This is a genomic window from Streptomyces lavendulae subsp. lavendulae (assembly GCF_002803845.1).
Taxonomy (GTDB): Bacteria; Actinomycetota; Actinomycetes; order Streptomycetales; family Streptomycetaceae; genus Streptomyces; species Streptomyces lavendulae.
Genome location: NZ_CP024985.1, coordinates 8,442,150 through 8,499,416 on the forward strand (window position 1 = coordinate 8,442,150; position 57,267 = coordinate 8,499,416).

Here is a 57,267-nt window from a genome sequence, read left to right on the forward strand (position 1 = left end):
GTCGGCGACGACCAGCACGGTCCTGTGCTTGGCCTTCGGGTTGGCGCACAGTTCGCGGAGCTTGGTTTCGGTGTTGGGTAACCGCTTGTCGAAGGTCTTCTGGCCAGCCGGGGATACGGCGGTGGCGTGGTGTTCGCCCTTGCCGACGTTCAGGCCGAGGAAGACGTCGATGCCGCCGGTGTCGATCACGTGCAGGCCCTCCATCACGCTTTCGTCCGGCTTTTGCCTCGGCACCGAGCTGCCACATCCACGTTACGGAGAGCTCCTCCGGCTCGGGTTGAGCTGGTGCTCAAGCCCCTCATCAGCGGTCCGTCGATGCTGGCGATCTTTCCGTAGGACCTCGTCTGGTATTACGGCAAGGGGTTTCCGCCGGTGGCATTGACGATCTCGCCGGTGATGTAGGTGGACCGGTCGGAGGCGAGGAAGACATAGGCGGGTGCCATCTCGGCTGGTTGCGCGGGCCGGCCCAGGGGGGACTGTTTCCCGAACGTCGTCGGGTCGGGCATCGTGGCGGGGATCAGCGGGGTCCAGACAGGCCCCGGTGCCACGGCGTTGGCGCGGATGCCGCGTTCGGCGAGCATCTGGGCGAGGTTGTGGGTGAAGGAGATGATCGCGGACTTGGTCATGGCGTAGTCGAGGAGGTGCGGGCTGGGCTGGTAGCCCTGCACGGAGGCGGTGTTGATGACTGAGGCGCCGCGTGGCATGTGGGCGAGTGCGGCTTTGGTGATCCAGAACATGCCGTACAGGTTGGTCTTCATCACCCGGTCGAACTGCTCGGTGGTGATCGCCTCGATCCCGTCCGGCTGGGCCATCTGGTAGGCGGCGTTGTTGACGAGCAGGTCGATGCCGCCCAGCTCGTTCACGGTCCTGTCGACGAGGGTGTTGCATTCGCCTTCGTGGCGGATGTCGCAGGCGACGGCCACGGCGGTGCGACCGGCCTCTCGGATCAGCCGGGCGGTCTCCTTGGCTTCGTCCGCTTCTTCAGGCAGGTGAGTGAAGACGACGTCCGCTCCCTCGCGCGCGAAAGCCAGGCAGACGGCCCGGCCGATACCGGAGTCGCCTCCGGTGACCAGCGCCTTGCGGCCCAGCAGCTGATCGTGTCCCTCGTATGTGTCCTCGCCGTGGTCGGGGCGGGGATCCATGGTGTCGGTCGACCCGGGGTGGTCCTGGTCCTGCTCCGGGAACGGGGGCCGGGCGTACAGGTTCACCGGGTCGGTGAGGCGGGGCTGGTCGTGGGAGGGCATCACGGTCTCCTTCCGGCATGGTCAATGCGGGTGTCAGGCAGAGGGCGGGTAGGAGGCGGCCTTGAGGCGGCGTGCGAGGTGCGCGGTGTTCGCGGCCAGGGTTTTGGTGGTGGCGGCGGTCTTCTCGGGCGTCTTGTCGAGGTCTTGGTAGTCGGTGCCCTGCATGGCTTCGCCGACCCAGTAAGTGACGGCGTTCGGGGCCAGGGAGAAGCCGACATCGTTCAGGCCCTGGAAGAGTTCGGCACTGACGTGGTGGGCGCCGTCCTCGTTGCCGACCACACACACCGCGGCGGCCTTGCCGTAGGTGAGCATGCGGCCCTCGTCGTCGCTTTGGCCGAGTTCGGCGTCGAGCCGTTCCAGAACGCGCTGCGCGATGCTGGCGGGGTGGCCGAGCCAGATCGGCGTCGACAGGACCAGGATGTCGCAGCCCAGGATCGTGTCCCGAATGCCCGGCCAGGCGTCACCGTCCCCCATGTCGACCTCGACGCCCGGCTTGACGTCGTGATCGGCGATACGGATCACCTTGCCGGTGACCCCGTGATCGGCCAGGGCAGCCATCGTCTGTTCGGCCAGCAACTGGGAGCTGGACGGCTTGGGCGAGGGCGAGAGCGTGCAGACCAGAGCGACGGCGCGCAGCGGCGTGGTTTCGGTAGTGGTGTCCATGTGATCCGGCTACCCCGATGATCAGGCCGTATCCCGCCCTCGTACGGATACCCGTCTATCGGGGTGGGGCTGCGTAGGGCAACGTCTACCGGTCGGCGCAGCCCGGTTCCGCCATCCGGCGGTGCCCTTCGCCTTCAGGCTGTCGGGGAGAACTTTGTTCGCCAGGCCCTTCGCTCTGGTTTTCCAGGACCCGGCGACGACCTTGTCCTTGCTGGCGAAGAGCGCATCGAGCCCCTGCTCGGCCACCTGAACCGGATCGTCCTTCTCGCCCTGACCGACGTTGGTGTCCCCCATGTCGGCGCGGTGGAAGAAGTCGGTGTCGGTGGGGCCGGGCATCAGGGCGGTCGCGGTCAGGGGCTGTCCTTGAGCTCGTTCTGCAGCGCCTGGGAGAACGACTGCAGGAACGACTTCCAGGCGTTGTACACGGCCTGGAACGAGCCCGGCAATGGGGGAGGCGATGGATGAAGTGATCAGCATTCGGCCCGCTCCGGCCGCGTCCATGGATCGCAGCAGCTGCTTGGCCAGCGCACGTTCAGGTCGACGGTCCCGAACTCGTCCTCCAGGTCGGTGTCGAGTAACGCACCTCCTTCGCCGACGCCTCTCGGTTTTGGCTCATATAGGGCGCCTACCCGGCAGATCACGCCATACCCAGACAGCGGCCCCGGTCGAGGTTCGGCCGCGGACCCCCTCCCGTGGGCACTGGAGGATCGTGCTGCAGCTGCGCGCTGGTCCTCGCCGCGGACGAGCGAATACGCCCGATGGAAGCTTTTCCGATGATTTGCGTGCACCTGGGTGGCGAGGGCCCAACGCGCGATCACCCGCCCTGACAGGCGTGGGCCGGTCCGCGGTCGCTGGGTTGGCCTGCAGTGCTGCGGGCAGGGGCCTGGGGTGATGGGAGGCGGAGCCATGGTTCGGACGGCGCTCATCGTGATCGACATGCTCAACACCTACGAACACGAGGATGCCGAGGTGCTGGTGCACTCCGTCCGCAAGGCCCTGCCGGGGGTGAGGGTGCTTCTGCAGCGGGCCCGGGCCGCGGATGCGCCGGTGGTTTATGTGAACGACAACTTCGGCCGTTGGCGCTCCCACCACGGTGAGATCCTCGAAGCGGCCCTGGCTGGCCCCCGCGCCGACCTGGTGGAGCCGGTCGCACCGGACGAGGAATCCCTGTTCGTCGTCAAGGCGCGGCACTCGGTCTTCTACGAGACCCCGCTGGCCTATCTGCTGGGCCAGCTCGGAGCCGGGCGGGTGGTGCTGTGCGGGCAGGTAACCGAGCAGTGCGTGCTGTACTCGGCCCTGGACGCCCACATCCGCCACCTCGACGTCGTCGTGGCTCTGGACGCGATCGCCCACATCGACGCCGATCTCGCGGATGCGGCGCTGCGGATGATGGAGCGCAACATGGCGGCCGAGCTCTGCCACAGCGGCGAGATTACCTTCCAGAACGTTTGCTCGGACTGACGGCGCCACGCACGTTCGGGCGCGGGCCTGTGTCCGGGCCGCCGACTCGCTCGACGAGAGTGAGGGCGGCCGCCGCGGTCTTGAGCTGGGGCTGCTTGGAGACAGGGTCCCAAAGGGTGGCGATCAGCTCGTTGGCCGCACGTCCCGGCGTCCCTGAGGTGGGGGCGTTACCGCCCGGGGTGTCCCAGTAGCCGTAGTGGAAGGGCACGAACAGGACGCCCGGGCGGACCGTTCCGGTACGCAGCCGGCCCTGCAAGGAGCCACAACGCGTCGTGACCTCGACGAGGTCGCCCTCGGCAAGGCCCAGGCGGGCGGCGTCGGCGGCCGCGATCTCCACCCACACCTCTGGGGCCGCCTCCACGAGCTCGGGGGCCCGGCCCGTCTTGGTGCGGGTGTGGAAGTGGTAGAGGGTGCGCCCGGTGGTCAGGCGCTCCTCGTCCGGCCGCTCCTTCGGCGGGACGTACGGGGCGGCCCTGATGAGCGCCTTCCCGTCCGGGTTCACCGCCCGGTACCACTCCTCGCCCAGCGGCTCACCGGTCACCAAATCCTTCCCGTACGTCTCGCACAGGTCCGGGTGCGCCCAGTCCACGCCGTCGACGTAGAGGCGGTCCGTGCGGTCGGGGGCACGCTCGGTACACGGCCACTGGAGGCCGCTGGGCCCGCGGAGCTTCTCGTAGCTCAGGCCGGTGTAGTCGCAGGGCCGTCCGGCACTGCACCGCTTCCACGCCTCGAAGGCCTCTTCCGGGCCGTTCCAGTGGACCAGGGGTCCGCCGTCCTTGTCCTCGAAACCCATGCGGGCCGCGTAGCCGAGGAAGATGTCCAGGTCCGGGCGGGCCTCGCCGGGCGGGTCCACGGCCCTCTCGGACAGGTGGACGGTGCGGTCGGCGTTGGTGAACGTGCCGGTCTTCTCACCCCAGGTCGCAGTGGGCAGCACCACGTCGGCGAACTGCGCGGTCTCGGTCAGGAAGAGGTCCTGGACGATCGTGAACAGGGCTTCCTGGGTGAGAACGGAGCGGATCCGTGACAGTTCGGGCAGGGACACGGCCGGGTTGGTGGCGCTGATCCACAGCATCCGCACCGTGCCCTCCTCCGCCAGCCGGAAGATCTCCATCGCGTGGGTGGGCGGCCCGTCGTGCGTGATGGCCGACGGCTCCACATTCCACACGCGCGCGAGGTCGGCCACATGTTCCTCGTTCTGCCAGTTCCGGAAGCCCGGCAGGTCGCCGTCGGCTCCGCACTCGCGGCTGTTCTCGGCGGTGGGCTGGCCGTTCATCTGGAGCACCCCCGCCCCGGGACGGCCGAGCATGCCGCGGATCAGGTGGAGGTTGTTGACCTGGACGGCGGCGGCGGTCGCCTGGTTGGCCTGGTAGAAGCCCTGCAGCACGGTCGACAGCAGGCGGTCGGCGCTGCCGATCAGCTCGGTGGCCTCCTCGATCGCGGCTGCCGGCAGGTCGCAGATCCCGGCGGCCCACCGCGCCGTGCACGGTGCGACCTGCCGGCGCAGAGCCTCGAACCCGACCGTGTGCCTGGCGATGAAACCGGGGTCGGTCCAGCCGCGCCGGATGACCTCGTGCAGGAGCGCGTTGAGCAGCGCCACGTTCGTGCCGAGCCGGGGAGCCAGGTGCACGGTCGCCCGGCGCGCCACCGGAGTCAGCCGCGGGTCCACACACAGCAGTCGCGGTTGTTCGGGGCCGTCCAGCCTGTCCAGGATCCTCATCCACTGCACGGCCTGGGTCTCGGCGATGTTGTGCCCGAACAGGGCGATCGCATCGGCCAGGTCAATGTCCTCGTACGAGCCGGGCTGGCCGTCGCTGCCGAAGGACTCCTTCAGCGCCTCGGCCGCCGTCGCCGTGCACAGGCGGGTATTGCCGTCCAGGTGAGGGGCGCCGATCCCGGCACGGGCCAGGACCGCGAGGGTGTAGTACTCCTCCAGGAAGAGCTGCCCGGACGTGTAGAACGCGATCGACTCCGGCCCACGGGAACCGATGAGCTCCCGTGACCTGGCGACGATGCGGCCCATCGCCGTCGGCCAGTCGCTCTCCACGAGGCGTCCGCCCTCGCGGACCAGCGGCCGGGTGGACTTCTTCTACGACGAACGCCACGTCCTGCGGCACAGCGCCCTGCCCGGCCCGGTCCTGGACACCCTTTTCGGCCGGGGCGCCGTCCACACCCTGGACGGCCAGGCACACCGGATCCGCAAGGAACTCTTCACCTCCCACCTCATGACACCCGACGGTGTGCAGGCCCTCGGCCGAGTGGCACGAGAGCACTGGCTGCGCACCGCCGACGGACTGCGTGGACGCAGCGCCGTGCTGTTCGACGAGATGGCCGTCGCTCTCGCAGGGGCGGTCTGCGAGTGGAGCGGCGTCCCCTGCGCTCCGGGGGCCGCAGTGCGTCGGCCGGCGGAGGACTGCGTGACCATGGTCGACGGGTTCGCCACCCCCGGCCCCCGCCACTGGAAAGCCCGCCGGGCCCGCACGCGCCAGGAACACGACCTCGCCCGGACCATCAACGACACACGAGGCCATACGGCCCCCACCTGCGGAGACAAGCAACATAGCGTGCTGGACGCTGTGGCCACGCACAGGGATGCCGACGGCAGCCTGCTCGACCTCCACACGGGCGCGGTCGAGCTGCTCAACGTCCTGCGCCCTACCGTGGCCATCACCTGGTTCACCACCTTCGCCGCCCACGCCCTGCACCGCTTCCCCGCCGTCCGCGAACAACTCCGTGCGGACGGCGGCGCCTATGCGCGGGCCTTCGCCCACGAGGTACGCCGCTGCTACCCGTTCGTTCCGTTCGTCGGCGGCCTCGCCGCCCGCGACCTGCACTCGGTGCCCAAGAGGTGCCTGGAGGCACGCTGGTCCTCCTCGACGTGCACGGCCACCATCGCGACCCGGCCTTGTGGCCCGACCCGGAACGCTTCGACCCGCGCCGCTTCCTCGGCAGGGACCCCCGTCCTGGCGAGCTGATTCCCCAGGGCGGCGGGGACGCGCACACGGGGCACCGCTGCACCGGTGAGGACATCACCGTCCACCTCGTGGCTACCTTGTCCACGACCCTGGCCGACCTCGACTTCGACATGCCGGAGCAGGACCTGCGTATCCCTGTCAGCCGGGTGCCGACCCGGCCTCGCAGCGGCGTGAGGATCCAGATTCCGGCCCGGACACCGCTCACAACCTCGCCGGGCAGCCCGGCCCAGCGGTGACGCGTTCACCCACGCCTGTGGGCTCACGGCCCCTTGCACAGGCCGGCGCGGCAGCCGGTCGAGGGGACCTGACGTCGGCACAGCCGCCTACGTCCGCAGGGGGTGAGGTCGCCTACATCCGTGAGGGTGAGTGCGAGATGCGGGTGCGTCGCGAGACGCACACGATGACTTCGTACGACTGTCGATGAAGGGAACCGTCATGCCCAGGGGATCCAGCGCCAAGCGCGAGCGCCAGTACGAGCACATCAAGGAATCTGGTGAGAAGCGCGGGATGTCGGAGTCCCGTGCGAAGGAAATGGCCTCCCGCACCGTGAACAAGGAACGCGCGCGGGCCGGCGAAAGCAAGACCGCGAGCCGTAGCTCGACCCAGGGCAAGTCCGCCTCGCAGCGGGGCGGTGAGAAGTCCGGCGCCGGTGGTTCGTCCGAGCGGACCAAGGACGACCTCTACCAGGAGGCGAAGAAGCGCGGCATCGAAGGCCGCTCCACTATGACCAAGCAGCAGCTGAAGAACGCCCTGGGCCACTGACTCCGGCCCCGGAAGACGCCTCAGAACCACTGCGCCCGGGCCTCCGGGAGAGTGACCCCCTCCTCGCGCTGCGGCGTGTGCTGAGCCGCGGCGCACAGCCCCGTGCCAGGGTACTTGAGCCCTACCCCACACGTCAGGAGGCTCCGGTGCTCGAACGCAAGCAGCTCAAGGATCGTATGCAGGTCACCTTCGTTCTTCCTGCCGACAGCCCCGACGGGCCGGTCAGCGTCGTGGGGGACTTCAACGAGTGGGACCCTGCCGCGCACCCGCTGAAGACTCGTGGCGACGGGAGGCGCGCGGCCACGGTCGTCCTGCCCGCGGGCGGCGCTCACTCCTTCCGCTATCTGGCGGCCGGGGACTACTGGTTCGACGACGACCAGGCCGACGGTCACGACGGCACGAACAGCCGTCTCACCACCTGACGAGAGGACACGGGCGTGGATGCGATTGTGCTGCTGCGCGAGGACCACAAGACGGTCGAGAAGCTGTTCAAGCGGTTCGAGAAGACCTCCGACGCCGAGACGGCCGAGCGCCGCCGGATCGCCGACGAGGTGATCGAGGAGCTGACCGTCCACGCCTGGATCGAGGAGAAGTTCTTCTACCCGGCCGCCCGCGAGGCCGCACCGGACACGACGGACCACGTCCTGGAGAGCATCGAAGAGCATCACGCGGTGGTGTGGATGCTGTCGGAGATCAAGGACATGGATCCGGGTGACGAGCGGTTCAAGGCGAAGATGAGCGTGCTGATGGAGCAGGTCCGCCACCACGTTGAGGAAGAGGAACAAGACTGGTTCCCCGAGGTCCGCAAGGCGATGGGCCGCAACCGGCTCACCGAACTGGGCAGTGAGCTGGAGGCCGGGAAGAAGCAGGCCCCGCGCGATCCCCTAGCCGTCCCCAGCGCCGACTCGAAGTGAGCCGATTGCGGCACCGGTTCGTCGTCGCCGAAGTGGGCTCCGAGGTCCGAGACCTGAGGCCCGGAGAACGCATCGGCGATCTCGTACGGCACCTGCTTCATGTGCAAGCAAGGTCTACCGCTGGACGAGGCCCCGCGAGCGTTACGCGGACTTCAACAAAAAGCGCGACAACATGCTCAAGGTTTTTCCACCCCTGACGCGAAGGGCGCACCGCGCCTAGAAGGCCCGCAGCCCCAGGCGTAGGACGCGCGAGGGCCTCAGGTCCCGCTGAAACGCCTGCTGCGCCGCACTCGGCCATGCTGGCGTGCCACGGATACGCTGCGCCGTGCGGGATCCGAGCCCTCTTCATTGCTGTCCGTGCCGGTCCGGGGGGCTCCTGCCGTGGGATGGTGGTGATGGACCAGCCTGGTTCCGTCGTTTGAGGCTCCTTCCTCCCGCCGCCCCTCCTTCTTTCGGTGGTGGGCCTCGGTAGAGCGCTTGTGCCGTCGCGGCTTTGAACGCCGGGCACCTTCCACGGCACCCGCCGTGCGTCGGACACCCTCATGGTGCGCTGTCGACGGTCACGTAATTCCCCAGGGCAAACGTCACGTAATTCCCCAGGTGCTGGACGCCGGTTCCGCGCTTCCAGGCAGTCGTCGCGGTCCTCATCGGGCTGTGGTGTGTGGCCGGCGCCGGCCTGAGAAGCTGTCTCACGCCAGCCAGCTCGCCAGGGGAGTCGGTAAGCAGTTCGCCGGGCGTGTCGCCGGCGCGGACCGCTGAGATCGAGGAGGTCATCGGTCGCTTCACACACTGGGCGAGGGACCGCGACGACATCGTCGGTCTGCTCCTGGTCGGATCATGTGCCCGGAACGCCGCGCGACCCGACTCCGACATCGACGTCGTCCTGCTCACCGCGGAGGAGGCCCGGTACCTTGACGATGCCACCTGGGCAGGGGAACTCGGCTTGGGTGGACTGATTCGCGCCCAGGCGTGGGGACCGATCAGCGAGCGACGGTGCTCCACGGCCTCTGGCTTGGAGGTCGAGGTTGGCATCGGCTCCTCGGCCTGGGCGACGACTGATCCCATCGATCCAGGGACGCGCCGGGTGGTGACCGACGGCGCTCGTGTGCTGCACGACCCGGAAGGCATTCTGGCTGACCTGCTCGCCGCTTGCCAGTTGTCCTAGCTCGCCGCGTCACCGCCTCCGCCGAGGACCGCCGTCCCCATGGGGAACCGTGACGACGAGGATGGGGAATTGCGTGACGCTGATCATGCAGATCGTGGGGAGTTACGTGACTGTCGACACTGGCCGAACCGCCCCGGCTCCTTGCACCCCTGCCTGCGGGGCCTTGGCTGTTGCTCGACGCGCGTGTGCTGCTGCAGCGGGCCGTGGGGATGCGCCTGGGCCGGAAGCAGGCCCATCCCTGTTCCAGTCGGTGAGTTGCCGCCGGTGCCTGCTGCCGCCGACTGGCCCGGCGAGAGAGGATGAGGGTACGGGTCTGTGCGGAGGTGATGTCCGTGGACCCTCTTACTCCCGATGATCCCGAGTTCTGGCCTGCTGCGGGCGAGGGTGCCGGCTGCGGGGCCCCGCGTGAGGGGGCGGGAGTGCGGGACCTGTTTTCCGGTGCCGCCAGGGAGACGACGTCCGTGGATGCTCCCGCGGCGTTGTGCCGGGCGTGTGTGGACCTCATGGATATCACCGGTGCCTCGGTGTCGCTCGGAAGGGAGGATCCGGACGTGCGGATGCTGTGGTGGTCGAGCGGCCCCGTGGCCGCTCGTCTCGCCGAAGCCCAGTACACCCTCGGTGACGGCCCGTGTCGTACCGTCCTCACCGATGCGGCACCGGCATTCGCCGAGGACCTCGCAAACGGTTCGGACGCGGCGCGCTGGCCGGTGTTCGCCGAGCAGGCCCTCGAACTGGGGGTGCGGGCGGTGTTCTCTCTCCCCCTGCGGGACAGCGCGTTCGCGATCGGCACCCTCGACCTCTACCGCGACATCCCCGGCCCGCTGTCGGACCGCGATCGGTCCTTCGCGTTCTCCGCAGCCGGTGCCATCACCACCGCTCTCCTGGCCATCGATGCCCAGGACCTCGGCCGCGACAGCGGGAACGGTACCGGCGCCGCTGGTGATGTTGCTGCCGAGCACGGTAGGGGGCGTGGCTGGAGCGGGCGGAATCGGATCATGAGGCAGTTCACCAGGCCACTGGAATGATCATGGTGCATCTCGGGGTCGATCCCCAGCATGCGCTGGCCCGCCTGAGGGCCCACGCCTTCACGAACGGACAATCCGTGACCGAGGCGGCTTTCGACGTGATCGCCGGGAGAATCAGGTTCCATGACTAGGGTCCGTCTTCAAAAGATCGTTCGATGGTGGATCATGTTTTCGTGATTCGTCGCCATGAACTGACTGATGTCGAGTGGGAGTTGCTGGCTCCGCTGATACCGAGTGCGGGCAGGGGCCGGCCTCGGGCGGAGGACCGTCGGGTGATCAACGGGATGGTCTACAAGATCCGGACCGGGGTTTCCTGGCGTGACCTGCCGGAACGTTACGGCCCGTGGAAGTCGGTCTACACGCGCTTCCGCCGCTATGCCATCGACGGTGTGTTCACCCGGGCACTGCAGCAGATCCAGGCCCAGGCCGACGCAGCCGGTGACATCGATTGGCTGGTCCAGATCGACTCCACCATTGTCCGCGCCCACCAGCACGCCGCCGCCACCGGCCGAAAAAGGGGGAAGCACCGGACGGACGAACCGGACGATCACGCCCTCGGCCGATCCCGAGGAGGCCTGACTGCCGAAATCCCTCTCGCCTGCGACGGCCGCGGTCGGCCCCTGGCCGTCCTGCTGACCCCGGGGCAACGGCATGACGGCGTCTGCGTGAGGCCTCTGCCCGGACGCATCCGAGTACCCCGCACCGGCCGGCCCCGCTGCCGACCGGACCACGTCATCGCCGACAAGGCCTACAGCTCACGCGGCTTCCGCGCCTACCTGCGACGACGCGGCATCGGACACACCATCCCGGAGAAGAACGACCAGAAGATGCACCGCCGCAACCGAGGCCGCCGAGGTGGCCGACCGACAGCATTCGACAGCAGGATCTACCGCCGCCGCAACACCGTCGAACGCTGCTTCAGCCAACTCAAAGGCTTCCGCGGCATCGCCACCCGCTACGAGAAAACCGCCACCTCCTACGAAGCAGCGGTCACACTCGCATCACTTCTGCTCTGGGCAAGATCAATTTGAAGACGGACCCTAGTTCGATCGGTGGCTTGCGCGGGTGGTGTGTGAGGGCAGCTGGTCCTGGCTTCCGGGGAAACCAGGACCGGTGTGGGGCCGGCTCGGGAACGGCCTCGCGAGGGATGCGCCCGTTTCAACGACGCCGGCTCAGTGCGGCAATGCCGCCATGCGGGGGAAAGCTGGGCGGGTCTTACCGGGGCAGGACGGCGCGTATGGTCTTGCCGCCGGACGGCCAGCGGGTGACCGTCGTGGCGCGGGCGAGGCGGTTGACCATGGGCCGGCCGAGACCCCCGGTGCCGCCGTTCAGATCGGGGGTGCGCATCCGCGGCGTCTGCGGGCTGGTGTCGTGGACGGCCACCTCGATGCTGTCCGGGTGCGCGGTCAGAGCCAGGGCGAAGGTGCCGCCTGCATGGCGCAGGGCGTTGGTGACGAGTTCCGAGACGACCAGGACCACCGTGTCGGCGGTCTCAGCTGCGGGCGGGCGTACGAGACGGTCGAGGAAGTCCCGGGTGCCCCCGCGGGCGCCGGCGACGGAGGCAGCGGAGCGAGCGGTTGCGAGGTTGACGCTCGTGGTGTCCATGAGGTTCACCCTGGTCTCTGGATCGGCAATGCCCGCTGGAGCCCGCGTGGTGCTTGCGCCTTGGGCTGTGGCGGGTAATCCAGTGACGGCCCCACGGCGCCTGTCCGGGTCGTTGTTCGAGGCCGATTACCTGATCGGCGAGCGCATGGAAATCTGTGTCGGCCGGAGTAGACATTGGGTGGTGGTGTGGTTATGGTTTCTCCCGTAGCCAAGAAGGACCGCAGGGCCTGGCAGAGACGAACTGCCGGGCAGCAGTACACGCAGTTGCAGTTCGCAGGACGGTGCGGTGACGGAGTTTCGAAGCCAGGGTTGTTGCAGGACGGCGACGGGACTGGTGACCGGACCGGGTGGCCCGCAGTGATCAGGGGCCGCCGTGAGCAGTACCGCAGTTGCAGTACCCGTAGTAGGTGCAGTTGGCAGTACCCAGCAGTGAGATCAGTGAGTGGTACCTCGGTGAAGGCGTCGGCTGCGGGCGCGCGCACCGGGAGGTTCGGCGGTGGGGTTCTAAGCCAGAGCAGATGCAGGATGGGCGACGGGGCTGGCTGCCGAAGTGGCGCTGTGAGAGGCCACCAGCAGTACAAAGCGGTTCGCAGTAGAGGCAGTACCAGCAGTTCGCAGTATCAGCAGTACGCAGTTCCCGTTTGGTAAGTGATTGATCCAGAGGGAAGAACGGAGGAGCCGAGCGCCATCAGGATCGCCCGGGCGAGCAGTACGGAGCCCGGGTACCGCAGGACATCGATAGTGAGGTGGTCTCCGGTCACGCATCCGCGATCCCCGCACCCCCGACAGCATCCAGGTCGGGTAGGCGGAAACAGAAGGCCGGCGCAGCATCAGGGCCGGCAGATGGTGTAGCAGTTCCTTCGGGGCCCGGGTGCCAGTACGGCACCCGGGCCCCTCCACGCGTTCCACAGAGAGCTGCAATGACAGCAGCGACACGTACGGCCGTCTCGATGACGACGACTACCCCGCCTACACCATGGGCCGGGCCGCAGAAATGCTCGGCACCACCCAAGGCTTCCTCCGCGCCATCGGAGAGGCCTGCCTCATCACCCCGCTCCGATCCGCCGGCGGACACCGCCGCTACTCCCGCTACCAGCTGCGCATCGCCGCCCGCGCCCGGGAACTCGTCGACCAGGGCACCCCCGTCGAGGCCGCCTGCCGCATCGTCATCCTCGAAGACCAGCTCGAAGAAGCCCAGCACCTCAACGTCGGATACCGCCGCGCCGCCGAATCAGCGAATCCGACGGCCGCAGCCTGAGCGCCTTCCGGCCTTCAGCGGATATGCGCGCAACTGGCCAAGCCGCGACGTGTACAGCTTTGCTGTGGTGACAGCATGTGCGGACGTGTACCGTCTGCGTCAGCTGTCGTGGTTCGGAAGTTCCCTTTGCCCACGCCTCGGCGTGGGCGTTTTGCTGTGCTGTGCCGCAGGAACCAGGGCGATCACCTCCGCTTTCCGCATGTCGTGGAAGGCGTTCATCGACTGGAAGGCATGAGACATGGCTACGGGAACTGTGAAGTGGTTCAACGCGGAGAAGGGCTTTGGCTTCATCGCCCAGGACGGCGGCGGCCCCGACGTCTTCGCCCACTATTCCGCGATCAACTCCTCGGGCTTCCGCGAGCTGCAGGAGGGCCAGGCCGTGACGTTCGACGTCACCCAGGGCCAGAAGGGCCCCCAGGCGGAGAACATCACCCCCGCCTGACCCCGGATACGGCAATGGCCGCACGGAGGACTCCGTGCGGCCATTGCCGGCAACCCCCCGCAGAGTCATCGGCTCACGCTCACCTGCTCGCCGCGATCGTCGAGCTTGGCGGGTGGCTGGAGCTCTCAGCTACCTGATAACGGGCGCTTCAGGGGCGCGGTCACCCCAGAAGGCTGCGCGGTCAGCGCCGCCTGCCGCCGATGCGGCGGTCGTCGGCGAGTGCGGTCAGCGGGCCGAACTCGCGGGCAAGCTGGTTCCACGTCAGAACCTCGCCACAGCGGGCCGGGAACTCCTTCGGGTTGAACTCGGGCATGGTCCAGGTGCCAGTGCCCCGGTCCCGCAGCCACAGGTCCCCTTCACCGTCGACCACAGTCGGCGGGACCGGTACGGGCTCGGCCTGATCGGTGGGCTCCCAGGTGACCCGGCCCGGGTGGGAAACGCGGCGCAGCTCGGTGGTGGCCAGCCGCGCGGCCAAGTCCCGGGTGGACTCTTCGGCGTCCTTGACCGACGCGAGTCGGAATGCGTCGTCAAGTACGGGCAGGGCTGGATTCTTGCTGCGCTTTGAACTCATACGGTAACTACCTCCGGTGGGGGGCGTCACATCCGTTATGGCACCCCGTAGTGGAACACGGTATCCGAGGCGGGAGTCGGGCCGGCTACGACCACTGTCCAGGTGGAGGGGCTGGCACACCGGGCGGTGGGGCTAGGTGGTGAGCTGGTCCTGGACGTGGCGCAACCCGTGGTGGTAGCGCTCAGATATGGCGGTCCGGGTCTGAGAAGGTGAGGCCGCCGGGGCGAGCGGACGTCGGGCCGGGGCGGGTGCCTTTCAGGTGCCGTGGTCCATTCGGTGTGTGCGGTGATGATGCGTCGTGCCCGTTCCGGCGGCCGGCCGAGCGGTCGACCGGGGAGGATCGGGCGGGCCGGAGGCCACCAGGCTTGTTCGGTGGGCCTGATCCACAGCTCGCCGATGGAGGCGTGGCGGGGCCGCGTGACCCTGTACGCGACGCCGTTGGCGATGTCCTCGGGGGCGAGGAACTCGACCACCCCGAGGAGAGGAGTAATCATCTCGTCCTGGATCACGGGCCTGTTGTGCAGGGCCAGTTCGGTGTGCACACCACCGGGCTCCAGGACACCGACGCGGACGTGCCGCTGGGTGACTTCCTGGCTCAGGGACTCGGCGAAGCCGTTCACCCCGAACTTGGTGAGGTTTTAGACGCCGAGGCCGTTCATCGCGACGCGGCCAGTGACACAGCTGATGTCGGCGACCCGGCGCGGCCCGTCCTCCGCGGCCTTGAGCAGGTGCGGGAGGGCGACGCGGGTGGTGTAGAGCAGGCCCTGGACATTAACGGCGATCATGCGCTCCCACTCCTCGGCGTCCGCGCCGACGACGGGACCCAGCAGCATCAGGCCGGGATTGTTCACCGGAGTGTCCAGCCGGCCGAAGCGCTCGACAGTCTGCTCCACTGCAGCCTCGGCTTGGATGCGGTCGGTGATGTCGGCTTCCACCACCGTCGCGGTGCCGCCAGCCTTCTCGATCTCGGCGGCGGTGCTGTCCAGACGGTCTCGCGCCGGGCCACCAGCGCCACGGCCGCACCGTGCCCGGCGAGCTGGCCTCCACGCGGCGACGGCCTGTCGCACAGCGGCCAGACCCAAGTTCGGTCTCTCGGGTTCGGAACCGCGGTGGGAGAGACAGTGATGGTCCGGTGCTGCACCGCCGAGCAGATGCGGCACTTCACGGACTCCGTCACCGAGATGGTCGATCGAGGCCGCGCGCTCAGACAGCTGTACGCCCACCAGGAGGAGCCCCCGCACCGCACCCGGTGCGCGAGGATGACCAGCGGGCGCATCAACCCCATCAGCCCCGCCTGCACCACGGGCGAGAGGCTGGCCGCTGAGCGCACCGTGATGCTGAGACCCCAGAGCACCCTGCTGCGGACGCTGGGCACCGACCGTGCGGTGCACTGCCGGTGGCAGTGCGGCGGTTGCTGGTAGTTGAAGGGCGCTCGTTGGCCTCGCGTCCCTGCCGGAGCGGCAGTGTCTGCTCCGGCAGGGGCGCTGGCATCATCGACCCGTGATGCGAGGCTTTCCGTAGTGTGTGGCCGGCTCAGTACCAGCCGATGATGTCCACGTCCATGCCAGGGTTCGGGCCGCTTCCCACAGGCTTGTCTGTGTCGTCGGTGAGTGTTTCGAAAGCGAGCTGCGGTTCGCCGGTTGCGCCGTTCGCCTTGAGGAACCAGCCGCTGCCGTTGTAGATCAGCGTCTTGGTTCCGTCTGGGCTGGTCGCCTGCCCGCCTCGCTCAGGGTGCACAGGGGCGGGCCGCTTGACGACCTTGCCGTCGGCTGTGAGGTCCCACAGGAGTTCGCTTCTGCCGCCGAAGAAACTTCCCTGGTCCAGGGTCGCTTCCTCGGTGAGCTGGTCGGGTGACGAGGGATCGGCCGAGTACACCTTCTCGTCATTGGCCAGGGCGAAGATCCTCTTGCCGTCAGCACTGAAGCGGGGCTGGCGGTAGGCGCGCTTACCGCCGTTGAAGGTGGGCTTGCCGCCGATCTTCACGCCTGGGGTCTCGTCGTACGCAGAGGTGATCGTAGAGCCGGTGAAGCTGCCCACGAACAGGTCGCCGTCCTTGACCCAGGCGTGCCGCTTCCAGTCCGGCGAGAAGCTGTAGCGCTTCCACGGGTTCTTCTCGGAGTACTGCGGCAGCGTCGTACTGAAGGTCTCCTTGCCCGTCGACGGATCGTAGAAGGCCAGCAGGGTGAGGTTGCCGCTGGTGAGTGAGCCGAGGCCCTTGGCGACTGGCGCGTCCAGCGTCTTCTTTCCGTCCGGCGTCGAGGTTGCCTGGGTGGACTGCGGCGCCTGTCCGGCTTGGGGATTGTCCGATGATCCTCCTGCGCCACAGGCGGTGGCACCCATGGCCAACAGCGATACCACGGCGGCGGAGCGCAGCCCCGTTCGCCACGGCACGCCCGGCTTGCTTAATGAAAACAACATTCACTTCCTCCGTCGTTTTGCGGCCTTGTCTCGCCGCTCGGCCCTTGGCAGGACCCTTGAGGGTGGATTCCGGCGCCTTCCCGCTCCAGGTGGCCGGATGCCTTTTCCGGCCGCAGAACGTCGTGGTGCCGATGGTGCGGACTGGAGCGGCGTTTCAGGCTGCCCTGCGTGTCTTTCGCGCCATGGGGGCGGGGAAACGCTTGCTGTGTCATGCGGTCACGGGGCCGGGGGGTAGCTCGGCGGTGGCGGATAGTGGGGCGTTCGATCGGGCCTGGACAGCGCCAGCCGCAGCAGGGCGGCGACAGCCCCAGGTCCCACGGCCATAGCCGCAAAGACGACGGGCATCCACCGAGGTGAGATCGCATCATTGTTCCTGTACGCCTCGGCGGCGTCGCTTGTCATGACCCCTGAGGGCCGCTCGTCATCCGATGCGTAGTCTCCCGTGTGCTGTACTCCGTAGTAGGCCGCGAACGCGACGGTCAGGATCGAGACGCACAGCACGATCCCGAGCCAAAGGCGTCGCGCGGACGGGTTCCGCATGGGGATCAGGGCAAGTAACAGCCACGGAACAGCTAGAAAGACAAGAGCGGTCAGAGCCATGTGTTCCCCAAATTCACTTAGTTGCAAGGGAGTTGCACAGTCCCCATACTGCGGTAGTTCTCGTCGTGATGCATCGCGATGGGACACCGCATGTGGAGCGGCAGGTGGGCTTCGCCGCGCGCACCTCCCGCCTCCCTGTGTGTGGACCCGCCGCTGAAGCTGGAGTTCATCGCGCGCAGGAGGTCCTCGATGAGCAGCAAGCGGAAGGTGGGGCCGGTTGAGTTCAGGGCGTGTTGCCGGTGGGGACTGCTTTGCCGTTCATGACCCACAGACCGAGGTTGTGCCATTTCTGGGTCTGCGGTTGAAAGAGCTTGTTCTCGACGGCCCGCTTGATGAGAACGCCGCCTGGGCGGCCGTCCGGGTACATGCCGACTGCGGAGATCTCCAGCTTCACGGGGACGGTACGGGGGCCCGAATAGACGGGGGTCACCTGGTAGCGCACGACCTGCCCGGCGTCCACGGCTTTCTTGACCTCGCCTTCCAGGGCCTTCATGTCGTTGGCGAATCCTTCGTCGCCCTTGACCTGGGCATTGGCGGCTCGGCTGCAGGTGACTAGATTGTCCAGATCTTCGCCACTGCCGGTGAGCTGCTTGCCGAGCAGGTGGCAATTGTTGATGCGCTGGGGAATGTCCTTTATGCGAAGGTAGCCGGCAGTGGCCGTTGCCCAGTTGTAGCCCGGAGGCCTGACCGCTGCCGTCGTCGGGCTGCCCCGCTGCGCGTGGGCCGTCAGGTAGGCCGTGTCGAGGCAGGCGTTCATGGCCGTGGCGCGGGATCCGTGTGCGACGTCGCGCGTACCGAGGTCGAGCCAGCCTGCGCCGTTTCGCCGGCAGTCAGCCCGGTCGGGCTTGTTCACCGTGAAATCGTCAGCCAGGTCCTTCGCGTTCCGGTCCAAGATTTCACGCGCCTGGACCACGACGTTGCGGGCGGCGACGACCTCGCTGCGAAACCTGGGAAGACCTACGGCCACCGTCTTGATGGCGTCTTGCACCTTGTCCGCCTTGCGAACGGCAGTGATGACGGTGCTGAAGTTGGCGGCCGCCAGCAGGCACGGCTTTATTTTTTCCTTTCCGGGTGCGCTGAGGCACTTTTCGATGTCCTTGACGCCGAGGAGTTCGAGGAGGATTCCCGCCCCGTTCTGCGCGAGCCATTCCATGAGCTTCGTGTCGGCCAGGATGCTGGCCTGACGGTATTGCCGAACATAGTCGTCACCGCGCAACTCCCGCAGGGTGTCCTCGTCCCTCACCGCCTGCAGGGCCTCGGACGGGCCGCCCCGGTACTGCCAGTTGTCTCCGCTGGTCCGTTCGAAGACCGCCGAGCGGTCGGGGGACAGGCCGTAGAGGTGTTCGCCGCTGACGGCGAAGGCGGCGCCGGGGGTGCCGATCTCGGTCCAGTGGTCGGGTGTGCCGTTGTACTGGTAGAGGTGGCCGGTGTCGGGGCGGGTGGCGAACAGACCGGCTCCGCCGGCGTACAGCTGATCGGCGGGTCCGCCGATCTTCGTCCAGTCGGTGCCTTGACCGCTCCATTCGAAGACCGCCGAGCGGTCGGGGGACAGGCCGTAGAGGTGTTCGTCGCTGACGGCGAAGGCGGCGCCGGGGGTGCCGATCTCGGTCCAGTGGTCGGGTGTGCCGTTGTACTGGTAGAGGTGGCCGGTGTCGGGGCGGGTGGCGAACAGACCGGCGCCGCCGGCGTACAGCTGATCGGCGGGTCCGCCGATCTTCGTCCAGTCGGTGCCTTGACCGCTCCATTCGAAGACCGCCGAGCGGTCGGAGGACAGGCGATAGAGGTGATCACCCGTAACCTCGAGATCGGCGGAGGCGTCTCCGATCTGACTCCAACGGCCGATTTCGCCGTCGTAGCGATAGATGGCGCCGGTATCAGGATGGCGAGCGAAGACTCCGAGCCGCCCTGCGTGCACGGACTCTGCGGGTCCGCCGATCTTCGTCCAGTGGTTGTCACCCTCGTGCTTCCATACGCTGCCGTGATCAGGCGCGAGCGCGTAGAGATCGCCCTTGGCTGTCACGGACAGTTCAGGACCGGCGATGTCAGATAGAGCCCCCCGTACGGAGCTTGGAGATCCCGCTTCCGGCACGGATTCAGCCTCTGCTCCGTCCTGCGCTTCTGACCCCATTCCCGGCGGCGCAGACTGCGGCTCCGGGCTGGGGTCCGCCGCTTGAGGCACCGGCGCGCCGGGGGCCGATGGCGCGCCGAGGGCCGTCCAGTCCGCGCCCTGGCCGCTCCATCGGTGGACGCTGTTGCCATCGGATGCGAGACCGTAGAGGCGAGTGCTGCCGACGGCGAACGCCTTGCCCGCGTTTCCGATCTCGGTCCAGGTATCGGCCCGCCTGTCGTATTTGTGGAGTTTGTCGTCGGGGCTGGTGGCGAAGAGCCCTGCTCCGCCGGCGTGGAGATCTTGGGCGGGTCCGCCGACTTTGGTCCAGTCGGTGCCCTTCCCGTTCCATTCGTAGACGGCGGTGCGGTCGGGGTTCAGGCCGTAGAGGTGGTCGCTGGTGACGGCGAAGTCGGCGCCCGCCCCGCCGATCTCGCTCCAGGTGTCCGGCTGCCCGTTGTACTTGTGCAGCTTGCCGTCGGGGCTGGTGGCGAAGAGCCCTGCTCCGCCGGCTTCGAGGTCTTGGGCGGGTCCGCCGATCCTGGTCCAGTCGGTGCCGGTGCCGTTCCATTCGTAGACGGCGCTGCGGTCGGGGTTCAGGCCGTAGAGGTGGTCGCCGGTGACGGCGAAGTCGGCGCCCGCCCCGCCGATCTGAGACCAGTCGCCGGGCTGCCCGTTGTACTTGTTCAGTGCTCCGCTGCCGAGGCTGGTGGCGAAGAGTCCCGCTCCGCCGACGTAGAGGTCTTGGGCGGGTCCGCCGACCTTGGTCCAGTCGGTGCCCTTTCCGTTCCAGCGGTAGACGGCAGTGTGGTCGGCGGCGAGCGCGTACAGCTGGTCGTCAGCGGTCGCCGTCACCGACACCAGGGTGATGGGGGCGGCCGGGGCGGGGTCCGCGGAGGCGGGGGCGGCCGAGAGCAGGCCGGCCGTGATCGCGCCGGCGAGCAGGACACCGATGCGCCGCAGGCGCGCCGGTGGCGTGCCGGGTCCGGGCTTCGTTCGGTTACGGGAAAGGAGGTGGGCCACAGGAGACGCTCCAGGGAATTTGTCTGGGAAGTGCTGGAGCCCCACGGTCCGACCTGGTCTGATTGTCCATCAATAGATGTTGTCCGTTAACGCAGTTCAGGCGACACGGAAGAGCGGACAACGCGGACAACCAACCGGGGGAGTGCCGCTGTGGTGAAGGCCGGCCGTCCACAGGGCGGGCCCAAGGGGGAAACCGATGAAGCCAACGAGCTCGCGGTGTTCCTGCGAGATCTGACCCAGGACTTCACGGTCCGCGAGCTCGCGGAGCGGTACAAGATCAGCAAGACGAGCTGGGGCGAGTACCGCTCCGGGACCAAGACGATCCACCTGCACCTGCTCAAACGCCTCGTGCATGACCTGGTGCGAGATGAGCGAGCGCGCGCCGCGAGATGGGCGCTGGCCCAGCGCCTCCACGAGCAGGCAACCACCGCACAGCAGCCTCTTGGCCCTGACGAGCCGAACACCGCCATGGAGGGAGTGACGGCGGCACAGGCGGCAGCGCAGGCAACTGCGGCTCTGCAGGACGCGGAGCGCCTGGTCCACATCCTCCTCGGCGTCATCGCCGGCCTCCAGATGCCCTCACAACACGGCACGGCACCGGGCGCCGACGCGGCTGGACTGGCTTCCGCCGCCGATCAGGCAGCCACTGATCTACGTGAAGCACACCACCGACTGGACCAAGTCCGCCTGGTCCAAGACGCTGTACGCCGCGTGCGTGACGAAGCCACCGCACACGACGACCCATCCGGCGCAGCAGATGCCGCATCCCGTGCCGACGACGCCGGCCGGAGCGGTAACGATGAACATCTTCCTGTGCCCTACACGGCAGCCTCACGCGAAGCCTCCGCCATCCTGATCGTCTCCCGCGCCGCACTGGTTGAGCAGTACGCCGCAGCCCGGCTACTCAGCGCCCGGGCAGCGGGTGTGCACGCCATCGAGCCGACAGCTGTACAGAACACCCCCCGCGGAGCTCTGGCCCTCACCTCCCCGCCCCGCAGCCCCACCGCGGTCTCGCCACCCTCTGACCGGTCGCGCCGCCGACGCCAGATCGTCATGATGGCCGTTGCCGTGACGCTCGCCGCCTCCCTCTCAGCGGTGGCCGCCGTCACCCTCGTGCGAAACGGGCAGCACCCCCCCCTGGAACAGGCGAACCGGCCCACACCGGCCCCTGCGGCTTCCCTGCCGCCCCCGACATTGAGCCCTTCACCTCCGGCATCGCCCACGCCGTCCCCGAGCCCGGACCTGATCGACCCAACTTCGCCCCCGAACCCGACCCGCTCGACTGAGACCAGTGTGACGGCGGTCCCCGACGACTACCTGGGCACATGGCAAGGCGAATTCACCAAGCCCGGAGACAAAGCCCCTACCTTGCGCCGCATCGAGATCCGCAAGGGCGCGGTGGGCGCAGAGACCGCGGACATCCTGACGTCGACCGCCAGCTCCCTCTGCCAGTCAAAAGGAACCCTCATCTCGGCCGGCACACTGCTCGTCCTCACAACAAACCCGACCTCAGGAATCCCCAGCCATCTCTGCACCACCAACGCAGACATCACCCTCCGACGCCAAGGAGACACCGACCTCACCTGGAAATCAGAAGGAACCACAGCCACCCTCCACCGCACCGCGCCACAAAACCAGACGATCCCCGCCCCCTTCATCGGAACATGGCGCGCCCAGGACGGAAACGACACCACCTCATCCGTGCGCATGACAATCAACCAAGGAACACCCGGCCACGCCCGGGCCGAATTCGTCTGGGACGGCGACGCCCACCATTGCGAAGGCTTCTCCGTACTTGCTTCCATCGGCGACGCTCTGACCTTCAGCCCCGAGACGGTCACGTCGTCCGAACCACAGCGCTTTTGCACCCAGACCCCCACCCGCCTTGTCACGCAATCCCAGGGCAACACCCTCCACGTGGAATGGGCGGATGACGGCGGTTTCTTCCGCTCATTCACCTTCCACCGTGTCGGCTGATCCAACCCACGGCGGACAAGGCAGAAGGCCCCGGATCCTTGAGGATCCGGGGCCTTCTCATTTCAGTAGCGGGGACAGGATTTGAACCTGCGACCTCTGGGTTATGAGCCCAGCGAGCTACCGAGCTGCTCCACCCCGCGTCGGTGAACCCCACCTTACGGCACCGCCGGACCGCTCCTGACGAGCTATGACTTGCGCAGGCGTCCTGCGGCGCCAACGATGAGGGGGTCGGGGCGGCCCACCACCGCTTCGTCCTTCCCGTCGTAGTCGATGTGCCACTGAGGCTGCGGATCGCCTCCAGCCAGCCGCGCCGCGTGTCGCTGCTGATCACCACCGTCCATGGCGCGGCGCCGGTGTCGGTCGGCGCACCTTCACCGCGGCTTCCTCGACCGAGTCGGCGGTGGCGAGGTTGGTCACCTCCGACGCGCCGGGGTGGTCCGGCTCGGTGCACCTGGCGAGGATCCGGCAGAGCCCTCGCTGCTCCGGCGGCCGTACACCGCCCGATGCGGGGTGCGCCTGTCCGCGCTCCTCCGGATCGCCCGCACGTGTGTACCCGCATCCGAATGCCTGCTGGCTCACTCGGCTGAACGGGGGAGCGGGCCTTCCTTTGATTCAGCGCCCGGACGCTTTGGTGTCCCCGTTTTGGCAGGTCTGCGGTTCTGCACTCACTGTGCCGGCCCGCCGGGGGCGGTATCGGGGTCTGTGCGGGTGGTTGTGGGAGGCGTGGGGCGGGTCGGGCGTGTGCGTGAACGCCGGATCGGGTGGGATGGGCAGGGCGCCGCGTCGGCTTCTTCCCCTTTAGGGTGCTGTCGGCCGGGCACCGGCCGCCGTCACACGTCGCCGTCACGCAGCCACGGCCGACGGCACCTGCTAGACCGGCCCGCTGGCTCTGTGGGCGTGCGGGGCCGTTTTAGAGTGGCGTGGGTGCAATCCCCATGGGGCGGCTCTATAGCGGGGAAGATGTGCGCTGGGGGCCATCCTGCATGGGCGCGCCGGGTGTCTGTTGGTCGCGACAGGGATGGATCGGTTGGCATCGGTGAAGACTCTCCGCATGCCTGAGGACCCCGATGAGCTTGTCGACGCCATTGCTGTCGCCGTGCGGGCGGGCGATGACCGCCGTATTGGCCTTCTTCTCGACCGGTTCAAGGAAGTGGCGGGCCTTTCCCACCTGATACGGCTGCGTGAGCGGCTGTGCGGTGCGGGCGGGGCCGCGAGGGTGAGCGCCCGCGGCATCTGGTGGAGCGCGACGAGGACGTGGTGAGGGTGGGCCGGCGCTGACCGCAGACACGGCGAGAAGAGCCAACGGCGGCCTGATCACGGTGGCGGTCATGGCAGCCAGGGGCTGTTCCAGTCGTCGATCTCCTCCCGCGCGAGGGAAGATTTCGGCGTGTCGCGGGTCTGCTCCGTGCGGCGGGGGAGCGGGCGGCTGGCGGCGAGAGAGGTGAGGACGTTGTGCCAGGTGCCGTCCGTCTGCCACAGGCGCAGACGTTCGGCGCAGCGGTGCCAGGGCCCGTAGCGGGCGGGCAGGTCGTGCCAGCGCCGGCCGCCTCGCTGCTGCCACAGGATGCCGTTGACGACGGCCCGGTAATCCGGCCCGCCCGGCCCGCAGCGCGGCAACAGCGCGCGGATCACGGCCCATTCCCCGTCGTCGAGGTCGTCGCATTCGCTCACACCATGACAACGGCTCTCCCCGCGGACCGACACGCCCCAGTCAGCGTGGGTGGACGTTTCTGCTGCGCGCTCGCGACTGGGTCGGTCGCTGGGCAAGGGGCTGCAGAAGGCGCGGGTCATGCCTCTTGAACCTGCTCAAGCTCAACTGAACCGGACACTGCGGACACGCATCAGGGGTGACTGCGGCAGCCCGGCAGCCCCCAAGGTCCAAGGGGGCGGGGGCGGGGTGGGCGCGCTCTGCCAAGGCTTCTGACGGCGCGCTGCGCTGTCCCGCGGTCGGGCCGGGCTACCACTGGTCCGTGGCGGATCCCTCTACGGGCCGAGTCCGGGAGATGGCCGAGCGCTGCCCCAGCTGCGACTTCCGGCCGGGCAATCGCGGCCAGCTTGCCCCCGGCCAGTTGGCCGCCCTAGTCCGGGACTGCCTTGGCGGACGAGGGGCAAAACGACCAGCCGGGCGCGATCCGCGCACCCAGACGCCGGCCGCTCCCTCGCACTACGGCTGTGTGTCAGGTGCCGGTGCCGCAGTAGGACTGTTCGGGCGTCCAGTTCGCGGGGATGATGTTGATGTAGGTGGTGGTCACACCGAGTTCGTTCGTCAAGCGCAGACTGAACGGGGCCCGCAGTGGACGGTTGCTGTCAAGCCGGAAGACGTCGCCCCACGTCTCGCGCATCCGCGTCCAGGTGGTACTCCCCTGCTCCCGCAGTTCGAGCCCGGCGACCCCGACCACGTCGAGCAGGGGCCGGACCGCGAAAAAGGTCGCGTTGCTGCCGATTTCGACGTGGAAGCAGTCCAGAGCCGGGGTTTCCCCGGCCTTTGGAGCCACTTGCGGCACGGCACCCCCGGCGGGCGTCGCATGCGCGGCCGGCCCCGCAGCCACCATCGTGATCGCGGCAGCGACCCCGACGCCCGCCACAGCCAAACGGAGTGCCGAACGAGCCCAGCGCGGACCCTCATATCGCCTCGATCGCTCCATGAAAGCTCCTGGATCAGTCGGAAGACGAGAGGCACGGATCGGCTCTCTCACCGAGAACTTCACTTCCGATTCCCGCACCCGCAACCTCACCAGCCACCGGAGTGATGACCCAGCGTCACCGACACGGGGCTGCAGACCCCCTGGGGCAAGACGAAGGCCCCCGGGGGGGGCCCCTATCTCTTTGGTCAGGTGGATGGGTGCTGGTTCGGGCGTCTGGGACGATGTGCCTGTGCATGCTGACGTCGTGTGCCCGGGTGACCGGACGTGAGCGGATGGGGGAGTACCTCGGACACGGTCTCGCGTGCCGCCGCTGCGCCGTCCCCGGTGACCGCCGGACCCTGTACGGCATTGTCCAGTGCCTCCATTTTGGAATGAAGGGCCCCGGGCTCCCCGGCTGTGTCGGTGTCGACCAGGCCGTCGCCTTCCTCCTTGCCGGGCCGGGCGTCGCCGTGCCAGAGGCCGGACCCGCGGCCGTGGTGCCCGCCGCGCGGTCCGCCCTCGCCCCGAATCCCGATCCGTACGCGGCGCCTGCCGCACCAGAAGCCGCCTCTGGTCCTGCTCCTGCTCCCGTTCCTGATCCGGCCCCGTCCCCGGGGCCGGCCCCGGGGACGGTGGCGGGCGGACGCCCGCGCGATGTGGGAGCCGGCTGACCGAGAGGTTGAGCGTTCCCAACGATCTGGACCTGTCCGACCGGCCTGCCGCCCTTCAACAGCTAGGCGTCGGCGCGGCGACGAACAGCCGGCTGGTGACCAGTGCGCAGGACTGGATCGGCCCTGAGCGGGAGACGGCCCTTGTTGGTCAGTACCCGGGCCTGGCCCCTGTTCGCGGCCCGCATGGCCGACGTCGCCCGCGGCCCCGAAGGCGAGCAGGGCCTGCGCGACCGGCTGAAGCCGGGCTGCTGGACAGAACTGCGAAGGGAGAGGTGTCCGCCTCGGCTGGGCCCCAGGACTCGCGGATCTCGGTGCTGCGGTCCAGGGGGCTGCTGTACGGCGGGCTCGCGGAGGGGCGGGCGGCGAAAGGGGTGCTGCTCTGGACCCCGACCAGTACATTCTTGTATCTACTCGATTACAGAAAGTTGTTATCGTCTTCAGGGGGAGAGAAATCGTCCCGCCTGTGGCGGGGGTGCGCCGAAGTCGCTGCGGTAGGCGAGGGCTTCGGTGCCGGGGGATCGAGGGGGCTGTATGAGCTGGATCGGCAGTTGGTGAGCCTGTGACCATGAGGGCCGCGATCCTCACTGTGGCGGGCTCGATCATCGTGGGGTGTCTGGGACTGTGGTCTGGCGTGTTCAGCGGCAAGGACGACCGCGACGATCCGAAACCCGCCCCTTCGGCATCACAGGCAGGTCCTTCCTCCGGCGGTGCCGGCCCGGGACAGGTCCTGCCCGCTTGCGGCGGCAAGCCGGGACTGGATGTGACCGTCGAGCCCAAGCAGCTGACGGTCGCATCGGACGGGTCCCTCACCGCTGAAGTCAACTGCACCCTCGGGGCCGGATTGCATCTGAGCTGGATAGTGCAGATCGACGGCGTTGGCAAGCCCGTGCCGCACACGAACTACTATCACAAGGATGATCTGGGGCGGCCCGGCCCGTACACCTTCGATGTCCACCTGTCCCAGGCCGTGCCCGGTTCTGCCCGCACGATCTACGTCGTTCTCACGGACGACTTTTCCTACCGACAGCTGAGCGACAACCGGAACCCGGACGGATCGCTCCTGAAACTCCCGAACGGTGCACGCAAGGTCTCCAACTCGGTTCTGGTCAAGCGCTACTGACCTGCCCCGGCACAGCAGCGAGGTTCGGCCATTGATCGGCTCGACGGCATATCCGTAGGCCGACGGAATCCTGCACGCCCCATGGAGCCCGAGGTGGCCGTGGCTAGGCAGTGTCTGATGGCTCTTTGGTGAGGTCGCGGAGCCAGATCACGATGGCTGCGGTGGCCAGGGTGCCGTGGAAGATGTAGTCGCGTTTGTCGTACCGAGTCGCGACGGCCCGGTGCTGTTTCAGCTTGCTGATGCAGCGTTCGACGGTGTTGCGCCGGCGGTACTGCTCACGGTCGAAGGCCGGTGGGCGGCCGCCGGCCCGACCAAGGCGGCGGCGGTTCGCACGCTGGTCGTCCGGCTGGGCGATGGTTGCTTTGATCCCGCGTTTGCGCAGGTAGACGCGGTTGGCGCGGCTTGAGTAGGCCTTGTCGCCGCGGGCCCGGTCCGGCCGGGTCCGCGGACGTCCTGGCCCGGTGCGGGCCACGTTCAGGGCCTGCATGAGCGGGATGAACATCGGGCTGTCCCCACGCTGACCGGGCGAGGTCAGCCAGGCCAGGGGCCGGCAGCGGTCATCCGTCAGCAGGTGGACCTTGCTGGTCAGCCCGCCCCGGGAGCGTCCCAGGGCCTCACGGCCATCTCCGTCCACACGCGCGCCACCCCCTTTTCAGGATGGTCGGCCGGAGGAGCGTGCCGGGCTCCGGCTGCGTGCTGGTGGGCCCGGCAGGTGGTGGAGTCGGCGTTGACTGCCCACGAGCCGTCCGCGTCCTGGGCGGTGGAGTCGGCGCTGGCCTGCAGAGCGCGCAGGATCTTCGACCAGGTGCCGTCGGCCGACCACCGGCGGTGGCGTTCGTAGACCGTCTGCCAGGTTCCGTAGCGTTCAGGCAGGTCACGCCACGGAATCCCTGTCCGCGTCCGGTAGAACACACCGTTGACCACGGTACGGTGATCAGCCCACCGCCCACCTGGGTTCCCGGTCTCCGGCAGCAGCGGAGCTATGCGCTCCCACTGAGCATTCGTCAGTTCATGCCGACGCACCATGCCAGACCCCTGCCCAGAACAGTGATAGATCCACCATCCCAGGCAAGAGCCATCAGACACTGCCTAGAGCCGGCTATTGCCGCGTCTGTCCGTCTGTTGCCCTGGTCCGTCCTGGCTGAGGGCATCCTCCGGACGGTGGATGTTGTCGGCACGCAGGCCGGCGCTGTCGTGGGTGAGGTCGAAGAGGACTCTGTCGCCGGGTCGCAGACAGGGGCCCTTTCCGTGGATGGCCCGGGCTTCGGCCCGGATGTCCGGTCCGGTCCCGTCCTGGCTGATGAGACCGGTACCCCGGTCAGGGTCGAACCACTTCACGACTCCGCAGGGTGACATGCTCTGCCCTTTCATTGGCCGGATCTGGAAGCCGATACTGTCCGCCTGCTCTCGGACGGAGGGGAGGGCGTGATCAGGGGCGCGATGCAGCGGACTCCGGCGTGGCTGCAGCCGGCGGGCGCCCCTTGCGCGGTGGGCTGCGGGGGCATGCCAGCACCGCCCGCCTGCCCGGGAGCAGACGGGCGGTGCTGGCGATCCGCCTGGTTCCGCGCTGGTGGGCCATGGCTCCGGCGTACTTTCGACCGGCTGACGGCCGGGGGCTCGTCCGCTGCGGCATCCGGACTCTTTGCCGGTGGACGGTACGGGGATGCGAGAAGATGGAGAGCTGCGGCGGGGGAGTGGCCGGTGTCAGCGGCGGGCGTCAACTCTCGCCTCCGCTTGTCACGCGGGATGCCGAACGCAGTGCTTGTGATGCCGGGTGGTGGCCGGGTGTGGTTATGGTCGGTTCAGTCCGCGTCGACAGGGCGTGCGCGGGCGAGGCCCGGTGACCAGAGCGCTCTGGTGGCAGTAGCACCGGGCCGCCCAACCACCCCGAGGACGAAGGTCCCGGCTACGCACGCGCGGCCTGTGGGTGCGGCCGCCCGCCCGGCGGGGCCGAGCGGCAGGCCGGGCACTCCTGTGGCTCGCCCCGGACTGCCCCACCACCGTCGTCTACAAACCCTCCCCTGAACAGGCGGTCTAGCGGTACAGACCCCCGCTCCGACAGGCCCTCGGCGGACAACTCACTCGTGCGGGCGGTGGGATTCACTGCAGAAACGCGCCTGCTTCCTCCGCCTCGGCAGGGTCGAGGTAGCCGCCCTCACCGGCCCCCCTGCCGACGTCCGCGTGGACGTTAGGGCAGGTCATCGTCGCATGGGGGCAGCAGATGTTGTGCCACAGCTCGTGCCACGGCACGGGTGGGTTCGTTGAGTGAGGCGAAGACCGTCTCAGGTTCCTCCGAGCCGCTCGCGCGAAGTGCGTACAGGCACGCCCGGGTGTTGACCACCTCGGGGAGGTCCGGGTGCTCGGCCTCCGAACGACCCCAGTCGTAGAGCCCGGTCGCCGACCCGTTGTCCGCAGGAAGAGGACGTCCCAGGAGTCCCGCGAGGTAGTGGTGGTCGCTGTCGTCGAGGCTGTCTGTACGGGAGCGCTCCTGGAGCGGCTGGCGATAGGAGTTGAGGTCGTGCTCGGCGCGTCCGTTCTCGCGGTAGACCTGCGTGACCACCCGGGTGATCTGGGACAGGGTGTCGATGGCGTCGCCCAAGCGGTAGAGGACCATCCGCGGGACGTTGAAGGGATTGCCGTTTTTGGCTGTACTCCAAGGCATCGGTCAGGTCTCGGACGGCTTCGTAGGCGCTCGCGTTGAGTCCCGCGACCAAGCCCGCGGGCATGGTTGTTTCATCCCTGTCGGAGTGTCCGCTCGCGTTCCTGGAGGCAGCCTCCAGTCGCTGAGCCGTCGTGTACCGCACACCGGCCGCCTGCTGCATCGCACGCGCGGCCGCCTTGCGCTTCTTGTCCTGCGTCATGGTCTTCCTCACGCCGCATGCCCACGCCCATGCCGCAGTAAGGCCGGCAACGGCTTGAACGACTGAACGCGAGTCCGGGACCCTTGTCCGTGTCCGGGGCGTGGGAGCTGATCCGGGCGGAATTCTGGCAGGCGTGGGCTGCCGCCCCAGCAGAGTAGCGGATCGACTTGCCCCGGCTGTTGCTGCAGCCACGAACTTGCATCCTTTCGCGGGCCGTGTCGTACGAATGGGTTGTTCGCGTTGCAGCGAACCTCAAGCTTTCCAGCGTGTGTCCGCTTCGCGCCGCCGCGACCGCCGCGCTTTCGTCTCGGATACCAGCGCGAGTTCCGAAGGGTGTCTCTGCGCTCACTGTGGAAACGGAGGATTGGTCAGTTCGGACGTCGCCCTCGGCGAGCCGGCATCTCGGGGCCGGTCCCCTGGCGCAGCACCGAGCAGCACGGCGGGCAGCGATGGCCGCAGTGGTGCCGGCCACGCACCACGCCGGGGAGCCAGGGTGAGACGACCCACCCGTATCGGGTCCCCGTGGCCTCCACCGTTGACCGTCCCGCACCGTTGTGAAAGGAGGGGGCGTGCTGGTCTATGCGCCGAGGGCGTCCAGCTCCTTGCGGGCCTCCTTCACGAAGACGTTGCGCAGCCGGGTCAGCTCCCTCTTGTCGGCAGCCAGGATCTGCTGCTGCTCGTCCCGGTCGAGCTGCGCGGTGAACACGAGCGAGCTGGCCTGCGTTTCCCTGAACCCGGCAGCAAGAAGGGTTTGACGCGCCCGTTCTCCGGCATCCTGGACACCCTGCGCACGCTCGACCGCCGCCAAGGCTTCGAGGGCATCACTGGCTGCTCTGCATCTCTCGAAGCGCTCCCGCATGTCCTCGTACTCTTCGGGTGATCCCGGCGAATCGACCATGTCGTCCCCGTCCGGCCCGGGTACAAGCTCAGCCAGTAGCCCACGGGTATCGGCGATGCCCGACCCCTGTGTCACGTCCGACCTCAGCCGCTGCTTGGCAAGTTCCAGCTGCTCCATGTCCCTGGCCTGCATACGCAGGGTGAACAGCATGAGGTCGACTTCGATTGCCTTGTTCCTCGCTCGGCTCGCTTGCTCCAAGACGACGGGCGGACTCATCAGCTCCACCATGGCGTAGGCCTTCAACAAGTCGGCCACCTCCGACTCGTGGCTCGTTGCCTGTTCCTTCGCCTTCAGCAGGTCAAGCTCCGCGACGAACGCGGCCCAGATATCCTCGCACCGGTCGCGCTGCCACTGGGCGTGAGCTTCGCGGGACATCTCCCGGACTCCCTCCAAAGTGGCCTGTGCCTGGAGCCGCCCGGTCTCAAGCGTCGCCTGGGCTTGGGCCTGCGCGGCCTCAAGTGCTTTCGCAGCCTGCTCATGTGCGGCCCGCAGGGCGGCCTCGGCCTGCGCCTGCGCCCCCTGCAATGCCCGCTTGCCCTGAATGGCTCCCGCGACGATGACGCCGGGAACCGCCAGCAAGGCCGCTCCCCCAGCCACGACCGAGCCGAAGTCCTCGGATATGAAGCTGCTGATGTCCATTTACCCCCCATGTGGTGCCACGACCTGGAGAGCCGACGGTGGCCCCAGGTGGTGCGGGTGGTCGAGGGGGCCGTGGCAATACGCGGACCCGGCACTTTTACGACGCTGGCTTCGACACCGGAGACGAAGCCGTAGGCGTCGTCTGCCCAGGGCCGCTCCCCCCCGCTCCGAGAAGCGCGCCCGCACGGAGCCGTAGGCGGGGCGGGTGCCGGCGGGTGTCGTCCGTGGTGAGGCGGGGTGGGGCTGTGGGCGAGGAGGTTGAGGGCGCCCGATGCTGGGCACGGGACTCGCAGGGGCAGGCTGTGGGCCGCGCTGTAGCCGGCGGCCAGGGCGAGGGGGGGCGAAGGTGGGCCAGTTGTCCTCGTGCGCGGTCAGGTCGCCGGCGTGGACCGGATCACCGGTGGTGTAGGCGTCGATGCAGGGGCCTTCGTCGGCCTGGGCTGGAACATCTCGGTGATCTCCACCCCCGCTCCTCGTGATGCCATGGGCACGTCGGGTATAGCTTTCGGCGCTGCCGGCACAGGCCCGTGCCTACGGCCCTTGCCGGCTGTGCCCCGCTGCGCCTGCCTGGTGCCCACGCCAGTAGGGCATCTAGTATGCGGGACCATGACGCCAGTGATCGCCTCACTGCCCAGCGGAGTGCCCGCGGAGCTCGGCGGCTACAGGATTCTGGGAATCCTGGGCGCAGGCGGCATGGGGACGGTATATCTGGCCAAGGGCCACGGCCGGCGGGCGGCTCTGAAGACGATCCGTCCCGAGTTGCTGAACGACCAGGCGCTGCGAGACCGCTTTGCCCGGGAAGTGGCCGCCGCGGCCTCGGTGCGCGGTCGTTATGTGGCTGCCGTGCTTCGTTCCGCGCCTTTGGCCGCAGTGCCATGGCTGGCTTCGGAGTTCGTCGCGGCGTCCACCCTCGAACAGGCCGTACGCCGTCACGGGCCGCTGTCCGTGCCCGCGGTGTGCGCCCTGGCCGGAGCGCTGGGGCGAGCGCTGACGGCGCTGGAATCAGCGGGCGTCGTCCACCGGGACCTCAAGCCGTCCAATGTATTGATGGCCCTGAACCGCCCTAGAGTGGTTGATTTCGGTATCGCGCGCATGGCAGGGGACCACACCCTCACCAGCGCCGGACAGCGTCCAGGGACAGCGGGATACATGTCACCGGAGCAGGTGATGCAGGAACAGCTCGGACCGGCCAGCGACGTGTTCTGCGCCGGAGCGCTGCTCGTCTTCGCCGCGACGGGACGGCACGCGTTCTACAACGGTGATCAGGCCGGAGCCGACTTCCGGATCGTCCACGAGGAACCCGATCTCAAAGACGTACCGGGCACCTTGGCCCGGGTGGTACGCGGCTGCATGGAGAAACGGCCTGCCGATCGGCCCACCGCCTCAGAGATCGCGGCCGAACTGGACCCGAGAGGGGTCGGCGCGGGCGCGGCGAAACGCTGGCTCCCGCCCAGCGTCGTCGCCGACGCCGCGGAGATCGAACGAGCCGCGACCGCGCTGGCCGGCCGCGCCGGGCTGATCACTCGGCGCAACGTGTTGTCGGCAGGGGCGGCCACCGTCGTCCTCGGGGGCGCGTCCGTAGGGGCTCTGGTCTGGGGCCGGTCTTCTTCGGAGTCGCCGTCCGGGCACGATCCCGCGCCCCGCTGGTCCGGTGAGCCCGGCGAGGTGCCGCCGGTGCTGTGGTCGCTTGAAGGCGCGGCGGTCACGCCACGCTATCCGCCGGGGGACATCGGCGGCGCGGCGTACTTCGAGGAGCGCGGCGGCGGGCTCGCCGCCTACGACATCGTCTCGGGCCGACGGCGTTGGCGCGGCCCCGCCGTACGAGAGGTGCTGGGCGGGAGCCGTCCCGTCGCGCTGGACACCGACGGGGCCGTGTTGTTCCTGGCCGCGGCCAGCGGTGCGGTTCTCAAGAGGATCAAGGCAGACGCCGACCGTCTGCTGGCGGTCGACCGTGAAACCGTGTACGTCCTGGACCATTCGGGCGAGATACGCGCCTTGCGGTCGGCTGACGGTACCCAGCGCTGGCACGGCAAGCTGCCCGTACCCGGCCCGGTCGCGGCGGCCGGCGGGCACGGTCTGGTGACCGTGGTGTCCGCCACGGGGGCCGTGGTAGCCCTGTCCGCGGCGGACGGTGCACGGATGTGGCGCTATGACATCAGCGGCGCCGACAGGCCGGCGCCCGACACCGAAGCGTGCCGGCCCGCCATGTCCAGCGAGGCCGTGGTGCTGGGGGGCGGAGCCGCGCTCACCGCCCTGGCGCCGAGAGGGGGAGGCCGCCTGTGGCAGCTGGCCGCCGACGAGCGAGCGGGCTTCGGGGAGCCGACGGCGACGGGCGACAAGCTGTACGTGCGGGACGGGGCTCAGCTCAGGGCCGTCGACGCGGTGACGGGCAAGGCGGCCTGGACGGTGGCCGCGGGCGCCGAACTCGCCCCGCGCCCGGGGCCGCTGGTGGCTGGCGCCAGCGTCCACGCCGCCCTCGCCAATCCCGAACTGGGCGTCCTTGCCGTGCATACCGGACGGGCAGCGGCCCAGTACGTGTTCGCTCCGGCGATCGCCTCCGCGGCCCCCTGGCAGGGGGCCGCGGTCGCAGGCAGGGTGGTCTGGCAGCGCGGTTCGAGCGTCAGTGCGATTCCGGCCATGTGAAACGGCCCCGTGAGGGCCGCCGATGAGGGGGACGGGTAATGGAGAGGCTGCTCGACGGCGACCCGAGGTCCGTCGGACCGTACCGGGTGCTCGCCCGATGGCCGAGCCCGGGAGCGGCGCGCTCCGGGCCTGAGCCGAGAGCGGAACAGGGGCCCGCCGCACGCGGTCGCCCATCCCGGCCCGCCACATCGCCGGCCATGTACCTGGGCCGTGACCGCGCGCATGTTCACGCCCTGATCTGCATGCTTCCTCGCGCCGCATGCGCGGCGGCCGAGCTCCTGGCCGGCGTTTCGGTGCCAGGCGTTCCCGAGGTACTGGAGCTTCACACCGCGGACGAGCCGCCGTGGGCCTCCCTGGCCCACATACCTGCCGTCACCCTCGCCGCCGTCGCCGGCTCCACGACCGGAACACTCGAACCGCAGCCGGCGGACCGCATCCGTGCACTGGGCGGCGCACTCTGCGAGACCCTGGCCGGTCTGCACCAGCAGGGTGTCAGCTACGGCGCATTGGTCCCCTCGGGTGTCTGGCTCACGACGGGGCGCCCTCTGCTGATGGCCTTGTCCTCCTGCCGGACAAGCCCGACTGCCGAACGGGGGCGGCGCGACGAGGAGATCGTTCCCCCGTCGGCCCTGCCAGCCCCTTTCATGGCACCTGAGACAGTCGGCGGCCGGGTGTCGTCGCAGGCCGCCGACATCTACGCCCTGGGCGTGCTGCTGGCGCACGCGACGACGGGACGGTTTCCGTTCGGTGAAGGTCCACCTGAGGTCCTGGCCTACCGGGCGTCCCATGGGAAGGCCGAGTTACACGGGCTCCCGGCGGATCTCGCGGAAGCCGTGGCCGCCGCTCTGGCCCCCGTGCCGGGCGACCGTCCCACCGCAGCCGAGCTGTCGCAGACGTCCGCTCTCACAAGGACGACCCCGGTGGCGGACGGTCCCGCCCCCGGGAAGGTGATCATCGCACTCGCGGCCCAGGCGCAGGAGACGGCGGATCTCGGGGAGGGCGCGGACCGCGATCTCCCGCGCCGGACGGATGTCGCGACTCGGCCCCTCCACCGTGCCGCGGACGGTCCGACGCGCTCCTCCGCCACCGGACAGACTTCCCCAGCTGGCCCGCTCACACGGCGAGCGCTCCTGTCCCGGCTGGCCACGGGCGTGGCGGGCGCCGTACTGGGCGCGGGTACGTCCCTTGCCTGGACGGCGACCCGGGAGCCGGCCGACCGGTCCTTACCGGACCGCCCCCTCGCGACGGCCCCGCTGCCAGGACTGCCGCCCACCGCACTCTGGCGCTTCGACGACGTGACCGCGAGGACCACCCTGCTACGGGTGGCGGGTGCCGGGCGCTACCTCGTCACCCGGGGCGAGACCCTCCATGCCCATGAGGTCCGCAGCGGAAAGGAAGTCTGGGAGCGGCCGATCGCCTTCGGCCGTGCCAACCCTGTACTCCTCGTCGGCGGGGGCCGCATCCTGGTGCAGACCCGCGACGCCCTCGTGCTGTGCTCGCTGGGCGACGGCCGGACGCACTGGATCGACCGAACGTTCCACACACAGAACACGACCGTCCTGGAATTACTCGCAGTCGAAGGCGACACCGTCTGGCTGCACATGGGTCCTGCCGCCGGCGCCTCCGCCACGACCCACGCCCTCGCCGCGTTCGATCTTGCGGCGCGCAGGGAGCTCTGGCGCAGCGAGTTGCCCGCGGACTTCGTTTACGAGCTGTCCCTCACGCCCACGCCGGCCGGGCTCCTCGTGGAAGTGCTCCCCGAAGTCGACCCCCACCGGGATCCCTATGGGACGCGCAAAGTGCCCCTGGCCTGCTTCGACCGCACCACCGGCAGGTCCCTCTGGCAGCGCACGTACGAGGGCGTGTACAGCGGTCCGGCCTCCGCCGTTGACGAAACGGGCCGGTTCTACGTCCTCTCCACCGGCCGGGCCCGCGCGTACGACGCCACCCCCGGGAGTCAGTTGTGGGAGTCCACCCTGCGCTTCGGCGGCCAGCACAGCCCGCTCCTGCTGACCGGCACCCTGCTGTGCGAGACGGATCCGGTCAACGGAGTCGTCGCCCTGGACAGGGACACCGGACGCACGGTGTGGCAGCAACGGCTGGACGAGCCCCTTCAGTGGTTCCTGCTGGGGACCATGGCGACGAGTGCTTCGGGCCGCACCCTGTTCGTCCCCACCAGACGGCAGCTTGCGGCGCTGGACCTGCGGTCGGGTGAACGGCTGTGGCAGATGGCCTTCGTCGGCCGGGAGGACCCCAGCCCCCTCCAGCTGTTGGCGACGCCGGACGTCCTGATCGTCGCCCAGCCGAGTGTGGTCTTCGCCCTGCCGGCTGTCTAGCGATGGCAGCCCCCAAGGAAAGTGATGGTGCCCCGTGCCCTTGGTTCTCCCCCTCCTCCCCGACGATCCCGCTCGGGTGGGCACCTACACGCTGATGGGCCGCGTCGGCGGTGGCGGCATGGGGACGGTCTATCTGGCACGGACGGGAAGCGGCCGCCTGGCCGCCGTGAAGACCGTCCGCACCGAACTCAAGGACAGGCCGGGCTTCCGTGACCGTCTCCTGCTCGAAGCGGAAGCCGTACGGCTGCTCGGCTCCTCCCACACGGCCGCGTTCCTCGCGGTGGACGCCGAGGCCTCCCTTCCCTGGCTGGCGACGGGGTACCTCATCGGACCGTCGTTGTCGGAGGCGGTCGCCGTCGCCGGCCCCCTGCCGGTCGCGGCCGTGGTCATGCTCGGTGCAGCAGTGGCGGACACCCTGACCACCCTGCACCGTGCCGGGCTCGTCCACCGCGACCTCAAGCCGGCCAACCTGCTGATATCTGCCCAGGGCCCGAAGCTGATCGACTTCGGTCTGGCCCGGGCGCTCGGCGGCCCTCCGCTCACCGCGGCGGGCGAGCCGGCCGGCACGCCCTCGTACATGTCACCGGAGCTGGTCCGAGGGGAGGAACACGGTCCGCCGGGGGACGTCTTCGCGTTGGCCGCCGTGCTGGTGTTCGCATCCTCGGGGCACGGTCCGTACGACGGAGGGCCGGGCCGCGACGCCTTGCGGCTGCTGCGCGACGGGGCGCCCCCGGAACTGACGGGGGTGCCGGACACGTTGCGGGAGGTGATCCGGTCCGCTCTGTCACCCGATCCCCGAGACCGCCCCACCCTCGACGAGCTGGCTGCGCACTGGGGCCCCTACGAGGCCGCCCGGTTCTCCGAGTCGCTACCGGGTGAGGTCCTCGCCGACATGTCGCGGCGCGTGGACGAACTGGCGTCGCTGGGCGGGACGCCCCTACGGGAGGATTCCCCGCCCCTGCGCCCCTCGTACCCCTCCCGTCGCGTGCTGCTCGCCGGCGCCGCGGCCGTGGCGGCCGGCGGCGCTTCGGCACTGTGGTTGACGGGCAGGTCACCGGGCTTCGGAGGGGGATCGGGGGCGCCGGGGCCGGTACCGTCCCCGAGCGGCGGTCTTCCCGGCGGCTCTCCCCGTCAGCAGTGGTCGGTTCCCGTGTCCGCCGTCTACGGTCCGCCGGTCGCCACCGAGGAACTGGTCCTCCTCCCCGGGGAGACGGTACGCGGCCTGTCGCCGACGAGCGGCGGCATGCTCTGGGAGGTGCCGAGCACGAGGCTGCGGGTCGCCGCCTCGGGCCGCCGCCTCGCCGCCCTCGCCTTCGACGAGGAGCTCACGCCTGCAGCGGGGTATCTCGACCCGCTCTCCGGCCGCCTCATGCCGGACGCGGCCGGCCCACACGAACTGGGCGCTCTGAGCCTGTACAGCGAGGTTCTGAACGCCGACGCGGACACCCTCTACATCAGGGCCTACTACGAGGCCGACAAGGACCGTGCGGAACCATGGCTGCTGGCCTACGACTTGGCCGCGCACCGGCTGCGCTGGCGTACCCGCGTCGCATGGGGATACACCGATCGGACGGAGGCGCTGTACTTCCGCGCCGTCGTCGCGAACGGGCGCCTGATCGGCTCCGACGCCACCCGCGTCTTCGCGGTCGACGTTCGTGACGGCCGCTTCCTGTGGGTCACCAGGTTGCGCAGCGACGCGGAAGCAGCCGCTCCGGGGGCATCCGGAGGCGTCTATCCGCCGGTCGTCTCGGAACACCACGTCTTCGACGTCAGCCAGGTCATCACAGCTGTCGACCTGCTGACCGGCGCCCCCACCTGGACGCTCAAACCCGAACGCGATCAGACCCTGTTGACCTCCCCGGTGTGCGTACAGGGCACCGTCCACATCGCCTCGCATGCCTTCACGGCGTTCGAGGAGTCGACCGGCAGGAAACTCTGGACCTACGAGCCCGGCCCCTCCTTCCAGCGAATCGCCGTCCCGGGGCCCTTTCGAGGCGAACTGTACGCGGCGGTCAGCGGCGGGGGTCAGGCGGTCGTCGCGGTGGACCTGGCACAGCGCCGCGCCTCGTGGACCCTGTCGGCACAGGCGGCCGGCATGCCCGACGGGCCCAGTGACCTGACCCACCGGGACGACCGGCTCTACTTGCAGGCATACCAACGCCTTACGGCGGTGCGGATCGACACGCGCCGGTGATCGAACGGTTGGCGGGCCGGCTTTCCGGCCCGCTTCCGGACGGGCTCGCAGCCTTCATGCCTGCTGTTAGGACTGGACGCCCGCCCATCCGCCGTCGGTTCCGGCTCTTGCCCAGCCACGACGGCGACAGCACGCCGCATGGAGTCGGTTACTGAGGTTGAAGGCGTGATGTCGGGGCCTGGTGCTCCCGCCATGGGGGAAAGTCGGTAGGTTACCTGTCATGGCTGAGCTTGGACCCGTTGTCTGGCCGCCCGCCCCGTTGCGGACCGAGCGGCTCGTGCTCCGCGAGCCCGAGGCCCGAGACCGTGCGGCGTTCGTTGACCTGTTCGCTTCGTCAGAGGTGCGGACGTACCTCGGTGGCCCCCGACCGCGTGCTGAGCTTGAGAATGCAGTGCCTGAAGTGCCCGGGCGGCGCCCAGGCGTATTCGTGGTCGATCACGACGGGGCGATGATCGGCATCGTCACGCTTGACCGGCGGGGCGCGGAGCGTCCGGGGCACGTCCGTCCTGATGCCGGGGAGGCCGAGCTCAGCTACATGCTCCTGCCGGAGGCGTGGGGACGTGGGTACGCTCTTGAGGCATGTTCGGCGGCGCTCGGCTGGTTCGCCGACGTGTTTCCCGGTGAGCCGGTGGTGCTCTGCACCCAGGTGGCCAACGACCGCTCGGTACGTGTCGCGGAGAAACTGGGGTTCACCGAGATGGAGCGGTTCGAGGAGTTCGACGCCGAGCAGTGGTTCGGCGTGTGGTCCTCGGTCCCGTGGTCTGGCTGAGCGCGTACTCGGCCAATGAGCGGGGTTCCAGATCCGGTTCCTTGAGCGCGGCTTCACAGGAGCGCATGCTGCGGCGGCTCGCAGTATGGCCCGTCGGAGCCGGACCTGAGGATGAGGCCGGTAGCGGTGAGGCATCCGTTGATGATGTCGCTGCGGTATTGGATCTGGCGGAGACCGTGTCGGAGTCGGCGCATGAGGTGGCTCGGGTCGGTGAAAGCGGTGTTGGCCTGGCTGGTGCGGCGGAGGATTGACCAGATGCCTTCCACGGGGTTGAGGTCGGGTGCGTAGGACGGCAGGTGGTAGGCGGTGAGCCAGTCCTGCGCGTCAATGAAGGCCTTCATTCGGCGCTCTTTGTGGACGTTCAAGTTGTCCCAGATGAGGATGATTGGTCCGCCGAGTTGCTGGTGGGCGGCGATGAGGAGGTCGCGGTACTCGGTCCAGGCGAAGCACTTGCGGCCTCCGCTTTTGTGATCGGTATGCCGTTTGAGCCGGTAGATGAGGCGGGAGCGTTCGCCGGGTTTGTGGCAGCACAGGGCGGCGCTGGAGAAGCGGCGCTGGGAGCGTCCGCGGACCCGGATGACGGGTGTGGTGCCGCGTCGGCTCCAGGTGCGTGAGGTCGGCGGCGTCATCGAGAATCCGGCTTCGTCTTCGAAGACGATCCAGACTTCGAGCGCCGCCGCGGTGTTTCCACGTGCGGCCACACGTCCTTCACCCAGCCGTCCACCGCCGCCTCGTCACGCTCGACGGCCCGACGGGCCGGCACCTGGTGGCTCCAGCCGTGCCGCCGCAGCATCTGGGAGATGCCCGACAGCGTCATGGACTTGTGGAACCTGCGGCCGATCAGGGTTTTGATCCTGGCCAGCGTCCACCGCTGGTCCGGCCAGCCGTGCGCGACCGGGCCCTTGGCAAGCTCCTCCTCAAGCACGGCGAACAGCGCGTCGCTCAGCTTGGGACGACACGCCGGGCCGCGGGAACGGACCGCGTCCTGACCGGCCGCACTCCAGGCCTGCCGCCACCGCTGGACCGACCGGACGCTGACCCGTAACTCCTTCGCGACCTCGCCACTGCCCCGCCCGACGGCGAACATCGCGACCGCTTCCATCCGGACCCGCTCGCGGAATGCTTGCCTCTCCGCGGTCAGACCCCCACCCTGCGGATACCTCATACATCCGGCATACCGCGACGATCAGCAACCGTCAGCCCCTACGACAACCCGACTTCAAAGTCAGTATCTTCCAGCCCGCCCAAGCACATGAGAAGCGCCATTAACCTGCATCTCGCACCTCTCGAAGGAACGAGAGGCCCCGCCGGTGTGGTTGTGGTCCTCGAAGACCGGCGCCGCCCCGGCGGACGTGGACCTGTGGTGGCAGGTGTTCCTCAGGAGATTCGATCTGGAGCACACGTTCCGTTTCGGGAAACAGACGCTCGGCTGGACCACCCCGAAGGTTCGTACTCCCGAGGCGGCGGACCGCTGGACCTGGGTCCTGGTCGTCGCCCACACCCAACTTCGCCTCGCCCGGCCGCTGGCCACCGATCTGCGCCGGCCCTGGGAGAAGCCGGCCAAGCCCGACAGCCTCACCCCGGCCCGGGTCCGCCGCGGGTTCAGGAACATCCGCGCCCACCTGCTCTGCCCGGCCCGTGTTCCTCAACCGACCGGAACCGGGCCCGGACGCCCCCTCGGCTCGAAGAACCGGCGACCCGCCACCCGCTACGACGTCGGCAAAACCGTCAAACGCCCCGAGACCCTCAAAGCCATCGGTAAACCTGGCAGATCTTGGTAGATAAAGAACAAGCTTAGGTAGCACCCTCTACGGCGCCCTATGCCTCCGGGGGGTCTGTCAATCGAACGGTGTAACGAGGGTGGTTGGGGTTACTGCCGGGCTGCGGAGAGTCGGCCGTCGAAGGTGCTGTCGAAGGCGTTCAGTGCGGTCTTCCAGCGCATGGTCCAGCGGGCCTGACCTCGGCCGGTGGGGTCCAGGGACATGATCGCCATGTAGACGCACTTCAGGGCGGCGGTCTCGTTCGGGAAGTGCCCGCGGGCCTTGACCGCCCGCCGGATGCGGGCGTTCACTGACTCGATCGCGTTGGTGGAGCTTTGCGATCTTGTCCCAGTCCTGCCGGGCGGCATAGCGGAAGGAGTTCCGCAGCAGATGGACCACGCAGGTCTGGACGGTCGTGCGGGGCCAGACCGTCTCGACGGCGTCCGGCAGGCCCTTCAGGCCGTCGCAGACGAGCATGAGGACGTCGTTCACACCGCGGTTCTTGATCTCGGTGAGGATGTGCATCCAGTGCTTGGCCCCCTCACCGCCGTCGCCGGCCCACAGACCCAGGATGTCCCGCCGGCCCTCGACAGTGACGGCCAGGGCGACGTAGATCGGCCGGTTCGCGCCGGCGCCGTCGCGGATCTTCACGTGGATCGCGTCGATGAAGACCACCGGATAGACCGGGTCCAGGGGCCGGTTCTGCCACTCGGCCATCCCGTCCATGACCTTGTCGGTAATGGTCGAAATCGTCTGGCGGGAGACTTCGGCGCCATAGACCTCGGCCAGGTGGGCCTGGACCTCGCCGGTCGTCAGACCCTTCGCGGACAGCGAGATCACCGTCTCGTCCACCCCGGACAGGCGCTTCTGCCGCTTCTTGACGATCCTCGGCTCAAACGATCCGTCACGGTCCCGGGGCACGGATATCTCCACCGGACCGACGTCCGTCAGCACGGTCTTGCCTCGTGTTCCGTTACGGGAGTTGCCGCCGTTCTTCCCGGCCGGATCGTGCTTGTCATAGCCGAGGTGGTCGGTGATCTCGCCCTCCAGGGCGGACTCCAGCAGCCGCTTCGTCAGCTGCTGCAGCAGACCGCCCTCACCGGCCAGCTGCAAGCCCTCAGCCTGAGCCCGGGACACCAACTCGTCGATCAGCCGGTCATCCACCGCCTTCGACGGCTTCGGCTCAGACGGCTCGACGGTCTCGGCCTCGGTCACGTTCTCACTGGTCATCGATGCATCTTCCTTGATCGGGAGTTACATCGAACGATTTACAGTCCCACTGGCACCCGGGTTCCCTCGCCAGAGCGAATCCACCGAGGGGTGCAGAGCATCAGGAGCGTCACCGGCGGAAACTGCTCACGGACCCGGTGGCGTACGCCGAATCCGGCGGCACAGTGATGTAACAGCCGCACCTGAATTGGGACCCTGATGGCAGCGGCAGTACTAGCGTGGGGCGACAGGACTTCCTGGAGGACGATCATGAGCGCTCAGCCTGAGCACACGCCCATCCCGTCGTATGCGCCCTCGCCCGGTGCCCCGGCTGAACTCCTCGCCCAGCTGCGTGCCGACCGGCGTGCGCCGCAGTGGGTGCCGGCCTTCGAGCGGGAGTGGACGGCAGCGCTGGAGGAGTCGCGCCGGACGTTCTCCCTCGCCGGTCTGTACGAGGTCGTCCAGGACTGGCAGGGCCGCCTCGCCCATGCCCCGGCGGTCGACGCGTTCGTCGCCTCCGGCTACGACGACGGCGAGACGATTGACATGGCAGAGCTGCGGGGAAGGCGCCGGTGACCGGGCAACCGCACGCGGTCCGCTTCTCCGCGCCGGCTGCGAAGGTTCTCGACACCCTGCCCGAGCACGCAGAGGACACCGTGTGGGACGTCTTGGACGCCGCCGCGGTCAACCCATGGGGGTTCGGGCAGTGGAACGCCGACGACCCTGAAGGCGAGGACGTGCGCTACGCGTCGGTCGGCAGGCTGTCCCTCACCTACTGGGTCAACAGACCCCTGCACCGCCTGACCGTGCTGAACATCGTTTGGCTCGGATAGCCACCCGGTGACAACGCCTCGGCGCGGGCATCGCAACTGTCGGGGCTGGAGCGTTCTCCATCGTAGGCACGGCTTTATCAGCCGTGCCCTGCACGGCACCGTCCTGTAATGGCGATCTGCTCGTCCACGGCCGCCGCGCGCCTGCTGGCCGAGTCCCGGCTGACGGTCGTTACTCGTTCCCTGCCGGTGGCAGAGCGCCTGAGCGGGGCGGGCCGGGAGCTGGGTGACGTGGCTCCAGCCGCGGCCGTCAGTCGCCGTGTGCTTGGGAAGACCTGCCGGGGTTCCGGGTGGGGGCCGGGACCCCGGCAGGCCGGTCAAGGCCGCGGCGGCCGTAGTGGCATCAGTTGACGGTCCACTGCTGGAGCGTGGTGCCGGTGTCGGGCTGCTGGGTGACCAGTGCGCCATTGGCGGAGGAGGCGGTGGTCAGGAGCAGTCCGCTCCAGGCGGAGGCGACGGTGTGGGTGCCGTTCGCCTGTCGCGTGATGTTCCAGCGCTGGTTGGCGCCGTTGCTGCAGGTCCACTGGACGATCTTCGCGCCGGGGCTGGTGGAGCCTCCTTCGACGTCGGCGCAGAGGCCGGACTCGCTGTTCTTGAGCTGGTACGTGCCATCGGTCTGTTGAGTGAACGTCCAGCTCTGGTTGGCACCGCCGTTGGGTGACCAGGTGATGAGCTGGGTGCCGGGGGTAGTGCTGTGGCCTGGGTTGTCGAGTGCCTTGCCCCCGGCGGTGAGGGTGTGGACTCCGTCGAGGGAGGCTGTGACCGCCCAGGTGAACGTGGCCGTGCCCCCGGCGGTGCCGGAGGCTGCGGTGACCGTCACGGTCGAGGCGCCGGCGGCGGTGGGAGTGCCGGTGATCAGGCCGCTGGAGCTGATGCTCAACCCGGTCGGCAGGCCGGTCGCCGTGAAGGTCAGGGGCTTGCCGAGGGAGTCGGTTGCCACGGCCTGGAGGGAGACGGCCTTGTTCACGGTGCCGGCCTGGTTGCCCGGGTTGGTGACCATCACCGTTTCGGGGACTTGGGCGATCGGGATCAGTGTCAGGGTCTGCTCGCCGGCCGTGCGGGTGCCGCCGACCGCGTTGCCGGTGGTGTTGGTCCAGCTGCGGGTGGGGGTGGTTTCGGCAAGGCGGGTGGAGTCCGCGGAGAGGCCGATGACGAGGCCGCTGTACCGATTGACGATCTTGTACGTGCCGGTGGAGGCGCCATCGGCGGGCGAGGTGCCGCGTATGACGAACCACTGCTGGCCGACCGTGGGTCCGCCGGTTCCCGCCGCGGTGACGGTGGGCTTGGTGCCCCAGGCGCGGGTCGCCGTCGAGGCAGCGCCCACCCCGAGGAGCTGACCGGTGCCGGAGTTGGCGATGCGGTACGAGCCGTCGCCGTTCGAGGCGAAAGTCCACGACTCGAGGCCGGAGCCGGTGGCGGCGGCGCTCGACGTGGTGGCCGAGCTGCCGGAAACCTGGGCCAGGACCCGGCCGCCCGCGCTGCCGATGCGGTAGGCCTTGGAGGTGTCGACCGGCGCGGCGGGCTCGGTCGTGTCGATCGCGAGGTTGACGTACTCGCTACTGGCTCCGTTGGAGCAGCCGAAGGAGCAGTACGAGCGGAAGTTCTTGCCCACGATGGTGGAGCTGGTCTTGTTGCCGCTGTCGAGGAACCAGCGGTACCAGGAGGCGTTCTTGTAGCTGCCCGTGTCGCCGAGACGGAACCACTTCTGGGTGGTCAAGTCAGCGGTGGCGTAGATCTCCTGGGAGGCGTTGCCGCTCTGGTCGACCGCCTGGGGCTGGCCGATGTACAGGCCGAGGTGGGCGTTGTAGGTGATGTCCATGACGAACAGCGGGGACGTCGGGGGCATCAGGCCGGCGGCGACCTGCTGGCTCACGGAGCCGCTGTTGGCCGGGTCGTACTCCTTCGACGGCGGGGTGTATCCGGTCGCGCTGCCGGAGCCGACGGGCACCATGTTGCTCTCGCGGCCGCCCAGGCCGGGCTCGGACCAGGCGCCGTCGTACCACTTCTGCCAGGAGCCGGGCGCCAGCTTCGCCGATATCGGAGCGCGGGCGACGTGCCCGTAGAACGCGGCCCAGCCGCCGCCCTTGTTCACGATCCGGGAGCCGTAGAAGGCGTAGAAGTAACCGGACCCGGTGTCGACGAACAGCCGCTGGTCACCGGTGCCGTAGTGGAAGGTCTGCTGCGGGAAGGCGGCGTCGTCCCCGCGCTCGGTGCTGTAGTGCGAGGTGATGACGTGGTCCTTGATGGTCCACGTGCGGCCCTGGTCCTTGGAGACCGCGTAGTCGATGCCGTCGTAGTGCAGGCCGTCGGTGAACGGCTGTGGGGTGAACTCGTTGTGCACGAGTCCGTACCAGTCGCCGGTGTCCGGGTCGACCCAGACGCCGGCGAGGTCACAGTAGTTCCGGTGTGCGTAGCTCGAACCCGCCGGGGCGGGTGTCGCTTCGAGCCCGGTGGGGCTGTTGTTGCAGCGCCAGGTGGTGTCGTTGTTGCGGTCGTTGGAGTTGGCCGGGTTGACCGCGTCGCTGATGGCGACGGACCGGGTGGCGGTGTCCAGGTTCGTCCCGGTGAAGAACGTCCACTTGCGGGGATCGTCGGCGCCGTAGAGCGCGTGGGCCTGCTGGAAGTAGAACGTGCCGTCCTTGTCGACGTAGGTGCCGGCGGGGGTGTCGTCAGGGTGTGTCCAGGAGCCCTTGGCGCCAACGGTGACGGAGTAGGTGGCGGGGGCGGGGACAGGGGCGGTCGACGCTGCGGATGCCGAGGGCATCATCAGCGTGCTGCCGCCGGAGATGACCAGCGCGGCGGCGGCGAGTGCGCCGGCCAGTCTGCTTCGAGGAGTGATCACGGGTACTCCCTGATGGGAGGAGCCTAGTGGGGCGGCTCCCTTGACGGTCCGTCGTCCTTGGGGACGGCGGTTGTGCTCGGGACTGCTGCGAGGCGGCCCGAGTGGGGTGCTCCGCGCCCCGGGGCAGGACGACACGGGGCGCGGAGCAGTGTGGGGGGCGGGTCCTCAGACGCCCGCCAGAACGTTCAGGAGGCGCGCGACTTCCGCCGCGACCTCCTCACGGGCCGGGCCGAGGTACTTGCGGGAGTCGCTGACCGCGGGCTGACGGTGGAGTTCCCGCCGGACGGTCGCGGAGAAGATGCCGTTGAGGTGGGTGGAGATGTTGACCTTCGTCATCCCCGCCGACACGGCTTTGGCGAGGTCCGCGTCCGAGACGCCCGACGAACCGTGGAGGACCAGCGGCACGCGGGTGGCGCTGCGCAGCCGCGCGATCAGGTCGAAGTCCAGTACGGCGTCGCGAGTGGCCATCGCGTGGGAGCTGCCGACCGCCACTGCCAGGCAGTCCACCGCGGTCGCCGCGGCGAACTCCCGGGCCTCCGCGGGGTCGGTGCGGACACCGGGGGCGTGGGCGCCGTTCTTGCCGCCTACCTCGCCCAGCTCCGCCTCGACGAGAACGTCGGCCCGGTGCCCGTACTCGGTGACCGCCCGGGTGGCCGCGACGTTCTGCCCGTACGGCAGCTTGGAGGCGTCGAACATCACGGAGGTGAAGCCGAGCCGAACGGCTTCGTGCACCAGGTCCTCGGACTCGGCGTGGTCCAGATGCACGGCCACGGGCACCGTCGCCTGCTCGGCCAGGGCGAGTGCGGCGCGGCCGATCGGTGCGAGGGAGCCGTGGTAGCGGATGGTGTTCTCGCTGATCTGGAGGATCACGGGCAGGTTCGCCCGGTGTGCTCCGTCCACGATGGCCTCGGCGTGCTCGAGCTGGACGACGTTGAACGCTCCGACCCCCCGGTTCAGGGCGTACGCGGGGCCGATGATGTCGTCAGTGGCTGTCAGCGGCATGGGGCCTCTCCACACTCACGGTTGCGGTCGTACGGAACTGGTCGTAGAGGTCGCGGCGGAAGTCGCCCGCGAGGGGTGCCGAGACGGCGGCCGCGGACAGCGCGACGGCGTCCCGCAGGAGGTCCGGCCAGGGCAGGCCCGTCGCGAGACCGGCTGCGAGCGCGGCGACGCAGGCGTCACCCGCGCCGGTCGGGTTGCCGCGCAGCTGGGCGGGCGGAAGGGTGCGGTAGCGCCCCTCCGGGGTGACGGCGTGCAGGCCCTGGGGGCCGTCGGAGGCGACGACCGTCCGAGCGCCGCGCGCCTGGAGTTCCGCGGCCGCGTCGGCGACATCGGACCGTCCGGTGACTTCGCGGATCTCCGCCGCGTTCGGCTTGATCACGTCCGGGCCGGCGTCCAGCGCGGCGAGCAGGGCGGCGCCGCTGGTGTCGAGGACGGTCACGGCCCCGGCGTCACGGGCCGTCGCCAGCAGTCCGGCGTAACTGTCGCACGGCAGACCCGGCGGGAGGCTGCCGGCAAGAACGACGACGTCGGCCCGGGCGGCGAGTTCGGCGAACCGCCGTGTGAAGGCCCGCCATGACTGCGGGTCGACGTGCGGCCCGGGCGGGTTGAACACGGTGGCGTCCCCGTTGCGTTCGGAGACGACGGTGATGGTCTTGCGGGATTCACCCCGTACGGGGACCAGTGCGTCCTTGAGGCCGGACGCCCGCAGGTCCTCGCGGAGGATCCGGCCGGTCGTCCCTCCCACCAGACCCGTGGCGAGCACCGGGTGGCGCAGTGCCGCCAGGACCCGCGTCACGTTGATGCCCTTGCCGCCGGCCCGCTCGACGGGCTGCGTGACGCGGTGGGAGGCATGGGGGGTCACCTCGTCGACGAAGTAGGTGACGTCCAGGGCGGCGTTCAGGGTGACCGTGAGGATCACAGTGCTCCTCCGGCCGGGTCGGCCACCAGCTCGACCGGCCTGCCGGCCGCTGGGTCGGCGTCGGCGGCTTCCCAGCCGAGCAGGCCGGCTCCGAGGCAGCCGGCCTGCTCCCCGAGAGCCGCCCGGACCAGCTTCGGTCGCCGGTGACAGCTCAGGCGGCGGTCGAGCGCGATGCGCAGGGGGTCGATCAGGAGGCCGCCGGCCTGGGACAGGCCCCCGCCGACCACGATCACTTCCGGAGCGAGGACCGCGGCGCACGCGGCGAATGCTTCCGCCAGCGCCTCGACGGCGCGCTCCCACACACGGCACGCCACCGGATCGGCACGCGCCACGAGAGCCGCGACCTCCTCGGCCCCCTCGACCTCATGCCCAGACCGGGCGGCGTAGACGGCGGCGATCGCGCGGGCCGAGGCCACCGCCTCCAGGCAGCCCCTCATGCCGCACGCGCACTGCTCGGCTCCGGGGGCGACCGTCAGGTGTCCGATTTCTCCGGCGTATCCGCACGCACGGAGCGGACGGCCTTCGACCAGGAGGGCGGCGGAGATTCCCGTGCCGATGGCCACGAAGAGGGCGTCGTCGAAGCCGCGGGCTGCGCCGAGCCTGCTCTCCGCCGTGCCGCCGGCGCGGACGTCGTGGCCGATCCGGACCGGGAGTCCCGTCGCGTCCGTGAGTACCGCGGCCAGGGGCAGGTCGTACCAGCCGAGGTTGACCGAGTGCACCGCGCGCTGCGTGGGCTCGTCGACGATGCCCGGGACCACGATGCCCGCGGCGACGGGTTCCACGCCGATGCCGACCGCCGCCCCCGCCAGGTCGCGCAGCAACCAGGTGATCGCGTCCACCGTGGCTTCATGGCCTTGGCGCCGCGGGGTCGAGCTGCGCAGGGTCGCCAGCGGCCGCATGGTGCGGTCGAGGAGCGCGCCCTTCATCGACGTGCCGCCGACGTCCAGAGCGATCACGCAGGTGCGGCTGCCGGCATGCTCAGGCATGCGCGCCGGCCAGCACCACGGAGCGGCTCAGAGCACGGGGCCGGTCCGGGTCGAGCCCCCGTGCGCCGGCCAGGTGGACGGCCAGGCGCTGGGCTCGTACGAGGTCGGACAGCGGGTCCAGATCGCCGGCCGCGTCGCCGGATTCGGCGACGTAGGCGACGCCGGTACGGGCGACGTCGTCCGCGAGGCCGTGCGGTGCGGGGCCGAAGACCCAGGTGCCGCGGCCGGGGCGGGCGATGCTGATGGGGCCGTGGCGGTACTCCATCGCCGGGTATGCCTCCGTCCAGGCGCCGGCCGCCTCCCGCATCTTCAGCCCCGCCTCCAGCGCAAGGCCGTAGGCCCAGCCATCGCCCAGGAAGGTGATCTGCTCCGCTGCGCACATCACCTCGGGCAGCGGTGCGGCCACGGCCCGTTCGGCGTCCGCGGCGGCCTGCGCGATCGTACGCACTCCCCGGGGCAGCGGGCCGCCGCTCTCCAGGTGGGCACGCAGAAGGACGAATGTCGTCGTGGCGAACCTGGTCTGCACGACCGACTTCTCGTCGGCGTAGGCGAGTTCGATGACGCCGTCGGCAACGTCGGCCACCGGGGTGCCTGCGTCGGCGGTGACGGCGGTGACCGGCGCCTGCCCGCGCAGCCTGGCCAGGAGGTCCAGGACTTCGGTGGTGGTGCCCGAGCGGGTCAGCGCCACGATGCGGTCGTAGCGGCGGCCCGCGGGGAACCGGGAGGCGGCGAAGGAGTCCGTCTCGCCTTGACCGGCCCGCTCGCGCAGTTCGGCGTAGGCCAGGGCCATGAACCAGGAGGTTCCGCAGCCGACGACGGCCACGCGCTCACCGAGCCGGGGCAGGACGTCCTGGTGGTCGGTGACCGAGGCGGCCGCCATGCGCCAGCAGTCCGGCTGGGAGGCGATCTCGCGTGAGGTGTGGGAGGTGTGCGCGGAGCCCGGGGGAGTGGACATCGGTGCTGGATTCCTTCGAGGTGTTGCGCGGTTGCTGAATCGACCGTGCGAGGGGTGTGGGGGAGCGGCGTCGGCGCTCAGTCGAACGTCTCGATGTACTCCTCGCAGGGCCCGAGGTCGGGCGCGTCCACGAGGTCGACATGGTGGCCGAAGCGGTCGAGTTCCAGGATCGTCAGGAGGTTGTCCCCCGTGCGCAGCAGCGGACGGGGAAGGTACAGGGTCGTCTGCGGGCCCACGTCCCAGTAGCGGCCGAGCAGGGTGTCGTTGACCCAGACGAAGCCCTTGCCGAAGCCGGGCAGGCTCAGGAAGGTGTCGGCGGGCTCATCGACGTGCAGGCGTGCGGTGGCGATGCCGCGGCTGTCGGCGGACTCGGCGGCCGTGCCGGCGCGCGTGAGTTCCTCGGCGGTCCACTCGTCGAGCGGCAGGGGGCACATGGACCATCCGTGGACGAGCCGCCGCTCCACGCGGACCCCGCCCAGAATGCCCTTCCCCTGTCCCAGCAGGGGGCCGTAGTTGATGCGTCCCTGGTTCTCCACCAGCAGGTCGAGTTGGATCGCCGCGCCCGTGCCGGTGACGCCGAAGGACGCTGTCGGCCGGTCCAGGACGGTGACGAGGGAGCCGTCGACGAAGACCTGTGCGCGGTCGTGGAGGCCGGTGACCGTCACCTCGTGGGTGCCGGGCGGTACGACCGGGTGCGCGGTGTAGAGCACGAGGCCGGAAGCTTGGCCGAGCTCCTCGAAACTCAGCGGGTTGGCGGCGTGCACGGGCGTCGACACCGACCTCAGTGCAGCCGGCAGCGCGGATCCGCGGTGTACGGGGAGGGTGGCGGGCTCCAACAGGGGCGGGTCGTCCGGCGGCTCGGGGACGGGCCGTGTGCTGTGGGGGGCGAGCTTGTCGCGCAGCGCGTAGAACTTGCTGGTGAGCGCGCCGTGTTCGGCCACTGGGGCGTCGGAGTCGTAGCTGGTGATGGTCGGCTGGAGGGCCGTGCCGTCGTGGTTCGCGCCGGCCCACAGCCCGAAGTTGGTGCCGCCGTGTGCCATGTACAGGCTCAGCGACCCGCCTTGGGCCAGGATGCCGTCGACGTCGTCGGCGGCGTTCGAAGGGGATCGGACGTGGTGCTTCTCGCCCCAGTGGTCGAACCAGCCGTTCCAGAACTCGGCGCAGAGGAAGGGCTCGTCGGCGCGGCGTGAACGCAGCAGCCCGGCAGCCTGGTCGGGGCGTGACCCGAACGTGGCGGCCGCGAGTTCGCCGGGAAGGGTGCCGCCGTCGAGCATCAGCGGTGTGGGCCCGTCCGCGGTGAACAGGAGCTCGCGGACGCCGCGTGTTGCCAGGGCGTCGCGCAGCCAGCGCATGTAGGTGTGGTCGTCGCCGTAGCTGCCGTACTCGTTCTCGATCTGCACGGCCACGACCGGGCCGTCGTGTGCCGCCTGGTGGTCGGCGACGAGCGGGATCAATGCGTCGAACCAGCGTCCGACCTCGTCGAGGAACTCGCGGTGGCTGCTCCTGGGCCGCATGCCGGGCCGTCCGGTCAGCCAGGCGGGCAGGCCGCCGTTGTCCCATTCGGCGCAGATGTACGGGCCGGGGCGGACGATGACGTCGAGGCCGGTTTCCTCGGCGAGCCGGAGGAACCGCGGCAGGTCACGCCAGCCGTCGAAGCGGATGTCACCGCGTCTGCGCTCGTGGAAGTTCCACGGCACGTAGGTGTCCACGGTGTTGAGGCCGAGTGCGGCGACGCGCCGGAGGCGGTCGGCCCATTGCTGCGGGTGGACGCGGAAGTAGTGCAGGGAGCCGGACAGGACCCGGTGGGGCTGCCCGTGGCGCAGGAAGGCGCCGTCGGCCCAGCTCAGCACGGGCTGCGTGACGAGCGCGTCGGTGACGGGGGCGGGGCGGGCGGTGCCGGCGGACTCGGTGGTGAGGGCGGGAGGGGTCATTTGACGGCTCCGGCGGTCATGCCCGCGCGCCAGAAGCGCTGGAGCGCGAGGAAGGCGATCAGAAGCGGGGTGATGGAGACCAGGGACCCGATGACGACGAGGGGCGGTGGTACGGCGACGTGGCTGGCGTTCCAGGCGACGAGACCGACCGTGACCGGCTGCAGCCGGTCGTCTCCCAGGACCATGGCGGGCAGCAGGTAGTTGTTCCAGATCTCGACGAACTGGAACAGGAAGATCGTGACGAGGGCAGGGAGCATCATCCGCACCCCGATCGTGCGGAAGATGCGGAATTCACCCGCGCCGTCGAGACGGCCGGCTTCGAGGACCTCGTCGGGCACGCTCTGCTCGGCGAAGACGCGCGCCAGGTAGACGCCGAAAGGGCTGATGACGCTCGGCAGCAGGACCGCCAGAGGGTTGTCGATCAGGTGAACGCCCGAGAACATCAGGTACAGCGGCAGAGTGAACAGCACCTTGGGCACGAGGACGGCTGCCAGGACCAGGGAGAACAGAGTTCCGCGGCCGGGGAAGTCGTACTTGGCCAGGGCGTACCCGGTCAGGGCGGAGAAGACGGTGCCGATGAGCGCGCCGACGCCGCAGTACAGAACGCTGTTGAGCATCCAGCGCCAGAAGATGCCGTCGTCCTGGCTGCTGAGCCGGGCGACGTTGTCGAACAGGCCGAAGCCGTCGAACCACAGGCCGCTGCCACTGAACTGCTCCCCGAAGGGTTTGGTCGCAGACACCAGCAGCCACCACAGCGGGAAGAGGAAGTAGAACGCGGACAGTCCCAGCAGGGCGAGTACGGTGACGCGGCCGGCCGGGCGCGTCTCGCGGCGGGGTCCGATCCGCTTGGGCGCCGGCGAGGGGGCGGGAACGGGGGCAGGGATCACCGTGGTCATGCCTGGTCTCCTCGGCGGGTCAGCTTGAAGAAGATGAGTGACACCAGGCCCACGGCGACCGCGAGCAGGACCGACTGGGCTGCCGCGTACGGGTAGTTGCCCGCTGCGACCGCGCTCTGTGCCGACATCAGAGGCGTGAAGGCGGAGGAGATCGAACCGCCGGAGACCGGCTGCAGCACGGTCGGCTCGTTGAACAGCTGGGCCGATCCGATGATCGAGAACACCGTGGTGAGCACCAGCGCGCCCCGTACCGCGGGGATCTTGATGCTCCAGGCGATCCGCAGGGCGGAGGCTCCGTCCATCCGGGCGGCTTCCAGGACCTCGGCGGGGATGGACTGCAGGGCCGCATAGATGATGATCATGTTGTAGCCGGCCCAGCTCCAGGTGACGATGTTGGCCACCGACCACAGCACGATGTCGTCGTCGAAGAACGGGATGGTGACGGAGAACGGTTCGAGCAGCCGGTTGAGCGGGCTGGACGTCGAGGAGTACATGAACGACCACACGAGTGCGGCACTGACGCCGGGGATCGCGTAGGGGATGAAGCTCGTCAGTCGGAAGAAGCCCCGGCCCCGCGCCGACTTGGAGTCGATGAGCAGGGCCAGCACCAGTGCCACTGCCAGCATGAGCGGCACCTGTACGACGCCGAACAGGGCCACGCGGCCGAGCGAGGCCGTGAACGATCCGTCGTGCACGGCGCGCACGTAGTTGTCCAGAGGGGCGAAGACCTCCGTCGGGGCGGTCAGGCCCAGACCCGACCGGCGGACGGTGAAAAGACTGTTGTAGGCCGCGTACAGGATCGGTGCGATGTACATGGCCACGAACAGGGCGACGAACGGGGCGCAGAAGAGCAACGGGCTCAGAGGCCGCGGGCGCCCGGAGAGGGCTCCGCGTGCGGGCCGGGACGGAGCGGCGGCCGCCGGGCGCCGTCCGGTTGCGCGTACCGAAGGGGAGGCTTGGGTCACGAACGGGGTCCTCACTGTGGTTCGCCCCGCCGGCCGGCGAGTCAACGGCGGGGCGACTGCTTGCACTTGCTGATGGCGCGGCGGGGGCGAGAAGGATCCCTGTCGCGTCCCCGCCCCGGCGACAGTGCTACTGCGCGACCGCCAGGCCCTGCTTGCGCATTTCGGCCAGGGTCGAGTCCTGAGCGTGGCCCAGGGCCTGCGCGATGGTTCCCTTTCCGGTCCACGCCTTGCCGAGGCCGTCATTGAGGTCCGCGACCGTGGAGGTCATCAGCGGGCCCCAGGTCCACCCGGGGTCGACGTCGGGCGCGGCCGCGGCGAAGACGTCGTAGATCTGCTGGCCGCCGAAGTAGGGGTCGGCCTTCAGCTGCGGCAGGTGGAGCAGATCGTTCGCTGCGGGATAGAGCGAAGCCTTCTCGACCAGCGTGCCGAACGCCTGCTTGTCGGTTCCCAGCCAGTGGGCGAACTCCCATGCAGCCGCGGTGTTCTCGCAGCCCTTGAGCACGGCCGTGGCCGATCCGCCCGCGTTGCCGACCTTCTTGTCGCCCTCCTGCCACTGCGGCATGGGGGCGACGGCCCACTGCCCGTCCCCGTCCTTGGCGCCGCCCTTGATGACTCCCGCCTGCCACACCGCCCCCACGACCGTGGCGATGTCGCCGTTGCCCAGCCCCGTGTACCACGCCTGGTCGTACATGGGGGCGCTGCTGATCAGGCCGTCGTTCGCGAGGCCCTGCCAGTAGTCCGCGACCTTCTTGTTCTCCGCGGAGGCCATGTTGACCTTCCAGGCGTCCTTGTCGACGCCGAACCAGTCGGCGCCGGCCTGCCAGGCGAGCCCGGCGTAGTCGTAGTCGAGGTAGGGCGAGGAGATGAACCGCTTGGGGTCGGAGGCGTGGATCTTCTCCCCCGCGGCGCGATACTCGGCCCAGGTGGTCGGGGGCTTCAGACCGAGCGAGTCGAACAGCTTCTTGTTGTAGAAGAGGGCCATGGGGCCGGTGTCCACCGGAGCTCCGTAGACGGCCTTGCCGAGACTCACCGCGTTCCAGGCGGCGCTCTGGTACTCCTGCTTGGCGGAGCCGGCGTGCTTCGACACGTTCTGGAGGGCGCCCTGGGCGGCGAAGCTGGGCATCGTCTCGTACCCCACCTGGGCCAGGCAGGGTGCGTTGCCCGCCTTCACGGCGTTCAGCATCTTCTGGTAGCCACCCTTCGCCCCGGGCTGCACCGTTTGGTAGGTGACCTTGATGTCCGGGTGGCCTGCGTTGAAGGCGTTGACGGCGTCCTCGTAGCCGGGAGCCCATCCCCAGAATGTTATCGATGCCTTTCCGGGGGTCGATGGGGTGCCGGACGCCGACCCCGAGCAGCCGGTGGCCGCAAAGGCGAGGGTGAGGACTCCCGCCGCTCCCACAAAACGGATGAAACTACGCTTCACAGCTCCTCCTGAGTGCCGTGGCAGGCAACGGAGACGTCCTGCACGGGGGCCGCCTGTCCGACGGGGCACACCGACGGTGTCGTCCGCCCGGTGTGCTGGCCGAAACTATGGCAGAGAATGTTATCGATGCCAATAGGTGGTAGCGGTTGGTGTCCTGGCCAGTGAAACTGCACGTGAACAGCCATGCGAGCGATATCATTGACCAGGTCGGACAGAAGAAAGGGATCCCATGGCGAAGAGCGGTGACACCCACAGCGGAGCGCGCCCCCCGGGCATGGTGGACGTTGCCCGGGTTGCGGGCGTGTCCGCGCAGACCGTCTCGCGCGCGCTCGCCGGCCACCCCAACGTGCAGGAGAAGACGCGCGCGAAGGTCTTGGCGGCGGTCGACCAGCTCGGCTACCGCCGCAACAACGCCGCGCGGATGCTCTCGTCGGGCCGGAGCCGGAGCATCGGCGTCGTGACCCTCCAGACGAGCTTCTACTCCAGGGCAGCCGTAACCTCCGGCATCGAGAAGGCTGCCCATGAGGCCGGCTACGCCGTCAGCGCCGCCACCACCGCCTCGCTGGACACCTCCGCCATCGAGAACGCGCTCTCCCGGCTCGCTGACCAGGACGTCGAAGGGATCATCCTCTCGGTGCCGCTCATTCATACCAGCAGCAGGATCGAGCAGCTCACCCGCTCCACGCCCACCGTCACCATCGACGGCTCGCGCACCGACGCGACCGAGGTCCTCGCGATCGACCAGGTCCAGGCCGCTCGCATCGCCACCCAGCACCTGCTGGACCTCGGACACGAGACGGTGTGGCACATCACCGGCCCCGTGGAGTGGCTGGAATCAGCCCACCGCCGCGACGGCTGGCAATCCGCCCTCGAAAGCGCGGGCTGTGCGGTGCCGCCACCGCTGGAGGGGGACTGGTCACCCGCCTCGGGCTACCGGAACGGCCTGGTGCTCGCGCGGATCCCGGACGTCACCGCCGTTTTCGTCGCGAGCGACGAGATGGCCTTCGGGGTGATCAGGGCCCTGCACGAGGCGGGGCGGCGCGTACCGGACGACATCTCGGTTGTCGGATTCGACGACATCGAGCTCGCCGAGTACTGCTCACCCTCCCTCACCACCATCGCCCAGCCGTTCCAGCACATGGGCGCCCTCGCGGTGACCCATCTGCTCCGCCAGATCGACGCCCCCGGCCCCGTCCCCGAGCCGCGCTCGGTCGAACCGCGCCTCGTCGTACGTTCCAGCACGACGACCGCGCCCGGTCGCTGAGCCCTGATGCCTTGAGGGTGCGGACGCCGGGCTGCCGGGCGTTGAAGTCGTCGGACACGGGTGCAGGTGCAGGCGGAGGGAGCCGGCTCACGGCGTGATCTCGAGTGGTGGAGCGGTGCACAACGCGGCACTGTGCGCCGGGCACATGCGCCACGCCGGTGACTGTGCCCACAGCACGGTTCTGGTCGTGGTGTCCTGTTCATGGCGCCTCGGCCACCGCGTGCCACGAGGTCGCCCTCGGGCTGTCCGGCCGGGGCCCGGAGCCCTCCGACGCCCCGTGCACCGCCGCCGCGGCGGACTTCGAGGCCCACCGCATCGACTTGCCGGTGCCGGGTACGAGCAGCGCGGCCGTGGTGCGCGGTGGCGCGATCGTCCTGGACATCGCGCACACCGGGACCCTCGTGGTCACTGCGGCGCGGATCGTGCTCGGCGCGCCCGTGCCCGCGGACACGACGTCGCCTGCGGATCGGCCGGGCCTGTTCCGGTACGCAGGGCGGCCCGCGCTCTCGCTGTACGCGCGCCGCGTGCCGGCCCATCTCACGCCGCGGTCGGTGTACTTCCAGAACGCCGTCCGGATGCCGCTGGCCCTGGCGGCCAGCCGGATGATCGAGGGCGTGCTCGATCTGTCCCACGGCGTGTGGACGCTGTTGGCCACCCCACCGTGAGAGGGCGTTTCCTCCTGTTGTTTCATCCCGGATTGCCGGGTTGATAGTGGTTCATGCGCCGCGCCATGTGGGGGTGGATTCGACGGTGAGTCTGCGGGTCATGAGGTTGATCATCGCGAGGTGGATCATGGCTTCGGAGCGGTGGGGGCAGGCTTCGTAGTCGCGCGTGAGACGGCGGTGGTTCATAAGCCAGCCGAGGGTTCTTTCGACGGTCCAACGGCGGGGCAGGACGGTAAATCCCCTGGTGGTGGGGTCGCGGCGGACGATGTGCATGTCGATGCCGAGGGTGGCGGCGTACTCGACGAGGTGCTGGCGGTAGCCGCCGTCGACCCAGGTCTTGCGGATGGTGGGATGCTCGGATGCGACCCGTTCGATGAGGGTCTGCCCGGCGATTGAGTCCTGCACGCTCGCGGCGGTGACCACGACGGCCAGGAGGAGTCCGACGGTGTCGATGACGATGCTCCGCTTGCGTCCGACAATCTTCTTTCCGGCGTCGATGCCCTGCTCGCAGGCGGGCACGTTGGTAGAGGTTTTGATGCTCTGGGAGTCGATGACGCAGGCGGTCGGTTCCTCCTCGCGGCCCTCCTGCCTGCGGACTTGACGTCGCAGGAGGGTATTGAGCTGGTCGAAGACACCCTCTTCCTGCCAGCGGGCGAAG

49 protein-coding genes, 1 tRNA gene and 5 pseudogenes (2 of these 55 running past the window's edge) are annotated in these 57,267 nt (G+C 69.2%); 25 read left to right on the top strand and 30 right to left on the bottom strand.

Annotation, left to right across the window (positions count from 1 at the left end):
* From SLAV_RS38250 to SLAV_RS43465, 4 genes and pseudogenes are all read right to left on the bottom strand, one after another.
* Positions 1-189: pseudogene (locus SLAV_RS38250) on the bottom strand (IS110 family transposase); its annotated part reaches 90 nt to the left of the window's first position; the annotation flags it as partial.
* 161 nt (positions 190-350) lie between these two features.
* Complete coding sequence (locus tag SLAV_RS38255; RefSeq protein WP_030239747.1) at positions 351-1,244, bottom strand: SDR family oxidoreductase; 894 nt, start codon at positions 1,242-1,244, stop codon at positions 351-353.
* A 33-nt stretch (positions 1,245-1,277) separates the two neighbouring features.
* Positions 1,278-1,907, bottom strand: coding sequence for a flavodoxin family protein (locus SLAV_RS38260; protein WP_030239749.1), 630 nt, complete (start codon positions 1,905-1,907; stop codon positions 1,278-1,280).
* A 21-nt stretch (positions 1,908-1,928) separates the two neighbouring features.
* Entirely contained in the window at positions 1,929-2,243 is a 315-nt protein-coding gene (locus SLAV_RS43465) for an SDR family oxidoreductase (protein ID WP_051841414.1), read from the bottom strand.
* 570 nt (positions 2,244-2,813) lie between these two features.
* Here SLAV_RS43465 and SLAV_RS38270 point away from each other — a divergent pair.
* Complete coding sequence (locus SLAV_RS38270) at positions 2,814-3,368, top strand: cysteine hydrolase family protein (protein WP_030239751.1); 555 nt, start codon at positions 2,814-2,816, stop codon at positions 3,366-3,368.
* Here SLAV_RS38270 and SLAV_RS38275 read toward each other — a convergent pair.
* A pseudogene (locus SLAV_RS38275) lies at positions 3,340-5,445 on the bottom strand (molybdopterin oxidoreductase family protein); the annotation flags it as partial. The gene SLAV_RS38270 and the pseudogene SLAV_RS38275 sit on opposite strands and share 29 nt — an antisense overlap.
* Here SLAV_RS38275 and SLAV_RS41670 point away from each other — a divergent pair.
* From SLAV_RS41670 to SLAV_RS38315, 9 genes are all read left to right on the top strand, one after another.
* Positions 5,354-6,340 carry a cytochrome P450 family protein gene (locus tag SLAV_RS41670; protein ID WP_167456778.1) on the top strand — a complete coding sequence of 329 codons (987 nt, stop codon included), beginning with the start codon at positions 5,354-5,356 and terminating at the stop codon, positions 6,338-6,340. The pseudogene SLAV_RS38275 and the gene SLAV_RS41670 sit on opposite strands and share 92 nt — an antisense overlap.
* Complete coding sequence (locus SLAV_RS41365; protein ID WP_158740911.1) at positions 6,244-6,576, top strand: cytochrome P450; 333 nt, start codon at positions 6,244-6,246, stop codon at positions 6,574-6,576. The genes SLAV_RS41670 and SLAV_RS41365 overlap by 97 nt, the downstream gene beginning before the upstream one ends.
* 199 nt (positions 6,577-6,775) lie before the next feature.
* Positions 6,776-7,102, top strand: coding sequence for a plasmid stabilization protein (locus SLAV_RS38285; RefSeq protein WP_030239757.1), 327 nt, complete (start codon positions 6,776-6,778; stop codon positions 7,100-7,102).
* Between the two features lie 146 nt (positions 7,103-7,248).
* Positions 7,249-7,524, top strand: coding sequence for an isoamylase early set domain-containing protein (locus SLAV_RS38290; protein ID WP_030239760.1), 276 nt, complete (start codon positions 7,249-7,251; stop codon positions 7,522-7,524).
* Positions 7,525-7,539: 15 nt separating this feature from the next.
* Entirely contained in the window at positions 7,540-8,016 is a 477-nt protein-coding gene (locus SLAV_RS38295) for a hemerythrin domain-containing protein (RefSeq protein ID WP_030239762.1), read from the top strand.
* Between the two features lie 736 nt (positions 8,017-8,752).
* Entirely contained in the window at positions 8,753-9,181 is a 429-nt protein-coding gene (locus SLAV_RS38300) for a nucleotidyltransferase domain-containing protein (protein WP_030239764.1), read from the top strand.
* Positions 9,182-9,642: 461 nt separating this feature from the next.
* Positions 9,643-10,206 carry a GAF domain-containing protein gene (locus tag SLAV_RS38305; RefSeq protein WP_158740913.1) on the top strand — a complete coding sequence of 188 codons (564 nt, stop codon included), beginning with the start codon at positions 9,643-9,645 and terminating at the stop codon, positions 10,204-10,206.
* Positions 10,207-10,208: 2 nt separating this feature from the next.
* A complete protein-coding gene (locus tag SLAV_RS38310; protein WP_234333885.1) occupies positions 10,209-10,337 on the top strand; it encodes a hypothetical protein in 129 nt (42 codons plus the stop codon).
* Between the two features lie 24 nt (positions 10,338-10,361).
* Positions 10,362-11,237 carry an IS5 family transposase gene (locus SLAV_RS38315; RefSeq protein WP_100661214.1) on the top strand — a complete coding sequence of 292 codons (876 nt, stop codon included), beginning with the start codon at positions 10,362-10,364 and terminating at the stop codon, positions 11,235-11,237.
* 184 nt (positions 11,238-11,421) lie between these two features.
* Here SLAV_RS38315 and SLAV_RS38320 read toward each other — a convergent pair whose 3' ends face one another.
* Positions 11,422-11,811: an ATP-binding protein gene (locus SLAV_RS38320; protein WP_030242579.1), complete on the bottom strand. Its 390-nt coding sequence runs from the start codon at positions 11,809-11,811 to the stop codon at positions 11,422-11,424.
* Between the two features lie 976 nt (positions 11,812-12,787).
* Here SLAV_RS38320 and SLAV_RS38325 point away from each other — a divergent pair.
* Together SLAV_RS38325 and SLAV_RS38330 are read left to right on the top strand one after the other, a co-directional pair.
* Complete coding sequence (locus SLAV_RS38325) at positions 12,788-13,069, top strand: MerR family transcriptional regulator (protein ID WP_100660743.1); 282 nt, start codon at positions 12,788-12,790, stop codon at positions 13,067-13,069.
* A gap of 238 nt (positions 13,070-13,307) precedes the next feature.
* Positions 13,308-13,511, top strand: a complete 204-nt coding sequence (locus tag SLAV_RS38330) for a cold-shock protein (protein WP_030242128.1) — start codon at positions 13,308-13,310, stop codon at positions 13,509-13,511.
* Between the two features lie 181 nt (positions 13,512-13,692).
* On the opposite strand, the gene SLAV_RS38335 is transcribed toward SLAV_RS38330, so the two are convergent.
* Positions 13,693-14,082 carry a hypothetical protein gene (locus SLAV_RS38335; RefSeq protein ID WP_030242126.1) on the bottom strand — a complete coding sequence of 130 codons (390 nt, stop codon included), beginning with the start codon at positions 14,080-14,082 and terminating at the stop codon, positions 13,693-13,695.
* A 638-nt stretch (positions 14,083-14,720) separates the two neighbouring features.
* The gene (locus SLAV_RS41915) at positions 14,721-15,305 is read right to left on the bottom strand and encodes an SDR family NAD(P)-dependent oxidoreductase (protein WP_341869036.1); all 585 of its coding nucleotides are present in this window, start codon (positions 15,303-15,305) and stop codon (positions 14,721-14,723) included.
* Here SLAV_RS41915 and SLAV_RS38345 point away from each other — a divergent pair.
* The gene (locus tag SLAV_RS38345; protein ID WP_158741071.1) at positions 15,192-15,503 is read left to right on the top strand and encodes a hypothetical protein; all 312 of its coding nucleotides are present in this window, start codon (positions 15,192-15,194) and stop codon (positions 15,501-15,503) included. The two genes, SLAV_RS41915 and SLAV_RS38345, sit on opposite strands and share 114 nt — an antisense overlap.
* 112 nt (positions 15,504-15,615) lie before the next feature.
* Here the strand turns inward: SLAV_RS38345 and SLAV_RS38350 are convergent, their stop codons facing one another.
* On the bottom strand, positions 15,616-16,500 hold the full coding sequence (locus SLAV_RS38350) for a PQQ-like beta-propeller repeat protein (protein WP_158741069.1): 885 nt from the start codon (positions 16,498-16,500) through the stop codon (positions 15,616-15,618).
* 823 nt (positions 16,501-17,323) lie between these two features.
* Positions 17,324-20,230, bottom strand: a complete 2,907-nt coding sequence (locus tag SLAV_RS38365; RefSeq protein ID WP_100660740.1) for a DNA/RNA non-specific endonuclease — start codon at positions 20,228-20,230, stop codon at positions 17,324-17,326.
* A 150-nt stretch (positions 20,231-20,380) separates the two neighbouring features.
* Between SLAV_RS38365 and SLAV_RS41370 the strand changes: the two genes are divergently transcribed.
* Entirely contained in the window at positions 20,381-22,207 is a 1,827-nt protein-coding gene (locus tag SLAV_RS41370) for a hypothetical protein (protein ID WP_158741067.1), read from the top strand.
* A 66-nt stretch (positions 22,208-22,273) separates the two neighbouring features.
* On the opposite strand, the gene SLAV_RS38390 is transcribed toward SLAV_RS41370, so the two are convergent.
* Both SLAV_RS38390 and SLAV_RS43770 read right to left on the bottom strand, forming a co-directional pair.
* Positions 22,274-22,347: transfer RNA gene (locus SLAV_RS38390), tRNA-Met, on the bottom strand.
* Positions 22,348-22,404: 57 nt separating this feature from the next.
* Positions 22,405-22,568, bottom strand: a pseudogene (locus tag SLAV_RS43770) (polyphosphate kinase 2); the annotation flags it as partial.
* A gap of 690 nt (positions 22,569-23,258) precedes the next feature.
* Between SLAV_RS43770 and SLAV_RS38400 the strand changes: the two are divergent.
* On the top strand, positions 23,259-23,468 hold the full coding sequence (locus tag SLAV_RS38400) for a hypothetical protein (protein ID WP_100661219.1): 210 nt from the start codon (positions 23,259-23,261) through the stop codon (positions 23,466-23,468).
* A gap of 65 nt (positions 23,469-23,533) precedes the next feature.
* Here SLAV_RS38400 and SLAV_RS38405 read toward each other — a convergent pair whose 3' ends face one another.
* Both SLAV_RS38405 and SLAV_RS38410 read right to left on the bottom strand, forming a co-directional pair.
* Positions 23,534-23,878 carry a transposase gene (locus tag SLAV_RS38405; protein ID WP_159038052.1) on the bottom strand — a complete coding sequence of 115 codons (345 nt, stop codon included), beginning with the start codon at positions 23,876-23,878 and terminating at the stop codon, positions 23,534-23,536.
* Between the two features lie 506 nt (positions 23,879-24,384).
* Entirely contained in the window at positions 24,385-24,792 is a 408-nt protein-coding gene (locus tag SLAV_RS38410) for an expansin C-terminal domain-related protein (RefSeq protein ID WP_158741063.1), read from the bottom strand.
* A 1,275-nt stretch (positions 24,793-26,067) separates the two neighbouring features.
* Between SLAV_RS38410 and SLAV_RS41375 the strand changes: the two genes are divergently transcribed.
* On the top strand, positions 26,068-26,622 hold the full coding sequence (locus SLAV_RS41375) for a hypothetical protein (protein WP_158741061.1): 555 nt from the start codon (positions 26,068-26,070) through the stop codon (positions 26,620-26,622).
* A gap of 103 nt (positions 26,623-26,725) precedes the next feature.
* Here the strand turns inward: SLAV_RS41375 and SLAV_RS38425 are convergent.
* The 4 genes from SLAV_RS38425 to SLAV_RS38440 form a co-directional block, all read right to left on the bottom strand.
* A protein-coding gene (locus SLAV_RS38425; RefSeq protein WP_425276219.1) for an IS5 family transposase occupies positions 26,726-27,648 on the bottom strand; the annotation gives its coding sequence in 2 pieces (ribosomal slippage) (positions 26,726-27,273 and positions 27,273-27,648; 924 coding nt in all).
* A 63-nt stretch (positions 27,649-27,711) separates the two neighbouring features.
* Positions 27,712-27,993, bottom strand: coding sequence for a cold-shock protein (locus SLAV_RS43775; RefSeq protein ID WP_360003373.1), 282 nt, complete (start codon positions 27,991-27,993; stop codon positions 27,712-27,714).
* 817 nt (positions 27,994-28,810) lie between these two features.
* On the bottom strand, positions 28,811-29,284 hold the full coding sequence (locus SLAV_RS38435) for a hypothetical protein (RefSeq protein ID WP_158741016.1): 474 nt from the start codon (positions 29,282-29,284) through the stop codon (positions 28,811-28,813).
* Positions 29,285-30,060: 776 nt separating this feature from the next.
* Complete coding sequence (locus SLAV_RS38440; protein ID WP_030241633.1) at positions 30,061-31,020, bottom strand: hypothetical protein; 960 nt, start codon at positions 31,018-31,020, stop codon at positions 30,061-30,063.
* A 384-nt stretch (positions 31,021-31,404) separates the two neighbouring features.
* On the opposite strand from SLAV_RS38440, the gene SLAV_RS38445 reads away from it, so the two are divergent.
* From SLAV_RS38445 to SLAV_RS38460, 4 genes are all read left to right on the top strand, one after another.
* A complete protein-coding gene (locus tag SLAV_RS38445; RefSeq protein ID WP_159038051.1) occupies positions 31,405-33,663 on the top strand; it encodes a protein kinase domain-containing protein in 2,259 nt (752 codons plus the stop codon).
* 644 nt (positions 33,664-34,307) lie between these two features.
* Entirely contained in the window at positions 34,308-35,999 is a 1,692-nt protein-coding gene (locus tag SLAV_RS38450) for a PQQ-binding-like beta-propeller repeat protein (protein WP_159038050.1), read from the top strand.
* A gap of 34 nt (positions 36,000-36,033) precedes the next feature.
* Positions 36,034-38,193, top strand: a complete 2,160-nt coding sequence (locus SLAV_RS38455; RefSeq protein ID WP_158741022.1) for a protein kinase domain-containing protein — start codon at positions 36,034-36,036, stop codon at positions 38,191-38,193.
* Between the two features lie 220 nt (positions 38,194-38,413).
* Positions 38,414-38,962: a GNAT family N-acetyltransferase gene (locus SLAV_RS38460; protein ID WP_030241640.1), complete on the top strand. Its 549-nt coding sequence runs from the start codon at positions 38,414-38,416 to the stop codon at positions 38,960-38,962.
* Between the two features lie 53 nt (positions 38,963-39,015).
* Here the strand turns inward: SLAV_RS38460 and SLAV_RS43780 are convergent.
* Positions 39,016-40,127, bottom strand: a protein-coding gene (locus SLAV_RS43780; RefSeq protein WP_425276229.1) for an IS630 family transposase whose coding sequence is annotated in 2 segments (ribosomal slippage) — positions 39,016-39,602 and positions 39,602-40,127 — 1,113 coding nt in all. Because the reading frame shifts where the segments join, the coding sequence is not laid out codon by codon here.
* Positions 40,128-40,236: 109 nt separating this feature from the next.
* On the opposite strand from SLAV_RS43780, the pseudogene SLAV_RS38475 reads away from it, so the two are divergent.
* A pseudogene (locus SLAV_RS38475) lies at positions 40,237-40,743 on the top strand (NF041680 family putative transposase); the annotation flags it as partial.
* Between the two features lie 89 nt (positions 40,744-40,832).
* Here SLAV_RS38475 and SLAV_RS38480 read toward each other — a convergent pair.
* Positions 40,833-41,952, bottom strand: a pseudogene (locus tag SLAV_RS38480) (IS256 family transposase).
* 249 nt (positions 41,953-42,201) lie between these two features.
* Here SLAV_RS38480 and SLAV_RS38485 point away from each other — a divergent pair.
* Positions 42,202-42,507 (top strand): DUF6247 family protein, encoded by a 306-nt coding sequence (locus SLAV_RS38485; protein WP_030241652.1) that lies wholly within the window; start codon positions 42,202-42,204, stop codon positions 42,505-42,507.
* The gene (locus SLAV_RS38490; RefSeq protein WP_030241655.1) at positions 42,504-42,764 is read left to right on the top strand and encodes a hypothetical protein; all 261 of its coding nucleotides are present in this window, start codon (positions 42,504-42,506) and stop codon (positions 42,762-42,764) included. The genes SLAV_RS38485 and SLAV_RS38490 overlap by 4 nt, the downstream gene beginning before the upstream one ends.
* 340 nt (positions 42,765-43,104) lie before the next feature.
* Here the strand turns inward: SLAV_RS38490 and SLAV_RS38495 are convergent, their stop codons facing one another.
* From SLAV_RS38495 to SLAV_RS38535, 9 genes are all read right to left on the bottom strand, one after another.
* A complete protein-coding gene (locus SLAV_RS38495; RefSeq protein WP_030241660.1) occupies positions 43,105-45,603 on the bottom strand; it encodes an RICIN domain-containing protein in 2,499 nt (832 codons plus the stop codon).
* 165 nt (positions 45,604-45,768) lie between these two features.
* Positions 45,769-46,605: a class II fructose-bisphosphate aldolase gene (locus SLAV_RS38500; protein WP_030241667.1), complete on the bottom strand. Its 837-nt coding sequence runs from the start codon at positions 46,603-46,605 to the stop codon at positions 45,769-45,771.
* The gene (locus SLAV_RS38505; RefSeq protein WP_030241670.1) at positions 46,586-47,524 is read right to left on the bottom strand and encodes a 1-phosphofructokinase family hexose kinase; all 939 of its coding nucleotides are present in this window, start codon (positions 47,522-47,524) and stop codon (positions 46,586-46,588) included. Before SLAV_RS38505 ends, SLAV_RS38500 begins: the two co-directional genes overlap by 20 nt.
* Complete coding sequence (locus tag SLAV_RS38510) at positions 47,521-48,510, bottom strand: ROK family protein (protein WP_051841548.1); 990 nt, start codon at positions 48,508-48,510, stop codon at positions 47,521-47,523. The genes SLAV_RS38505 and SLAV_RS38510 overlap by 4 nt, the downstream gene beginning before the upstream one ends.
* The gene (locus tag SLAV_RS38515; RefSeq protein ID WP_030241673.1) at positions 48,503-49,465 is read right to left on the bottom strand and encodes an SIS domain-containing protein; all 963 of its coding nucleotides are present in this window, start codon (positions 49,463-49,465) and stop codon (positions 48,503-48,505) included. Before SLAV_RS38515 ends, SLAV_RS38510 begins: the two co-directional genes overlap by 8 nt.
* A 77-nt stretch (positions 49,466-49,542) precedes the next feature.
* Positions 49,543-51,396, bottom strand: coding sequence for a glycoside hydrolase family 35 protein (locus tag SLAV_RS38520; protein WP_078950761.1), 1,854 nt, complete (start codon positions 51,394-51,396; stop codon positions 49,543-49,545).
* The gene (locus SLAV_RS38525; protein WP_051841549.1) at positions 51,393-52,292 is read right to left on the bottom strand and encodes a carbohydrate ABC transporter permease; all 900 of its coding nucleotides are present in this window, start codon (positions 52,290-52,292) and stop codon (positions 51,393-51,395) included. Before SLAV_RS38525 ends, SLAV_RS38520 begins: the two co-directional genes overlap by 4 nt.
* Positions 52,289-53,107 carry a carbohydrate ABC transporter permease gene (locus tag SLAV_RS38530; protein ID WP_100661228.1) on the bottom strand — a complete coding sequence of 273 codons (819 nt, stop codon included), beginning with the start codon at positions 53,105-53,107 and terminating at the stop codon, positions 52,289-52,291. The genes SLAV_RS38525 and SLAV_RS38530 overlap by 4 nt, the downstream gene beginning before the upstream one ends.
* Before the next feature lie 277 nt (positions 53,108-53,384).
* Positions 53,385-54,680: an ABC transporter substrate-binding protein gene (locus SLAV_RS38535; protein ID WP_037689285.1), complete on the bottom strand. Its 1,296-nt coding sequence runs from the start codon at positions 54,678-54,680 to the stop codon at positions 53,385-53,387.
* 274 nt (positions 54,681-54,954) lie between these two features.
* Between SLAV_RS38535 and SLAV_RS38540 the strand changes: the two genes are divergently transcribed.
* Entirely contained in the window at positions 54,955-55,944 is a 990-nt protein-coding gene (locus SLAV_RS38540; RefSeq protein ID WP_199922250.1) for a LacI family DNA-binding transcriptional regulator, read from the top strand.
* A gap of 164 nt (positions 55,945-56,108) precedes the next feature.
* Entirely contained in the window at positions 56,109-56,609 is a 501-nt protein-coding gene (locus SLAV_RS38545; protein ID WP_100660737.1) for a hypothetical protein, read from the top strand.
* Between the two features lie 51 nt (positions 56,610-56,660).
* On the opposite strand, the gene SLAV_RS38550 is transcribed toward SLAV_RS38545, so the two are convergent.
* Positions 56,661-57,267: the 3' portion of an IS5 family transposase gene (locus tag SLAV_RS38550; RefSeq protein ID WP_100660736.1), read on the bottom strand. It continues 233 nt past the right edge of the window; the window shows 607 of its 840 coding nt (coding positions 234-840); its start codon lies beyond the right edge, outside the window; its stop codon occupies positions 56,661-56,663.

Bases quoted from the DNA above. Each gene is read 5' to 3' on its own strand.
- SLAV_RS38255 (WP_030239747.1), bottom strand. From the start codon at position 1,244: ATGCCCTCCCACGACCAGCCCCGCCTCACCGACCCGGTGAACCTGTAC.
- SLAV_RS38260 (WP_030239749.1), bottom strand. From the start codon at position 1,907: ATGGACACCACTACCGAAACCACGCCGCTGCGCGCCGTCGCTCTGGTC.
- SLAV_RS43465 (WP_051841414.1), bottom strand. From the start codon at position 2,243: ATGCCCGGCCCCACCGACACCGACTTCTTCCACCGCGCCGACATGGGG.
- SLAV_RS38270 (WP_030239751.1), top strand. From the start codon at position 2,814: ATGGTTCGGACGGCGCTCATCGTGATCGACATGCTCAACACCTACGAA.
- SLAV_RS41670 (WP_167456778.1), top strand. From the start codon at position 5,354: ATGAGCTCCCGTGACCTGGCGACGATGCGGCCCATCGCCGTCGGCCAG.
- SLAV_RS38285 (WP_030239757.1), top strand. From the start codon at position 6,776: ATGCCCAGGGGATCCAGCGCCAAGCGCGAGCGCCAGTACGAGCACATC.
- SLAV_RS38310 (WP_234333885.1), top strand. From the start codon at position 10,209: ATGGTGCATCTCGGGGTCGATCCCCAGCATGCGCTGGCCCGCCTGAGG.
- SLAV_RS38315 (WP_100661214.1), top strand. From the start codon at position 10,362: ATGGTGGATCATGTTTTCGTGATTCGTCGCCATGAACTGACTGATGTC.
- SLAV_RS38320 (WP_030242579.1), bottom strand. From the start codon at position 11,811: ATGGACACCACGAGCGTCAACCTCGCAACCGCTCGCTCCGCTGCCTCC.
- SLAV_RS38325 (WP_100660743.1), top strand. From the start codon at position 12,788: ATGGGCCGGGCCGCAGAAATGCTCGGCACCACCCAAGGCTTCCTCCGC.
- SLAV_RS38330 (WP_030242128.1), top strand. From the start codon at position 13,308: ATGGCTACGGGAACTGTGAAGTGGTTCAACGCGGAGAAGGGCTTTGGC.
- SLAV_RS38335 (WP_030242126.1), bottom strand. From the start codon at position 14,082: ATGAGTTCAAAGCGCAGCAAGAATCCAGCCCTGCCCGTACTTGACGAC.
- SLAV_RS38350 (WP_158741069.1), bottom strand. From the start codon at position 16,500: ATGTTGTTTTCATTAAGCAAGCCGGGCGTGCCGTGGCGAACGGGGCTG.
- SLAV_RS38400 (WP_100661219.1), top strand. From the start codon at position 23,259: ATGCCTGAGGACCCCGATGAGCTTGTCGACGCCATTGCTGTCGCCGTG.
- SLAV_RS41375 (WP_158741061.1), top strand. From the start codon at position 26,068: ATGAGGGCCGCGATCCTCACTGTGGCGGGCTCGATCATCGTGGGGTGT.
- SLAV_RS43775 (WP_360003373.1), bottom strand. From the start codon at position 27,993: ATGAAAGGGCAGAGCATGTCACCCTGCGGAGTCGTGAAGTGGTTCGAC.
- SLAV_RS38435 (WP_158741016.1), bottom strand. From the start codon at position 29,284: ATGCCTTGGAGTACAGCCAAAAACGGCAATCCCTTCAACGTCCCGCGG.
- SLAV_RS38440 (WP_030241633.1), bottom strand. From the start codon at position 31,020: ATGGACATCAGCAGCTTCATATCCGAGGACTTCGGCTCGGTCGTGGCT.
- SLAV_RS38450 (WP_159038050.1), top strand. From the start codon at position 34,308: ATGGCACCTGAGACAGTCGGCGGCCGGGTGTCGTCGCAGGCCGCCGAC.
- SLAV_RS38460 (WP_030241640.1), top strand. From the start codon at position 38,414: ATGGCTGAGCTTGGACCCGTTGTCTGGCCGCCCGCCCCGTTGCGGACC.
- SLAV_RS38485 (WP_030241652.1), top strand. From the start codon at position 42,202: ATGAGCGCTCAGCCTGAGCACACGCCCATCCCGTCGTATGCGCCCTCG.
- SLAV_RS38500 (WP_030241667.1), bottom strand. From the start codon at position 46,605: ATGCCGCTGACAGCCACTGACGACATCATCGGCCCCGCGTACGCCCTG.
- SLAV_RS38510 (WP_051841548.1), bottom strand. From the start codon at position 48,510: ATGCCTGAGCATGCCGGCAGCCGCACCTGCGTGATCGCTCTGGACGTC.
- SLAV_RS38515 (WP_030241673.1), bottom strand. From the start codon at position 49,465: ATGTCCACTCCCCCGGGCTCCGCGCACACCTCCCACACCTCACGCGAG.
- SLAV_RS38520 (WP_078950761.1), bottom strand. From the start codon at position 51,396: ATGACCCCTCCCGCCCTCACCACCGAGTCCGCCGGCACCGCCCGCCCC.
- SLAV_RS38525 (WP_051841549.1), bottom strand. From the start codon at position 52,292: ATGACCACGGTGATCCCTGCCCCCGTTCCCGCCCCCTCGCCGGCGCCC.
- SLAV_RS38530 (WP_100661228.1), bottom strand. From the start codon at position 53,107: ATGTACATCGCACCGATCCTGTACGCGGCCTACAACAGTCTTTTCACC.
- SLAV_RS38540 (WP_199922250.1), top strand. From the start codon at position 54,955: ATGGTGGACGTTGCCCGGGTTGCGGGCGTGTCCGCGCAGACCGTCTCG.